This is a genomic window from Streptomyces sp. AM6-12, assembly GCF_044327085.1.
Taxonomy (GTDB): Bacteria; Actinomycetota; Actinomycetes; order Streptomycetales; family Streptomycetaceae; genus Streptomyces.
On sequence record NZ_JBIQWN010000001.1, the window covers coordinates 5,705,001 to 5,762,671 of the forward strand.

The 57,671-nt window shown below is 71.7% G+C and carries 46 protein-coding genes, 2 rRNA genes and 1 pseudogene (2 of these 49 cut by a window edge); 35 read left to right on the plus strand and 14 right to left on the minus strand.

Annotated features, from left to right (window positions below; translation table 11 throughout):
* The 3 genes from ACE4Q9_RS25980 to ACE4Q9_RS25990 form a co-directional block, all read left to right on the plus strand.
* A 23S ribosomal RNA gene (locus ACE4Q9_RS25980) occupies positions 1-3,089 on the plus strand; it begins 30 nt to the left of the window's first position.
* A 104-nt stretch (positions 3,090-3,193) separates the two neighbouring features.
* Positions 3,194-3,310: ribosomal RNA gene (gene rrf, locus ACE4Q9_RS25985) — 5S ribosomal RNA — on the plus strand.
* A gap of 1,349 nt (positions 3,311-4,659) precedes the next feature.
* Entirely contained in the window at positions 4,660-5,460 is an 801-nt protein-coding gene (locus ACE4Q9_RS25990) for a hypothetical protein (protein ID WP_397987330.1), read from the plus strand.
* 76 nt (positions 5,461-5,536) lie between these two features.
* On the opposite strand, the gene ACE4Q9_RS25995 is transcribed toward ACE4Q9_RS25990, so the two are convergent.
* Positions 5,537-6,820, minus strand: a complete 1,284-nt coding sequence (locus tag ACE4Q9_RS25995; protein ID WP_397986647.1) for a DUF1015 domain-containing protein — start codon at positions 6,818-6,820, stop codon at positions 5,537-5,539.
* A 68-nt stretch (positions 6,821-6,888) separates the two neighbouring features.
* Between ACE4Q9_RS25995 and ACE4Q9_RS26000 the strand changes: the two genes are divergently transcribed.
* From ACE4Q9_RS26000 to ACE4Q9_RS26015, 4 genes are all read left to right on the plus strand, one after another.
* The gene (locus ACE4Q9_RS26000) at positions 6,889-7,917 is read left to right on the plus strand and encodes an HAD-IIA family hydrolase (protein ID WP_397986648.1); all 1,029 of its coding nucleotides are present in this window, start codon (positions 6,889-6,891) and stop codon (positions 7,915-7,917) included.
* A gap of 665 nt (positions 7,918-8,582) precedes the next feature.
* The gene (locus tag ACE4Q9_RS26005; protein WP_397986649.1) at positions 8,583-9,626 is read left to right on the plus strand and encodes a FecCD family ABC transporter permease; all 1,044 of its coding nucleotides are present in this window, start codon (positions 8,583-8,585) and stop codon (positions 9,624-9,626) included.
* Positions 9,623-10,669, plus strand: a complete 1,047-nt coding sequence (locus ACE4Q9_RS26010) for a FecCD family ABC transporter permease (protein ID WP_397986650.1) — start codon at positions 9,623-9,625, stop codon at positions 10,667-10,669. Before ACE4Q9_RS26005 ends, ACE4Q9_RS26010 begins: the two co-directional genes overlap by 4 nt.
* Positions 10,666-11,532, plus strand: a complete 867-nt coding sequence (locus ACE4Q9_RS26015; RefSeq protein WP_397986651.1) for an ABC transporter ATP-binding protein — start codon at positions 10,666-10,668, stop codon at positions 11,530-11,532. Before ACE4Q9_RS26010 ends, ACE4Q9_RS26015 begins: the two co-directional genes overlap by 4 nt.
* On the opposite strand, the gene ACE4Q9_RS26020 is transcribed toward ACE4Q9_RS26015, so the two are convergent.
* Positions 11,516-11,863, minus strand: a complete 348-nt coding sequence (locus tag ACE4Q9_RS26020; protein WP_397986652.1) for a sterol-binding protein — start codon at positions 11,861-11,863, stop codon at positions 11,516-11,518. The two genes, ACE4Q9_RS26015 and ACE4Q9_RS26020, sit on opposite strands and share 17 nt — an antisense overlap.
* A 42-nt stretch (positions 11,864-11,905) precedes the next feature.
* On the opposite strand from ACE4Q9_RS26020, the gene ACE4Q9_RS26025 reads away from it, so the two are divergent.
* The 6 genes from ACE4Q9_RS26025 (at position 11,906) to ACE4Q9_RS26050 (ending at position 17,938) form a co-directional block, all read left to right on the plus strand.
* Positions 11,906-12,229 (plus strand): hypothetical protein, encoded by a 324-nt coding sequence (locus tag ACE4Q9_RS26025; RefSeq protein ID WP_397986653.1) that lies wholly within the window; start codon positions 11,906-11,908, stop codon positions 12,227-12,229.
* A gap of 7 nt (positions 12,230-12,236) precedes the next feature.
* On the plus strand, positions 12,237-13,052 hold the full coding sequence (locus ACE4Q9_RS26030; RefSeq protein ID WP_397986654.1) for a TlyA family RNA methyltransferase: 816 nt from the start codon (positions 12,237-12,239) through the stop codon (positions 13,050-13,052).
* The gene (locus tag ACE4Q9_RS26035) at positions 13,049-13,951 is read left to right on the plus strand and encodes an NAD kinase (RefSeq protein ID WP_397986655.1); all 903 of its coding nucleotides are present in this window, start codon (positions 13,049-13,051) and stop codon (positions 13,949-13,951) included. Before ACE4Q9_RS26030 ends, ACE4Q9_RS26035 begins: the two co-directional genes overlap by 4 nt.
* Positions 13,952-13,997: 46 nt before the next feature.
* Entirely contained in the window at positions 13,998-15,740 is a 1,743-nt protein-coding gene (gene recN, locus ACE4Q9_RS26040; protein WP_397986656.1) for a DNA repair protein RecN, read from the plus strand.
* Positions 15,741-15,779: 39 nt separating this feature from the next.
* Positions 15,780-16,529, plus strand: a complete 750-nt coding sequence (locus ACE4Q9_RS26045) for a hypothetical protein (RefSeq protein ID WP_397986657.1) — start codon at positions 15,780-15,782, stop codon at positions 16,527-16,529.
* Between the two features lie 272 nt (positions 16,530-16,801).
* Positions 16,802-17,938, plus strand: coding sequence for a glycosyltransferase family 4 protein (locus tag ACE4Q9_RS26050; RefSeq protein WP_397986658.1), 1,137 nt, complete (start codon positions 16,802-16,804; stop codon positions 17,936-17,938).
* Positions 17,939-18,014: 76 nt separating this feature from the next.
* Here the strand turns inward: ACE4Q9_RS26050 and ACE4Q9_RS26055 are convergent, their stop codons facing one another.
* The 3 genes and pseudogenes from ACE4Q9_RS26055 to ACE4Q9_RS26065 all read right to left on the minus strand — a co-directional run bounded on the left by ACE4Q9_RS26055 (position 18,015) and on the right by ACE4Q9_RS26065 (position 22,955).
* Positions 18,015-19,661, minus strand: a complete 1,647-nt coding sequence (locus tag ACE4Q9_RS26055; protein WP_397986659.1) for a PucR family transcriptional regulator — start codon at positions 19,659-19,661, stop codon at positions 18,015-18,017.
* Between the two features lie 56 nt (positions 19,662-19,717).
* Positions 19,718-21,101, minus strand: a pseudogene (locus ACE4Q9_RS26060) (FAD-binding oxidoreductase).
* A 51-nt stretch (positions 21,102-21,152) separates the two neighbouring features.
* Positions 21,153-22,955 carry a glycoside hydrolase family 15 protein gene (locus tag ACE4Q9_RS26065; RefSeq protein ID WP_397987331.1) on the minus strand — a complete coding sequence of 601 codons (1,803 nt, stop codon included), beginning with the start codon at positions 22,953-22,955 and terminating at the stop codon, positions 21,153-21,155.
* A gap of 612 nt (positions 22,956-23,567) precedes the next feature.
* Between ACE4Q9_RS26065 and ACE4Q9_RS26070 the strand changes: the two genes are divergently transcribed.
* The 10 genes from ACE4Q9_RS26070 (at position 23,568) to ACE4Q9_RS26115 (ending at position 35,368) form a co-directional block, all read left to right on the plus strand.
* A complete protein-coding gene (locus ACE4Q9_RS26070; RefSeq protein ID WP_397986660.1) occupies positions 23,568-25,217 on the plus strand; it encodes a CTP synthase in 1,650 nt (549 codons plus the stop codon).
* A gap of 83 nt (positions 25,218-25,300) precedes the next feature.
* The gene (locus tag ACE4Q9_RS26075; RefSeq protein ID WP_397986661.1) at positions 25,301-25,930 is read left to right on the plus strand and encodes an NUDIX domain-containing protein; all 630 of its coding nucleotides are present in this window, start codon (positions 25,301-25,303) and stop codon (positions 25,928-25,930) included.
* A gap of 211 nt (positions 25,931-26,141) precedes the next feature.
* A complete protein-coding gene (locus tag ACE4Q9_RS26080) occupies positions 26,142-28,229 on the plus strand; it encodes a tetratricopeptide repeat protein (RefSeq protein ID WP_397986662.1) in 2,088 nt (695 codons plus the stop codon).
* A gap of 136 nt (positions 28,230-28,365) precedes the next feature.
* A complete protein-coding gene (gene ald / locus ACE4Q9_RS26085; RefSeq protein ID WP_397986663.1) occupies positions 28,366-29,490 on the plus strand; it encodes an alanine dehydrogenase in 1,125 nt (374 codons plus the stop codon).
* A 414-nt stretch (positions 29,491-29,904) separates the two neighbouring features.
* Positions 29,905-31,038: a ParA family protein gene (locus tag ACE4Q9_RS26090; protein WP_397986664.1), complete on the plus strand. Its 1,134-nt coding sequence runs from the start codon at positions 29,905-29,907 to the stop codon at positions 31,036-31,038.
* Complete coding sequence (locus tag ACE4Q9_RS26095; protein ID WP_397986665.1) at positions 31,023-31,562, plus strand: hypothetical protein; 540 nt, start codon at positions 31,023-31,025, stop codon at positions 31,560-31,562. Before ACE4Q9_RS26090 ends, ACE4Q9_RS26095 begins: the two co-directional genes overlap by 16 nt.
* 17 nt (positions 31,563-31,579) lie before the next feature.
* Entirely contained in the window at positions 31,580-32,554 is a 975-nt protein-coding gene (locus ACE4Q9_RS26100) for a segregation and condensation protein A (RefSeq protein WP_397986666.1), read from the plus strand.
* A complete protein-coding gene (gene scpB, locus ACE4Q9_RS26105) occupies positions 32,551-33,198 on the plus strand; it encodes an SMC-Scp complex subunit ScpB (RefSeq protein ID WP_397986667.1) in 648 nt (215 codons plus the stop codon). Before ACE4Q9_RS26100 ends, scpB begins: the two co-directional genes overlap by 4 nt.
* A gap of 12 nt (positions 33,199-33,210) precedes the next feature.
* A complete protein-coding gene (locus ACE4Q9_RS26110) occupies positions 33,211-34,272 on the plus strand; it encodes a pseudouridine synthase (RefSeq protein WP_397986668.1) in 1,062 nt (353 codons plus the stop codon).
* A gap of 88 nt (positions 34,273-34,360) precedes the next feature.
* Positions 34,361-35,368 carry an ADP-ribosylglycohydrolase family protein gene (locus ACE4Q9_RS26115; protein ID WP_397986669.1) on the plus strand — a complete coding sequence of 336 codons (1,008 nt, stop codon included), beginning with the start codon at positions 34,361-34,363 and terminating at the stop codon, positions 35,366-35,368.
* 57 nt (positions 35,369-35,425) lie between these two features.
* Here ACE4Q9_RS26115 and ACE4Q9_RS26120 read toward each other — a convergent pair whose 3' ends face one another.
* Together ACE4Q9_RS26120 and ACE4Q9_RS26125 are read right to left on the minus strand one after the other, a co-directional pair.
* On the minus strand, positions 35,426-36,124 hold the full coding sequence (locus ACE4Q9_RS26120) for a DNA polymerase beta superfamily protein (protein ID WP_397986670.1): 699 nt from the start codon (positions 36,122-36,124) through the stop codon (positions 35,426-35,428).
* 21 nt (positions 36,125-36,145) lie between these two features.
* Positions 36,146-36,625 (minus strand): Rieske 2Fe-2S domain-containing protein, encoded by a 480-nt coding sequence (locus ACE4Q9_RS26125; protein WP_397986671.1) that lies wholly within the window; start codon positions 36,623-36,625, stop codon positions 36,146-36,148.
* A gap of 195 nt (positions 36,626-36,820) precedes the next feature.
* Here ACE4Q9_RS26125 and aroH point away from each other — a divergent pair, with 195 nt between their 5' ends.
* From aroH to der, 5 genes are all read left to right on the plus strand, one after another.
* Positions 36,821-37,183: a chorismate mutase gene (gene aroH / locus ACE4Q9_RS26130; protein WP_397986672.1), complete on the plus strand. Its 363-nt coding sequence runs from the start codon at positions 36,821-36,823 to the stop codon at positions 37,181-37,183.
* On the plus strand, positions 37,180-38,265 hold the full coding sequence (locus tag ACE4Q9_RS26135) for a prephenate dehydrogenase (RefSeq protein ID WP_397986673.1): 1,086 nt from the start codon (positions 37,180-37,182) through the stop codon (positions 38,263-38,265). Before aroH ends, ACE4Q9_RS26135 begins: the two co-directional genes overlap by 4 nt.
* 130 nt (positions 38,266-38,395) lie before the next feature.
* Positions 38,396-39,091, plus strand: a complete 696-nt coding sequence (gene cmk / locus ACE4Q9_RS26140; RefSeq protein WP_397986674.1) for a (d)CMP kinase — start codon at positions 38,396-38,398, stop codon at positions 39,089-39,091.
* Positions 39,092-39,171: 80 nt separating this feature from the next.
* Positions 39,172-39,804, plus strand: a complete 633-nt coding sequence (locus ACE4Q9_RS26145; protein WP_397987332.1) for a lysophospholipid acyltransferase family protein — start codon at positions 39,172-39,174, stop codon at positions 39,802-39,804.
* Positions 39,805-39,897: 93 nt separating this feature from the next.
* Positions 39,898-41,379, plus strand: coding sequence for a ribosome biogenesis GTPase Der (der, locus tag ACE4Q9_RS26150; RefSeq protein WP_397986675.1), 1,482 nt, complete (start codon positions 39,898-39,900; stop codon positions 41,377-41,379).
* A gap of 84 nt (positions 41,380-41,463) precedes the next feature.
* Here the strand turns inward: der and ACE4Q9_RS26155 are convergent, their stop codons facing one another.
* Together ACE4Q9_RS26155 and ACE4Q9_RS26160 are read right to left on the minus strand one after the other, a co-directional pair.
* Complete coding sequence (locus ACE4Q9_RS26155; protein ID WP_397986676.1) at positions 41,464-41,862, minus strand: hypothetical protein; 399 nt, start codon at positions 41,860-41,862, stop codon at positions 41,464-41,466.
* A 78-nt stretch (positions 41,863-41,940) separates the two neighbouring features.
* Positions 41,941-42,723, minus strand: a complete 783-nt coding sequence (locus tag ACE4Q9_RS26160) for a hypothetical protein (protein WP_397986677.1) — start codon at positions 42,721-42,723, stop codon at positions 41,941-41,943.
* A 538-nt stretch (positions 42,724-43,261) separates the two neighbouring features.
* On the opposite strand from ACE4Q9_RS26160, the gene ACE4Q9_RS26165 reads away from it, so the two are divergent.
* Positions 43,262-43,945 carry a transglycosylase family protein gene (locus ACE4Q9_RS26165; RefSeq protein ID WP_397986678.1) on the plus strand — a complete coding sequence of 228 codons (684 nt, stop codon included), beginning with the start codon at positions 43,262-43,264 and terminating at the stop codon, positions 43,943-43,945.
* 7 nt (positions 43,946-43,952) lie between these two features.
* Here the strand turns inward: ACE4Q9_RS26165 and ctaD are convergent, their stop codons facing one another.
* The gene (gene ctaD, locus ACE4Q9_RS26170) at positions 43,953-45,638 is read right to left on the minus strand and encodes a cytochrome c oxidase subunit I (RefSeq protein ID WP_397986679.1); all 1,686 of its coding nucleotides are present in this window, start codon (positions 45,636-45,638) and stop codon (positions 43,953-43,955) included.
* Positions 45,639-46,022: 384 nt separating this feature from the next.
* Between ctaD and ACE4Q9_RS26175 the strand changes: the two genes are divergently transcribed.
* Positions 46,023-46,238: an I78 family peptidase inhibitor gene (locus ACE4Q9_RS26175; RefSeq protein ID WP_397986680.1), complete on the plus strand. Its 216-nt coding sequence runs from the start codon at positions 46,023-46,025 to the stop codon at positions 46,236-46,238.
* A 95-nt stretch (positions 46,239-46,333) separates the two neighbouring features.
* Here ACE4Q9_RS26175 and ACE4Q9_RS26180 read toward each other — a convergent pair whose 3' ends face one another.
* On the minus strand, positions 46,334-47,359 hold the full coding sequence (locus tag ACE4Q9_RS26180) for a phosphatase PAP2 family protein (protein ID WP_397986681.1): 1,026 nt from the start codon (positions 47,357-47,359) through the stop codon (positions 46,334-46,336).
* A gap of 238 nt (positions 47,360-47,597) precedes the next feature.
* Complete coding sequence (locus ACE4Q9_RS26185; protein ID WP_397986682.1) at positions 47,598-48,893, minus strand: mannosyltransferase family protein; 1,296 nt, start codon at positions 48,891-48,893, stop codon at positions 47,598-47,600.
* Positions 48,894-49,149: 256 nt separating this feature from the next.
* Here ACE4Q9_RS26185 and ACE4Q9_RS26190 point away from each other — a divergent pair, with 256 nt between their 5' ends.
* Both ACE4Q9_RS26190 and ACE4Q9_RS26195 read left to right on the plus strand, forming a co-directional pair.
* On the plus strand, positions 49,150-50,781 hold the full coding sequence (locus ACE4Q9_RS26190) for an MFS transporter (protein ID WP_397986683.1): 1,632 nt from the start codon (positions 49,150-49,152) through the stop codon (positions 50,779-50,781).
* Positions 50,782-50,870: 89 nt separating this feature from the next.
* Positions 50,871-52,091 carry an acyl-CoA dehydrogenase family protein gene (locus ACE4Q9_RS26195; RefSeq protein WP_397986684.1) on the plus strand — a complete coding sequence of 407 codons (1,221 nt, stop codon included), beginning with the start codon at positions 50,871-50,873 and terminating at the stop codon, positions 52,089-52,091.
* Between the two features lie 37 nt (positions 52,092-52,128).
* Here the strand turns inward: ACE4Q9_RS26195 and ACE4Q9_RS26200 are convergent, their stop codons facing one another.
* A complete protein-coding gene (locus ACE4Q9_RS26200; RefSeq protein WP_361681394.1) occupies positions 52,129-52,566 on the minus strand; it encodes a cell division protein SepF in 438 nt (145 codons plus the stop codon).
* 270 nt (positions 52,567-52,836) lie between these two features.
* Between ACE4Q9_RS26200 and ACE4Q9_RS26205 the strand changes: the two genes are divergently transcribed.
* The gene (locus ACE4Q9_RS26205) at positions 52,837-54,102 is read left to right on the plus strand and encodes a DUF5685 family protein (protein ID WP_397986685.1); all 1,266 of its coding nucleotides are present in this window, start codon (positions 52,837-52,839) and stop codon (positions 54,100-54,102) included.
* Positions 54,103-54,108: 6 nt separating this feature from the next.
* Here the strand turns inward: ACE4Q9_RS26205 and ACE4Q9_RS26210 are convergent, their stop codons facing one another.
* Positions 54,109-55,026 (minus strand): ABC transporter substrate-binding protein, encoded by a 918-nt coding sequence (locus ACE4Q9_RS26210; protein WP_397986686.1) that lies wholly within the window; start codon positions 55,024-55,026, stop codon positions 54,109-54,111.
* 543 nt (positions 55,027-55,569) lie between these two features.
* On the opposite strand from ACE4Q9_RS26210, the gene ACE4Q9_RS26215 reads away from it, so the two are divergent.
* Both ACE4Q9_RS26215 and ACE4Q9_RS26220 read left to right on the plus strand, forming a co-directional pair.
* Positions 55,570-56,427: an amino acid ABC transporter permease gene (locus ACE4Q9_RS26215; protein ID WP_397986687.1), complete on the plus strand. Its 858-nt coding sequence runs from the start codon at positions 55,570-55,572 to the stop codon at positions 56,425-56,427.
* A protein-coding gene (locus ACE4Q9_RS26220; RefSeq protein WP_397986688.1) for an FAD/NAD(P)-binding protein crosses the window boundary here: on the plus strand, positions 56,424-57,671 show its 5' portion. 510 nt of this gene lie beyond the right edge of the window; 1,248 of the gene's 1,758 nt are visible here — the first part of the coding sequence; the start codon lies at positions 56,424-56,426; the stop codon falls past the right edge of the window. The genes ACE4Q9_RS26215 and ACE4Q9_RS26220 overlap by 4 nt, the downstream gene beginning before the upstream one ends.

Below are 57,671 nucleotides of genomic sequence, written 5' to 3' on the forward strand. Positions count from 1 at the left end.
CCTTGGCACCAGGAACCGATGAAGGACGTGGGAGGCCGCGATAGTCCCCGGGGAGTCGTCAACCAGGCTTTGATCCGGGGGTTTCCGAATGGGGAAACCCGGCAGTCGTCATGGGCTGTCACCCTTGCCTGAACACATAGGGCAAGTGGAGGGAACGAGGGGAAGTGAAACATCTCAGTACCCTCAGGAAGAGAAAACAACCGTGATTCCGGGAGTAGTGGCGAGCGAAACCGGATGAGGCCAAACCGTATGCGTGTGAGACCCGGCAGGGGTTGCGTGTGCGGGGTTGTGGGATCTCTCTTCTACGGTCTGCCGGCCGTGGGGCGAGTTATAAACCGTTGATGTAGACGAAGGACATGCGAAAGGTCCGGCGTAGAGGGTAAGACCCCCGTAGTTGAAATGTCAGCGGCTTGCTTGAGAGACACCCAAGTAGCACGGGGCCCGAGAAATCCCGTGTGAATCTGGCGGGACCACCCGCTAAGCCTAAATATTCCCTGGTGACCGATAGCGGATAGTACCGTGAGGGAATGGTGAAAAGTACCCCGGGAGGGGAGTGAAATAGTACCTGAAACCGTGTGCCTACAAGCCGTGGGAGCGTCGGAAGCACTTCGGTGCTTCTCGTGACTGCGTGCCTTTTGAAGAATGAGCCTGCGAGTTTGCGGTGTGTTGCGAGGTTAACCCGTGTGGGGAAGCCGTAGCGAAAGCGAGTCCGAATAGGGCGGTTGAGTAGCACGCTCAAGACCCGAAGCGGAGTGATCTAGCCATGGGCAGGTTGAAGCGGAGGTAAGACTTCGTGGAGGACCGAACCCACCAGGGTTGAAAACCTGGGGGATGACCTGTGGTTAGGGGTGAAAGGCCAATCAAACTCCGTGATAGCTGGTTCTCCCCGAAATGCATTTAGGTGCAGCGTCGTGTGTTTCTTGCCGGAGGTAGAGCACTGGATAGGCGATGGGCCCTACCGGGTTACTGACCTTAGCCAAACTCCGAATGCCGGTAAGTGAGAGCGCGGCAGTGAGACTGTGGGGGATAAGCTCCATGGTCGAGAGGGAAACAGCCCAGAGCATCGACTAAGGCCCCTAAGCGTACGCTAAGTGGGAAAGGATGTGGAGTCGCACAGACAACCAGGAGGTTGGCTTAGAAGCAGCCACCCTTGAAAGAGTGCGTAATAGCTCACTGGTCTAGTGATTCCGCGCCGACAATGTAGCGGGGCTCAAGCGTACCGCCGAAGTCGTGTCATTCACACAATAGCCCCAACGGGTGTGTGGATGGGTAGGGGAGCGTCGTCTGCCGGGTGAAGCAGCACCGGAAGGTAGTTGTGGACGGTTGACGAGTGAGAATGCAGGCATGAGTAGCGATTCACACGTGAGAAACGTGTGCGCCGATTGACTAAGGGTTCCTGGGTCAAGCTGATCTGCCCAGGGTAAGTCGGGACCTAAGGCGAGGCCGACAGGCGTAGTCGATGGATAACCGGTTGATATTCCGGTACCCGCTGTGAAGCGTCAAACATCGAGCATCGTGATGCTAAGGCCGTGAAGCCGCCCCGGAGCCTTCGGGCAAAGGGGAGTGGTGGAGCCGCCGGACCAAGCGGTTAGTAGGTGAGTGATGGGGTGACGCAGGAAGGTAGTCCATCCCGGGCGGTGGTTGTCCCGGGGTAAGGGTGTAGGCCGCAAGGTAGGTAAATCCGCCTTGCATAACGGCTGAGACCTGATGCCGAGCCGATTGTGGTGAAGTGGATGATCCTATGCTGTCGAGAAAAGCCTCTAGCGAGTTTCATGGCGGCCCGTACCCTAAACCGACTCAGGTGGTCAGGTAGAGAATACCGAGGCGTTCGGGTGAACTATGGTTAAGGAACTCGGCAAAATGCCCCCGTAACTTCGGGAGAAGGGGGGCCACACCTGGTGACGATCTTTACGGTCTGAGCTGGGGGTGGCCGCAGAGACCAGCGAGAAGCGACTGTTTACTAAAAACACAGGTCCGTGCGAAGCCGTAAGGCGATGTATACGGACTGACGCCTGCCCGGTGCTGGAACGTTAAGGGGACCGGTTAGCTTGGATTCGTCCAGGCGAAGCTGAGAACTTAAGCGCCAGTAAACGGCGGTGGTAACTATAACCATCCTAAGGTAGCGAAATTCCTTGTCGGGTAAGTTCCGACCTGCACGAATGGCGTAACGACTTCTCGACTGTCTCAACCATAGGCCCGGTGAAATTGCACTACGAGTAAAGATGCTCGTTTCGCGCAGCAGGACGGAAAGACCCCGGGACCTTTACTACAGTTTGATATTGGTGTTCGGTTCGGCTTGTGTAGGATAGCTGGGAGACTGTGAAGCTCATACGCCAGTGTGGGTGGAGTCGTCGTTGAAATACCAGTCTGGTCGTGCTGGATGTCTAACCTGGGTCCGTGATCCGGATCAGGGACAGTGTCTGATGGGTAGTTTAACTGGGGCGGTTGCCTCCTAAAGGGTAACGGAGGCGCCCAAAGGTTCCCTCAGCCTGGTTGGTAATCAGGTGTTGAGTGTAAGTGCACAAGGGAGCTTGACTGTGAGACCGACGGGTCGAGCAGGGACGAAAGTCGGGACTAGTGATCCGGCGGTGGCTTGTGGAAGCGCCGTCGCTCAACGGATAAAAGGTACCCCGGGGATAACAGGCTGATCTTCCCCAAGAGTCCATATCGACGGGATGGTTTGGCACCTCGATGTCGGCTCGTCGCATCCTGGGGCTGGAGTCGGTCCCAAGGGTTGGGCTGTTCGCCCATTAAAGCGGTACGCGAGCTGGGTTTAGAACGTCGTGAGACAGTTCGGTCCCTATCCGCTGTGCGCGTAGGAGTCTTGAGAAGGGCTGTCCCTAGTACGAGAGGACCGGGACGGACGAACCTCTGGTGTGCCAGTTGTTCTGCCAAGGGCATGGCTGGTTGGCTACGTTCGGGAGGGATAACCGCTGAAAGCATCTAAGCGGGAAGCCTGCTTCGAGATGAGGACTCCCACCCACTTGATGGGGTAAGGCTCCCAGTAGACGACTGGGTTGATAGGCCGGATCTGGAAGCCAGGTGACTGGTGGAGGTGACCGGTACTAATAGGCCGAGGGCTTGTCCTCAGTTGCTCGCGTCCACTGTGTTAGTTCTGAGGCAACGAACAGTTGCCGGTAAGAGCTGAACGCATAACTACAAAGTGTGCTTGTTCGCTCGAAACCATTAGGGTTTCGGTGGTCATAGCGTAGGGGAAACGCCCGGTTACATATCGAACCCGGAAGCTAAGCCTTACAGCGCCGATGGTACTGCAGGGGGGACCCTGTGGGAGAGTAGGACGCCGCCGAACAATCTTTGGAGGACCCTTGGTCCCAGCGTTCAGCTGGGACCAAGGGTCCTTTTGTTTTTACAATGTTTGCGGTACCGAAGACAGGAGTCACCATGTCCACCAACTCTCCCGACGACCGACCGGAGCGCGACCAGCGGCGACGGGACAGTGGGGACCGGGGCGACCGCGGCGGCTACCGCGGCGGTTTCCGCCGCGATGACCGCCGTGACGACCGCCCCTCGTACGGGCGTCGTGACGACAACCGTGGCGACCGAGGTGGGTTCCGTCGTGACGACCGTCGCGATGACAACCGTGGCGGTGACAACCGCGGTGGCGGCTACGGCCGCCGTGACGACCGTCCCTCGTACGGGCGTTGTGACGACGAGCGGTCCTCGCGGCCGGGTTTCCAGCGTGACGACCGTGACCGTGGTCCCCGTCGTGACGACCGTGGTGGGCGTCCGGGTGGCTTCCGTCGTGACGACCGCCGCGATGAGCGTCCCTCGTTCCGTCGCGACGACGACCGTCCGTCCTACCGTCGCGATGACGACCGGGGCGGCGACCGCGGCGGTTTCCGCCGCGATGACCGTCCCTCGTACGACCGCCGTGACGACCGCCGTGACGACAACCGTGGTGGCGGCTACGGCCGGCGTGACGACCGCCCCTCGTACGGGCGTCGTGACGACAACCGTGGCGACCGAGGTGGGTTCCGTCGTGACGACCGTCGCGATGACAACCGTGGCGGTGACAACCGCGGTGGCGGCTACGGCCGCCGTGACGACCGTCCCTCGTACGGGCGTCGTGACGACGAGCGGTCCTCGCGGCCGGGTTTCCAGCGTGACGACCGTGACCGTGGTCCCCGTCGTGACGACCGTGGTGGGCGTCCGGGTGGCTTCCGTCGTGACGACCGCCGTGATGAGCGTCCCTCGTTCCGTCGCGACGACGACCGTCCGTCCTACCGTCGCGATGACGACCGGGGCGGCGACCGCGGCGGTTTCCGCCGCGATGACCGTCCCTCGTACGACCGCCGTGACGACCGCCGTGACGACAACCGTGGTGGCGGCTACGGCCGGCGTGATGACCGCCCCTCGTACGGCCGCCGTGACGACAACCGTGGCGGTGGCTACGGCCGGCGTGACGACCGCCGTGACGACCGCCGCGAGGGCGACCGTTCCTCGCGGCCGGGTTTCCAGCGCGACGACCGCGACCGTGGTCCCCGTCGTGACGACCGTGGTGGGCGTCCCGGTGGCTTCCGTGGGCGGGACGGCCGGGGCGACGACCGCCGGAGCGACGACCGCCGTGGCGGTGGCCGCTTCCGTGACGAGCGGGACCGCGACCGGGACCGTCACCACGACCGGGAGCCGATCAAGCGGCTGCCGATCCCGGAGGACGTCACCGGCGACGAGATCGACAAGGACGTCCGGCAGGAGCTCCAGAGCCTGCCCAAGACGCTCGCGGAGGATGTCGCCCGCAACCTGGTGATGGTCGCGCGGCTCATCGACGAGGACCCCGAGGGTGCCTACGGCTACTCCAAGGTGGCCCTGCGCCTGGCGTCGCGCGTGGCCGCCGTACGCGAGGCCGCCGGTTTCGCGGCGTACGCGAACCAGAAGTACAGCGAGGCCCTCGCCGAGTTCCGCGCCGCCCGCCGGATGACCGGCAGTGTGGAGCTGTGGCCGGTGATGGCCGACTGCGAGCGTGGGCTCGGGCGGCCGGAGAAGGCGCTGGACATGGCCGGCGCCCCCGAGGTGCACAAGCTCGACAAGGCCGGTCAGGTCGAGATGCGGCTCGTCGCGGCCGGTGCCCGGCGTGACATGGACCAGCTGGACGCGGCCATCGTGACCCTCCAGAGCTCCGAGCTGGCCTCCAACTCCATCCAGCCGTGGACCGCGCGTCTGCGCTACGCCTACGCCGACGCACTGCTCGCGGCCGGCCGCGAGGGCGAGGCGCGGGAGTGGTTCGCGAAGGCCGTCGAGGCTGACCGGGACGGCAGCACCGACGCCTCCGACCGGCTCGCCGAGATGGACGGCGTGGAGTTCGTGGACGCTCTGGACGAGAACGAGGACGACGCCGTCGAGGCAGAAGCCGAGACCGAGGCCGTCGAGACCGCCGACGCCAAGGCGGACAGCGACAGCGACCGCGACGACGACCGCGACGACGAGAGCGACAAGGACTGACGCCCGTCAGTGCTGGAGAAGGGGGCAGGTTCCCGGCGGAACCTGCCCCCTTTCGCATGCTTGGAGCCGCGCCGGATCAGATCTCCAGCGCCCGCAGCACCAGCCCCGACGCCGGCTTGGGCCCGAACGACGTCGACTTGCGCGGCATGGTCACGCCCTGCCGGGCCAGATCGCGCACGACCTCCTCGCGCACCGGGTGCATCAGCACGGCCGTACCGCCGTCGTGTTCGGCCTTCGCCACGGTCGCGGCCGTGTCGTGGATGTAGGCGATGTGCGCCGGGGAGTCCTCGGGGATGCGCCAGACGTGTTCCAGCAAGGTGGCGTGCAGGACCGTGGCGTCCAGGGAGCGCCAGGCGGCCGGGCGCTCCGCCGGGATGGTGCGGGCCAGCAAGGCAGGGTCCGGGCGGTCGAGTAGGTGGAACGCGCCGTCACCGGCCAGCAGGAAGGCGTTGCCCGCGCAGGACGCGTCCGCCAGCGCCGCCTGCGCCTCGGCCAGCGGGACACCGAGGCGCCGTACCCGGAACAGGCCGTCCACGGCGGCGAGCGCGTCCGCGACCGGCAGGCCGTGTAGCAGCCGGTGGATGGCGCGCACGCGCAACGGGTAGCGGGCCGTGTCGACCAGCAGGACCAGGCCGTAGTCCCAGGGGCCGGGGGCCGGCTGCTCGTCGCGCAGCCGCAGATAGGTGGCCCAGCGGTGGTGGCCGTCGGCGATCAGCGCCTGCTGGTGGGACAGGTCGGACTGGATGCGCTGGACGTCGGTGGCGTCCGTGATCGCCCACAGGCGGTGCCGGAAGCCGTCCTCGGTGGTCGTGGTCAGCAGCGGCGGTTTCTCCGCGGTGCGCTCCACGACCTCCGCGGCCGTGCCGTCGCCGCGGTAGGTCAGCAGCAGCGGTTCCAGGTTGGCGCGGGTGGCGCGCATCAGGGCGGCGCGTTCGGCGACCACCGGCGGCATGACGCCCTCGTGCGGCAGCACCACGCCCTCGGCCGGCTCGGAGACCCGCAGCGTCCCGATGACGCCGCGCTGGAGCATGCCGTCGCCGTCGCTCTGCTCGTACACGTACAGGGCGGGTTCTGGGTCCGCGGTGAGAATGCCTTCGGCCAGCCAGCGGCGCAGGGTGTCGGCGGCCTGCCCGGTGCGTTCGCTGGGCGTGTGGGCCTCGGGGAGGATCAGCCGGACGATGTTGTGGGGGTCCGCCGACTGGAGATGGTGCACCCCGTCGGGCCGTACCACGACGTCGTACGGCGGCGAGGTGACGGAGGCGAGGCTGCCGACCCGGTCGGGGTCGTATCGAAGGCCGCGGAACGGGGTGAGTTCCAGGCCCCGGCGCGCCATTGCTTCCGAGTGACCTGCATTGTCCATCCCGGCATCGTATGTCAGTGGCATGCGGGATGATCGGGGTAAGCGAGCGAACGAGGAGCGATGCGGATATGAGCGACGGTGTCAGGACCGTGCCCGACGGCAGTGAGCGGCCCCTGAGCGAGGCGTACGACACGGCGCTGCTCGACCTCGACGGGGTGGTGTACGCGGGCGGACACGCGATCGCGCACGCCGTCGACTCGCTGGAGCGGGCCAGGGCGGGCGGGATGCACCTGGCGTATGTCACGAACAACGCGCTGCGCACGCCGGAAGCGGTCGCCGAGCACCTGACCGAGCTGGGGATACCGGCGGCGGCCGGGGACGTCGTCACTTCGGCGCAGGCGGTGGCGCGGCTGATCGCGGAGCAGGTGCCCGCCGGGGCGCGGGTGCTGGTGATCGGCGGGGAGGGACTGCGGGCGGCGCTGCGCGAGCGGGGCCTGGTGCCGGTGGAGTCGGCGGACGACGATCCGGCGGCGGTCGTGCAGGGGTACGGCGGGCCCGAGCTGACCTGGGGCCGGTTCGCGGAGGCGTCGTACGCGGTGGCGCGCGGGGTGCCGTGGTTCGCGTCGAACACCGATCTGACGATTCCGAGCGGGCGCGGGATCGCGCCGGGCAACGGGGCGGCGGTGGAGGTCGTCCGGATCGCGACGGGCAAGGAGCCGCAGGTGGCGGGCAAGCCGCTGCCGCCCATGCACCGGGAGACGATCATCCGGACCGGCGCGGAGCGGCCACTGGTGGTGGGGGACCGGCTGGACACCGACATCGAGGGCGCGTTCAACGGCGGGGTGGACTCGCTGCTGGTGCTGACCGGCGTCACCGACGGGGCCCAGCTGCTGGCGGCGACGCCTCGGCACCGGCCGACGTATGTGGACGCGGATCTGCGCGGACTGCTCACCGGGCAGCCGGAAATCACCCGAGAGGGTGAGGGGTTCCGGTGCGGCGGGTGGACGGCGACGGCCGGGTCCGACCGGCTGGAGCTGAGCGGCGACGGCGAGGCCCTGGACGGCCTGCGGGCGCTGTGCGCGGCGGCGTGGACGACGGCCGGAGAGGACTCTTGCGAACTGGACGGGGGGAAAGCCCTGGCACGCCTCGGCCTGTGACCGGCCTTCATATCGACGGCGGGCCGGGAAGCGCCGGCGGCGGAATCGGCAACACGGGGGCGGCGCCCTTCGCGCCGCCGGCGGCGGCCCTCGCCGCCTCGGCGGCCGTCACGTTGGCGTCGGCTTTCGCGTCGGCGGCAGTCGGCGGTGGCTGTCGCGGCACCGGCGGTCACCGTCGCCCTCGGCGGCTTTCAGGTCGGCGTCGGCTTTCGCGTCGGCGGCAGTCGATGGTGGCTGTCGTGGCACCGGCGGTCGCCGTCTCCCTCGGCGGTTGTCACGTCGGCGGCAGCCTTCGCAGCCTCGGCGGCTGTCACCTCGGCGTCGGCTCTCGCCTCAACGGCAGTCGACGGTGGTCGTCGCAACGCCCCGGCCGTCCTCGCCTCGGCGGCGGTCTTCGCGACACCAGCGCGCCCACCCAGCCGCCGCCCTCCCAGCCACCGCCCTCACATCGGCGCGGGCGCGGCTCTCCGCGATGCCGGGTCGGCGGCGGGCGGGTCCTCGCGGTATCGCGTGCCCTCTGGGACATCGAACGGGGCACCGTACGCCACTCGATGCCCACGCAGCATCGAATCGATGCCCAGGGGAACGCGATTCGGTACCCGAGTGAACTCGACTCAGCGCCCAGGGGAGCTCGACCCGATGGGAGGATAGGCTAACCTAACCTCGTGTTGGTCGACAGTCCTCCGGAACCCCGCGCGGCGACCGCCCCCGCGCCCCCAACTCGCCGGGCGATACGGCCCCTTGGGCTGCTGCTCTCGGTCGTGCTCCTGTTGCTGGTCGCCGTGGCGAGCCTCGCGATCGGGGCGAAGGGGCTCTCCCTGGCGCAGGTCTGGCACGGCCTGTTCCACGACTCGGGGACGTACGGCGACGTCGTCGTGGACGAGCGGCTCGCGCGCACCGTGCTCGGGCTGCTGGCCGGCGCCGCGCTCGGCCTGTCCGGCGCGGTGCTCCAGGCGCTCACCCGCAATCCGCTGGCCGACCCCGGACTGCTCGGCATCAACGCCGGCGCCTCGGCGGCCGTGGTCACCGCCATCTCCTTCCTCGGCGTCACCAGCCTGACCGGCTATGTGTGGTTCGCCTTCCTCGGCGCCGCCGCGGTGGGCGCACTGGTCTGGTTCCTCGGCGGCAGCAGAGGCGCCACCCCGGTCCGCCTCGCCCTCGCCGGAACGGCGATCAGCGCCGCCCTGTACGGCTATCTCCAGGCCGTGATGATCATGGACGACGCGGCGCTCGGCCGGATGCGGTTCTGGACCGTGGGCTCGCTGGCCTCGGCGAGCGAGTCGACCATCGTGCAGGTGCTGCCTTTCCTGGCGGCGGGCAGCCTGCTCGCGCTCGCGCTGGCCCGGCCGCTGAACGCCGTGACGATGGGCGACGACACCGCCCGCGCCCTCGGCGCCCACCTCAACCGCACCCGCGCCCTGGCCATGCTCGCCGCCACCGTGCTGTGCGGTGCCGCGACCGCCGCCTGCGGGCCCATCGTCTTCGTCGGTCTGATGGTCCCGCACGCGGTGCGCTCCTTCACCGGCCCCGACCTGCGCTGGATCCTGCCGTACGCCGCCGTCCTGTCGCCCGTGCTGCTGCTGGGCGCCGACGTGATCGGCCGTGTCGTGGCCCGTCCCGCGGAGCTCCAGGTCGGCATCGTCACCGCGGTCATCGGCGGCCCGGTGTTCATCTTTCTGGTACGACGACGGAGGACGGCCCAGCTGTGAGGACACACCCCAGGAGCCGTGCCGTACGCGTTCCCGGCGGGCTGTCGGTGCGCCTGGACCCGCGGGCGCTGATCGTCGTCGTCCTGCTGCTCCTCGCCGCGCTGGCCGCCGGTGTCGCGCTGATCGGCACCGGCGACGCGAAGATCCCCGCCGCCGACGTGCTCAGGACGCTCGCCGGGAACGGCAACGCCTACCAGGACTTCATCGTCCGCGAACTGCGCCTGCCCCGCGTCCTCGTCGGGCTGCTGGTCGGCGCCTCGCTCGGGCTCGGCGGCGCGCTGTTCCAGTCCGTCTCCCGCAACCCGCTGGGCAGCCCGGACGTGCTGGGACTGTCCCAGGGGGCGACGGCGGGCGCACTGGTGGTGATCGTGCTGTTGTCCGGCAGCGCCGCCGAGGTCACCCTCGGCGCGCTGATCGGCGGACTGGTGACCGGGCTCGCCATCTATCTGCTCGCCTGGAAGCAGGGGGTGCACGGGTACCGGCTCGTCCTGGTCGGCATCGGCGTCAGCGCCGTCGTCACCGCCGTCAACGGCTATCTGCTCACCAAGGCCGATCTGGTGGACGCGGCCCGCGCGGTCGTATGGATGACCGGCTCGCTCGACGGCCGCGACTGGGACCAGGTCTGGCCGCTGCTCGGGCTGTGCGCCGTCCTGCTGCCGCTGGTCCTCGCCCATGGCCGGGGCCTGCGGATGCTGGAGATGGGCGACGACACCGCGGGCGCCCTCGGCGTGCCGGTGCAGCGGGTGCGGCTGGTGCTGATGGTCAGCGCCGTGCTGCTCACCGCGGCCGCCACCGCCGCCGCCGGCCCGGTCAGCTTCGTCGCCCTCACCGCCCCCCAGCTCGCCCGCCGGCTCACCCGCTCGCCGGGCCCCAACCTGGTGGCCTCCCTGTGCATGGGCGCCGCCCTCCTCGTCACCGCCGACTGGGCCTCGCAGCGTCTCTTCGGCGCGGGGCGGCTGCCGGTCGGCGTGGTCACCGGCGTCCTCGGCGGCGGCTATCTGCTGTGGCTGCTGGTCACCGAGCGCCGGGCGGGCCGGATATGAGCGCCGGACCGAAGACGAGCGCCGCCGGCACCAACCTTCCAAGGAGCACTGTGAACCGCCTGTCCGCCGAGCACGTCACCCTCGCCTACGACCAGCGGGTCATCGCCGAGCAGCTGTCGGTGGAGATCCCCGACCAGTCCTTCACGGTGATCGTCGGGCCGAACGCGTGCGGCAAGTCGACGCTGCTGCGGGCGCTGTCCCGGATGCTGAAGCCCAGCCAGGGCAAGGTCCTCCTGGACGGGCAGGCCATCCAGTCGCTGCCCGCCAAGCAGGTCGCCCGCACCCTCGGCCTGCTCCCGCAGTCGGCCGTCGCGCCGGACGGCATCACCGTCGCCGACCTGGTCGGCCGGGGCCGCTATCCGCACCAGGGCCTGCTGCGCCAGTGGTCCGCCGAGGACGAGCGGGTCGTCCAGGAGTCGATGCGGCAGACCGGGGTGCACGGGCTGGCCGAGCGGTACGTGGACGAGCTCTCCGGCGGGCAGCGGCAGCGGGTGTGGATCGCCATGGCGCTCGCCCAGCAGACCCCGCTGCTGCTCCTGGACGAGCCCACCACCTACCTCGACATCCAGCACCAGATCGACGTCCTCGACCTGTGCGCCGAACTGCACGAGACCCAGGGCCGGACCCTGGTCGCCGTCCTGCACGACCTCAACCACGCGGCCCGCTACGCCACCCACCTGATCGCCCTGCGCGGCGGCGAGGTGATCGCCGAGGGCGCGCCGAACGACATCGTCACGGCCGACCTGGTGGAGCGGGTGTTCGGGCTGAAGTGCCAGGTCATCGAGGACCCGGAGACGGGGACCCCGCTGGTGGTGCCCGCCGCCCGCAAGGCCCGCGCTCAGCGGGTCACAGCAGCTTCCTGAGCCGGAACAGATCCAGCAGGCTCGCCTCCAGCCGCACCCGGCCCTTGCCCCAGGCGGTCGCGAAGTGCAGCCCGCCGTCCACCAGGGCCAGCAGGTCGTCACCGGCCATCGCCAGCCGGATCTGCGCCCGCTCGCGCGGGGGTCCGGGCAGGGTCTCGTCCACCTCCAGGCGGCCCCCGGTCATCCGGCCGGCGAAGGTGACGTCCAGGTCGGTGATGTGGCAACTCACCGTGCGTTCGAGCGCGGCGGCATCCCGGGCGTCGCCCTCGGCGCCCCTCATGTTGTCCGAAAGCTTGCGCAGTGCGGTGCGGCACTCGTCGATCGTGGCCATCGCCACCGACGGTACCCCAGCGGTTCGATGTAGCGTCTGGGCATGAGCGAGTCCGTGTCCGAGGCCGAGATCGCGGGAATCCCCGGTACCGCCGAGCGGCCCGAGCCCCCGGCCGAGTCCCACGCGGCACCCGAACCGGCGGACGCCCCCGCGGCCCCCGCCCCCCTGGACCTCCCGCGCACCCCCACCGGCGACGCCGCGGTGGACGCCCGGCTGGAGCGGCTGGCCGATGCCGACCACCTCGCCACCGACGGTCATGTCGAGGTGTACGAGGATGTACACCGGGGGCTGCGCGAGGCGCTGACCGCGCTCGACGCCCGTCCGGGACCTCCGGCGCCCCCGAGGCCGTACGAAAGCAGGAGCTGAACCGAACGTGGCAGGAGTCGCACGCCGTCGTCTGGACGCGGAGCTGGTCCGCCGGAAGCTCGCGCGCTCGCGTGAGCACGCCAGCCAGCTGATCGCCGCCGGGCGGGTCACCGTCGGCAAGACCGTGGCGACCAAGCCGGCCACCCAGGTGGAGACCGCCGCCGCGATCGTGGTGCAGGCCGACGACAGCGACCCCGAGTACGTCTCCCGCGGCGGTCACAAGCTCGCCGGCGCGCTCGCGGCCTTCGTGCCGCGGGGGCTGGTGGTCGAGGGCCGGCGCGCGCTGGACGCCGGCGCCTCCACCGGCGGCTTCACCGATGTCCTGCTGCGCGCGGGCGCCGCCCATGTCGTCGCCGTGGACGTCGGCTACGGGCAGCTCGCGTGGTCGTTGCAGAGCGATGCGCGGGTCACCGTCAAGGACCGGACGAACGTACGGGAGTTGACGCTCGACGCGATCGACGGGGAACCTGTGGATCTCGTCGTCGGCGATCTGTCCTTCATCCCGCTCGGGCTGGTGCTGCCCGCCCTGAAGCGGTGCGTGAAGGAGGACGCCGACCTCGTGATGATGGTCAAACCGCAGTTCGAGGTCGGCAAGGAACGACTCGGCAGCGGGGGTGTCGTACGGAGTCCGCAGCTGCGGGCGGAGGCCGTGCGCGGGGTGGCCGAGAAGGCCTGGGAGCTGGGGCTCGGGGTGCGGGGCGTCACCGCGAGTCCGCTGCCGGGACCCTCGGGCAATGTCGAGTACTTCCTGTGGCTGCGGTCCGGCGCCCCCCGCCTGGACCCGGCCGATGTCGAGCGTGCAGTGGCGGAGGGGCCGCGTTGACACAGAACCTGGCGCGTACTGTTTTCCTGCTGGCCCACACCGGGCGGCCGGCGGCGATCCGCAGCGCGGAACTCGTCGTCAAGGGCCTGCTCAGGCATGGCATCGGTGTGCGGGTGCTGGAGGAGGAGGCGCGTGATCTGCCGCTCCCGGACGAGGTGGAGCTGGAGCGGGAGGCGACCCCGGCATGCCTCGACGGCTGCGAGCTGCTGATCGTGCTCGGCGGCGACGGGACGCTGCTGCGGGGCGCGGAGTTCGCCCGCGCGTCCGGGGTGCCGATGCTCGGCGTCAACCTGGGGCGCGTGGGATTCCTCGCGGAGGCGGAACGCGATGACCTCGATCGGGTGGTCGACCGGGTGGTGGAGCGGTCGTACGAGGTCGAGGAGCGGATGACCGTCGATGTGGTGGTGCACCGCAACGGGGACATCGTGCACACCGACTGGGCGCTGAACGAGGCGGCCGTGCAGAAGGCCGGCGCGGAGAAGCTGCTGGAGGTCGTGCTGGAGATCGACGGCCGGCCGGTGACGGGGTTCGGCTGCGACGGGGTGGTGCTGTCCACGCCGACCGGCTCCACGGCGTACGCGTTCTCCGCCGGGGGACCGGTGGTGTGGCCCGAGGTGGAGGCGCTGCTGATGGTGCCGATCAGCGCGCACGCCCTGTTCGCGAAGCCGCTGGTCACATCGCCCAACTCGGTGCTCGCGGTGGAGGTGCTGCCGCATGTCCCGCCGGGGGTGCTGTGGTGCGACGGGCGGCGCACGATCGAGTTGCCGCCGGGGGCGCGGGTGGAGGTGCGGCGGGGGGCGGTGCCGGTGCGGCTGGCCCGGCTGCATCATTCCTCGTTCACCGACAGGCTGGTCGCGAAGTTCGCCCTGCCGACGACGGGGTGGCGGGGCGCGCACTAGCGAGTGACATGGGTGGGGCATGTGCGCGCGCCGCCCCGGACCTCGTATGGTCTGTTCCGTGTTGGAGGAGATGCGGATACGGTCGCTCGGGGTCATCGACGATGCCGTCGTCGAGCTGTCGCCGGGGTTCACCGCGGTCACCGGTGAGACGGGTGCGGGCAAGACCATGGTGGTCACCAGCCTGGGGCTGCTGCTCGGTGGGCGGGCCGACCCGGCGCTCGTGCGGATAGGGGCGGGCAAGGCGGTCGTGGAGGGGCGGATCTCCGTGCCCGCGGACGCCGCCGCCGTCGTACGCGCCGAGGAGGCCGGGGCCGAGCTGGACGACGGTGCCCTGCTGATCAGCCGTACCGTCTCCGCCGAGGGCCGCTCGCGGGCCCACCTGGGCGGGCGCAGCGTGCCCGTCGGGCTGCTCGCCGAGCTGGCCGACGACCTGGTGGCCGTGCACGGGCAGACCGACCAGCAGGGGCTGCTGAAGCTGTCCCGGCAGCGCGCCGCCCTCGACCGGTACGCGGGCGACGCGGTCGCCGTGCCGCTCGCCAAATACGGCGCGGCCTACCGGCGGCTGCGGGCCGTCGCCGGCGAACTGGACGAGATCACCACGCGGGCACGGGAGCGGGCGCAGGAGGCCGACATGCTCCGCTACGGCCTCGACGAGATCGCCGCCGTGGAGCCGCAGCCCGGCGAGGACGCGGAGCTGGCCGGGGAGGCCGAGCGGCTCGGGCACGCGGAGGCGCTGTCGTCCGCCGCGACGGCCGCGCACGCCGCGCTCGCGGGCAACCCCGAGGACCCCGAGTCCATCGACGCCCAGGCCCTCGTCGCGGGGGCCCACCGGGCCCTGGAGGCCGTGCGCGCCCACGACCCGGCGCTGGCCGCGCTCGCCGAGCGGATCGGCGAGATCGGGATCCTGCTCGGCGATGTGGCCGGCGAGCTGGCCGGATACGCCGACGACCTGGACGCCGACCCGCTGCGCCTCGCCGCGGTCGAGGAACGCCGGGCCGCCCTCAACGCCCTGACCCGCAAGTACGGCGACGACGTGAACGCCGTGCTCGCGTGGGCCGAGCAGAGCGCCGCGCGGCTGACCGAGCTGGACGGCGACGACGAGCGGATCGCGGAGCTGACCGCCGAGCGGGACGCGCTCAGCGCCGAACTGGGCGGGCTCGCGCAGGCGTTGACCGACGCCCGCACCGAGGCCGCCGAGCGGTTCGCCGCCGCGGTGACCGCCGAGCTGGCCTCGCTGGCCATGCCGCACGCGCGCGTCTCCTTTGACATCCGCCAGACCGAGGACCCCGACGGCGTCGAGGTCGGCGGACGGAGGGTCGCCTACGGCCCCTCGGGCGTGGACGAGGTCGAGCTGCTGCTCGCCCCGCATCCGGGCGCCCCGCCGCGGCCCATCGCCAAGGGCGCCTCCGGCGGTGAGCTGTCGCGGGTGATGCTCGCGGTGGAGGTCGTCTTCGCGGGCACCGACCCGGTGCCGACGTACCTGTTCGACGAGGTCGACGCGGGCGTCGGCGGCAAGGCCGCGGTCGAGATCGGCCGCCGCCTCGCCAAGCTCGCCAGGAACGCCCAGGTCGTCGTCGTCACCCACCTGCCCCAGGTCGCCGCCTTCGCGGACCGGCAGCTGCTGGTGGAGAAGACCGACGACGGCTCCGTGACCCGCTCCGGCGTGAAGGTCCTGGAGGGCGAGGACCGCATCCGTGAACTCTCCCGCATGCTCGCGGGGCAGGAGGACTCGGAGACCGCCCGCGCCCACGCGGAGGAACTGCTGGCGACGGCACGGGCGGACCAGTAGCGGAACTCGCGGGCCGGGAGCGGGACTTAGGGTGTCGGGATGACCAACGGCACCCGGAAGTCCCGCTCTTTCCTGCTGTCCGCCGCGCTCACCCGGACCGGCTACGCCCTGCTGCGCGCAAACCGGGCGGGCGCTCCCGCCCGTTGGGAGCGGACCAACTACGCGGGCCGTACCGTCGAGCTGTACGCCGGGCCCGCGACCGCGATCGGTACGGCGCTCGCGGCCGCGCGGGTGCACCCCGGAGCCGGGCTCGCCGTGCTGGCGGCCGGGGCCTGCGGGGCCTACGACGACGTGGCGGGCGACCACCGCCGAGGCTTCCGGGCCCACCTCGGCGCCCTGCGCGACGGCGAGGTCACCAGCGGCGCGGTCAAGTTGCTCGGCATATCCGCGGCCGCCCTCGCCGCGGGCGCGCTGCTGCGGGAACGGCCGCTGGACCGGCTCCTCGCCGGAGTCGTCATCGCGGGCGCCGCGCACTGCGTGAACCTGGTCGACGTACGACCGGGACGCGCGCTCGGCGCGGTGCTCGCGCTCGGTGCACCGGCGCTGCTGCGCCAGGGACCGGGCGGGGAACTGGCCGCCGTCGCGATGGGCGGCGCGGCGGTGGTGCTGCGCGAGGACGCCGGTGAGCGGACGATGCTGGGGGACACGGGGGCGCACGCGCTCGGCGCCGCGCTGGGGGCGGCCGTGGTGGCGGGCAGCGGGCGCGCGGGACTGCTCGCGGGCGCCGTCGCCGTCGTGGCGGCCACCGTCCGCGGGGACCGCGTCACCGGGTGGGCGCGGTCGCTGTGACGGTCTGACCTCGGGGGACACCGGAAGGCTCCTGTCACCTCAGGACGGGCACCCTTCACCCGTGTGAGTGATGTGCTCCGGCGCATTGCCCCCGGCCCGCCGCCCCGTGCGCCCGCCCGGTATTGCCCCGACGGCCCTGCCTGCTGGCATGCTGGACGGGGACGCCGACCGCGCGGGAGGCGCGCGGGGCACATCCCGCCGCCCCCGTGCGCCCGCTACTTTCTGTACGTTGCCTCGTGACCCGCCCCACGCCGAACCAGGAGCCCGGCCTCGTGAGCCCGCTGAGCAGCAACGCACCGCACGGCCGGCCGCCGCTGCGCACCGTGCAGGTGCTGGGCGGGGGCGATGCCGACGGGAGCGCGCATGTGCGCTCCCTGACCGCCGGGCTGGTCGCCCGCGGCGTGCGGGTCACGGTGTGCGCCCCCGTCGAGGCCGACCGCGCCTACGACTTCGCCGGGACCGGCGCCGGCCACATCCATGTGCCGCGCAGCAGCGACCCCGCCGCGGTGGCCGCGCTCCGGGCGGCCTGCACCGACGCGGACGTGGTGCACGCGCACGGACTGCACGCCTCCTTCCGGACCGTCCTCGCGCTCGGCGGGCGCACCACCCCGCTGGTCGTCACCTGGCACAACCGGGCGTACGCCGAGGGCGCGCGGGCCCATCTGCTGCGCCTGCTGGAACGGCGCGTGGCCCGCTCCGCGACCGTGGTCCTCGGCACCAGCCCGGACCTGGTGGACCGCGCCCGCGGCACCGGCGCGCGGGACGCCCGGCTCGCCGCCGTGACCCTGCCCCGCCGCCCCCGCCCCGCGGCCGGTTCCGACGACCCCGACCGGCGGCGGCCCAAGGCCCGCGCCGAACTCGGCGCCATCGGCCGCCCGTTGCTCCTCGCCGCCGGCCCCCTCGAACGGCACCGCGGCCACGAGACCCTGCTGGACGCGGCCCGCGCCTGGCGGGACCTGGACCCGGCGCCGCTGGTCGTCGTCGCGGGGGAGGGCCCGCTGCGGCCGCTGCTCCAGCGGCGCATCGAGGCCGAGCGGCTTCCGGTACGGCTCCTCGGCGACCGCGAGGACCTGCCCGAACTGCTCGGCGCCGCCGATCTGGCACTGCTGACCAGCCGCCGGGAGTCCCGCCCCGCCTTCGCCCAGGAGGCGCTGTACGCGGGCGTCCCCCTGGTCGCCACCCGCGTCGGCGGCATCCCCGACCTGGTGGGCGACGCCGCCGAACTCGTGCCGTACGGCGACCCGTCGGCCCTCGCGGACACCGTCGGACGGCTGCTCGCCGACCCGGCACGGCGCGAGCTGCTGCGCGAGAAGGGCGTACGGCAGGCGGCCGGCTGGCCGAGCGAGGACGAGACGGTCGCCCAAGTGCTCAGCGTCTACGACGAGTTGACACGGCCACTCATTCTCTGAGGGCACCGGTCTGCTACGGAAGTCCCTCTCCGACCGCGGCAGGATCCGCCTCCGCGTCGAGGTCGTGCCCACCGTCCTAAGGCGCGTGGCGGCGGGCCCGCAGGGCGAGGCTCAGTGCCAGGACGGTCTGCGGGTCGTCGAGGTCGGTGCCCAGCAACTCGCCGATGCGGGCGAGGCGGTTGTACAGCGTCTGCCGGTTCAGATGGAGTTCGCGGGCGGTCTCCGCCTTGCGGCCCGCGTGCGCGAGGTACGTCTCCAGGGTGGGCAGCAGGGGCGGCTTGGAGCGCCGGTCGTGGTCGCGCAGCGGGCCGATCGCCCGGTCCACGAAGGCCGCGAGGTCCGGATGGTCGCGCAGCCGCCACAGCAGCAGGTCGATGTCCAGGCGCCGGGCGTCGTACCACGGACGGTCGGTCAGCCCCTGCGCGGCCGTCGCCGTCTCCGCCGCGTGCCGCAGCCCCGCCGAGACCGCCGCCCAGCCGCCCGCCATGCCCACGACCACCACCGGCGGGGGAGTGCCCGTCCGCCGCATCCCGGCACGCTCGACCCCCGCCCGCAGCGCCGCCGCCACCCGGTCCGCGACCGCCGTGCGCTCCGACTCCGCGCGCAGCCCGAGCAGCACCAGCACCCGGCCCTCCACGGGTCGCACGCCCAGCAGCACCGGCACGCCCACCGCGGCCAGCTCCTCGGAGACCGCGCGGGCGAGCACCGCCCAGCCCCCGCCGGGGGAGAGGGGGTCGCCGACCCGCATCACGACCGGCAGCAGCGGGCCGGCGCCGGGCTTGAAGCCGAGCACCCGGGCCTGGGCGGGCGCGTCCTGGGCGGAGACACGGCCCTCGGCGAGATCGGTGAGGAAGTCGCCGCGCCCCCGCGCCGCCAGCTCCTCCTCCTGCCGGGCCTGCATCAGCACCACGGCCAGGATGCCCGCGGCCCGCTCCGCGGCGATCCGGTGCACCGGCGACAGCGGCGAGCGCACCGGCAGCAGCACCAGGCGGGCGCGCACCGAACCCGCCGTACCGGGGCCGCCGCCCGGCACGTCCACCAGGACCGAACCGGCGGGCGGCGGCGCGTTCTTGTGCGGGCCGCGCAGCCCCTCCCACACCTGGAGCGGGTCCGCGCCCTCGGGCCCCTCGCCGGCCGCGTACAGCAGCCGGCCGTCGGCGGTCTCCAGGAACACCGGATTGCCGCTGAACCCGGCGAGGATGCCCAGCACCTGCGGCACCCCGCCGCCGCCCAGCAGCGCCTCGGTACAGCGCCGGTGCACCTCCTCGGCGCGCTGGAGCAGCGCGTAGTGCCCGTTGACGATCTCGGTGTGGATCTCCTCGGTGACCGCCACGAACGGCACCTCGCGGTGCAGCTGCACCAGCGGCAGATCGGCCGCGCGCGCGGTGTCCACCAGCGCGGCCGGCAGCCGGCTGAAGCGCGGGCCCAGCTCCACCACCAGCGCGGCGATCCCGCGCTCGGCCAGCGTGCGCACGAACGCCCGCTGCTCGGCCGGCCGGGTGCCCAGGCCGTAGCCGGTGGTGAGCAGCAGCTCGCCGCCCTTGAGCAGCGAGGCGATGTTCGGCACCTCGCCCGCGTGCACCCAGCGCACGGTACGGCCGAGCCGGTCCGCGCCCGCGACGATCTCCGGCAGCCCGCTGCGCAGTCCCGGCAGCTCCAGTGCCCGCTGAACGGTGATGCCCGCGCCGTGGGTGTCGGCCCTGCTGTCCGTACCGCTGTCCATGCAGCGGACGCTACCTGCGAAAACGCCTCACGAACATCTCCGCGTGCGGCCGAGTGCTACACCGGCCTGATGTTGTGGTTGAACCGGAAGACGTTGTCGGGATCCCAGCGCCGCTTCACCTTCTCCAGGCGCAGTGTGTTCCCCGCGCCCAGGCCCGCCCGGACCCGCTCGGGGCCCTCGTCACCGATGAAGTTCAGATACACGTCCCCCGTGCTCCAGGGCCGCACGGCCGCGCACACCTCGCGCACCCAGCCGGCGCACCGGTCGTCGTCGGCCGGGTCCCTCCAGAGGGCGAACGGGTGCACGGCCCAGGGCGCGTTCCGGTAGGACACCGGGTAGGCGCCCGGACGGGCCGCGACCGCCCGGCCCTGCGGGAGCAGTGCGAGCTGGGCGCGGGTCGGGGCGGGCATGGCCTCGCCGAGGGCGCAGTAGACGTCCACCGCGTCGTCCGGCAGCGCGCCGAGGTACTCCGCGGACCCGTGGCCGCGCAGCCCGGCCGGGGCGTCGAGCAGGCACTGCGCCTCGGCGTACGGCAGCGCGGCCACGACCCCCCCGCTCGTGCGGCAGCGCCGCCAGCGGTCCGGCGAGCCTGCGCAGTTCCTCCTCGGCGCCCGCGTGGGTCAGCAGCGCCAGGCACAGCCGCCGGCCCACCAGCTCGGGCGGTACGAAGTCCGCGGGCGGGCCGGTCAGATAGAGCACCGCGCCGCCGAGCGCGCCGGGCCCGGTGTCCAGGATCTCCCGGAAGGCGCGCACCGCCGGCGGCCCGTACCCCGGCAGGAACAGCAGCAACGCCACGCAGAACAGCGGGAGTTCATGCAGTTCCAGGGTGAACGCGGTGGCGACGCCGAAGTTGCCGCCGCCGCCGTGCAGCGCCCAGAACAGCTCCGGGTCGTCGTCGGCGCTCGCGTGCACCCGCTCGGCGTCCGCCGACACCAGCTCCACCCCGATCAGGTTGTCCACGGCCGGCCCGAACGCGCGCTCCAGCCAGCCGGAGCCGCCGCCGAGGACGAACCCGCCGATCCCCGTGGTGGAGGCCCGGCCCCCGGTCGTCGCCAGCGCGTACGGCTGTGTCGCTCGGTCCAGCTCGCTCATCGTGGCCCCGCCCTCGATCCGCACCGCCCGCGCGGCCGGGTCGACGGTGACCGCGCGCATCCGGCGCAGGTCCACCACGAGCGCGCCGTCCCCGAGCGCGGCGCCCGCCACGCTGTGCCCGCCGCCGCGCACCGCGACGGGCAGATCCAGCTCCCGCGCGAAGCGCACCGCGCGGACGACGTCGGCCGTGTGCGCGCACTGCGCGATCACGGCCGGGCGCCGGTCCACCATCGCGTTGAACACGGCACGGGCGGCGTCGTAACCGGGGTCCTCCGGGGCGAGGACATCGCCGGCCAGGTCCTCGCGGAGGGCGTCGAGGGCGGCACGGGCCCTGGAGCGGGACACCATGGCAGCCCCCTTCCGGAAAGGGGGGATTCGTCCGCTTTCAGCCTAGGGTGTCTAGCCCCCGTACGCCCCCGACGCCGTCAGTCGCAGGGCCGTGTCGATCAGCGGCACATGGCTGAACGCCTGCGGGAAGTTGCCCACCTGGCGCTTGAGGCGGGGGTCCCATTCCTCGGCGAGCAGTCCGAGGTCGTTGCGCAGCGCGAGCAGCTTCTCGAACAGCTTGCGGGCCTCGTCGACGCGGCCGATCATCGCGAGGTCGTCGGCCATCCAGAACGAGCAGGCGAGGAACGCGCCCTCGTCGCCGGGCAGGCCGTCGACGCCCTCGGACTGGCCCTCGGTGGGGTAGCGCAGGATGAAGCCGTCGGAGGTGGACAGCTCCCGCTGGATCGCCTCGATGGTGCCGATCACCCGCTTGTCGTCCGGCGGCAGGAAGCCCATCTGCGGGATGAGCAGCAGGGAGGCGTCCAGCTCCTGGGAGCCGTAGGACTGGGTGAAGGTGTTGCGCTCCTTGTCGTAGCCCTTCTCGCACACGTCCCGGTGGATGTCGTCGCGCAGCTCGCGCCAGCGCTCCAGCGGGCCGTCCGCGTCCCCGGACTCGATCAGCTTGATGGTGCGGTCCACCGCGACCCAGGCCATCACCTTGGAGTGCACGAAGTGCCGGCGCGGGCCGCGCACCTCCCAGATGCCCTCGTCCGGCTCCTGCCAGTGGTCCTCCAGGTAGCGGATCAGTTTCAGCTGGAGCAGCGACGCGTAGTCGTTGCGGGCGAGACCGGTCATGTGGGCCAGGTGCAGGGCCTCGGTGACCTCGCCGTAGACATCGAGCTGGAGCTGGTGGGCGGCGCCGTTGCCGACCCGGACCGGGGCCGAGTGCTCGTAGCCCGGCAGCCAGTCCAGCTCGGCCTCGCCCAGCTCGCGCTCGCCCGCGATGCCGTACATGATCTGGAGGTTCTCCGGGTCGCCCGCGACCGCGCGCAGCAGCCACTCGCGCCAGGCGCGGGCCTCCTCGCGGTAGCCGGTGCGCAGCAGCGAGGACAGGGTGATCGCGGCGTCACGCAGCCAGGTGTAGCGGTAGTCCCAGTTGCGCACGCCCCCGATGTCCTCGGGCAGGGAGGTGGTGGGGGCCGCGACGATGCCGCCGGTGGGGGCGTACGTCAGCGCCTTGAGGGTGATCAGCGAGCGGATCACGGCCTCCCGGTACGGCCCGTGGTACGTGCACTGCTCGACCCAGTCGCGCCAGAAGCTCTCCGTCGCCTCCAGCGACTGCTCCGGCTCCGGCAGGGCGGGCGGCACCTTGTGCGAGGGCTCCCAGGAGATCGTGAACGCGATCCGGTCACCCGGCGCGACCGTGAAGTCCGCGTAGGTCGTCAGGGACTTCCCGTAGGTCTCGACCTCCGTGTCGAACCACACCGAGTCGGGCCCGGCGACGGCGACCGTGCGGCCCTCGTGCTTGTGCACCCAGGGCACGACCCGGCCGTAGGAGAACCGCATCCGCAGCGCCGAGCGCATCGGCACCCGGCCGGTGACGCCCTCCACGATCCGGATCAGCTGGGGCGCGCCGTCACGCGGGGGCATGAAATCGGTCACGCGGACCGTGCCGCGCGGGGTGTCCCACTCCGATTCCAGGATCAGCGAGTCGCCCCGGTAGCCCCGGCGGGCCGCCGTGGGCGGCTGGGTGTCGGCCGCGTGCGCCGGGCCGAGCCGCCAGAAGCCGTGCTCCTCGGTGCCCAGCAGGCCGGCGAAGATGGCATGCGAGTCGAAGCGGGGCAGGCACAGCCAGTCCACCGTGCCGTCCCGGCAGACCAGTGCGGCGGTCTGCATGTCTCCGATGAGTGCGTAGTCTTCGATGCGCCCGGCCACGTGCAACTCCAGTCGAACGGCCACGTCACCCCCGCGCGAGGGGGCTGTCGCTAGTGCGGTCAAGGGGTCGTTTTTGTGCGTCGTTGAGCGATGAAGCAAAGCAGTCCGCCGAGCCCTGAGGCAAAACGACAGTCTTTGCTCAACGAACTGCCGCGCTCTCGTTGTTCCGGGTGATCCAGGCGGGGGTGTGCCGTCGTCCGGCCGGGCCCGGCAGTGAATGTCCGAGCAGGATACGACGCACCCACATGATCCGCGTGCCGCTCCGGGCAACCCGTGTGAGCCGAACGGGTGACCCCCCGGTGATGATCGTGTGTGCCCCGCGGGTCTGTGCTGATGCCTGAGGCGCCTGGGGGAGCCGTGGCGCCGTACCTCTGTGGTGCGGGCCGGTGCGAACGGCGCCGCCCGCGACCCCGTGCCGAAGGTGGCCGAAAGTCGACGCATCCGTGTACGGAGCGTGGCCGGAAGCCATCCCCTCCGGGCGCTGATACCCTGGTAGCCCGTGGACCGGTGGGCCCGAAACCCCCGAACCGCAGCGACGGCACCCTCGGAGTGATCCGGGACGTACAGCCGCACCGCACGACAGCCAGCGACCACGGGAGCCCCCTCTTGGCCATGCCGCCCAAATCCACGACGACCAAGCACATCTTCGTCACCGGGGGCGTCGCCTCCTCGCTCGGCAAGGGCCTCACCGCCTCCAGCCTGGGCATGCTGCTCAAGGCCCGCGGACTGCGCGTCGTGATGCAGAAGCTCGACCCGTACCTGAACGTCGATCCGGGCACGATGAACCCCTTCCAGCACGGTGAGGTGTTCGTCACCAACGACGGCGCCGAGACCGACCTGGACATCGGCCACTACGAGCGCTTCCTCGACCGCGACCTCGACGGCTCGGCCAACGTCACCACCGGCCAGGTCTACTCGACGGTGATCGCCAAGGAGCGCCGCGGCGAGTACCTGGGCGACACCGTGCAGGTCATCCCGCACATCACCAACGAGATCAAGCACCGCATCCGGCGCATGGCCACCGACGCGGTGGACGTCGTCATCACCGAGGTCGGCGGCACCGTCGGCGACATCGAGTCGCTGCCCTTCCTGGAGACCGTCCGCCAGGTCCGCCACGAGGTGGGCCGGGACAACGTCTTCGTGGTGCACATCTCCCTGCTGCCCTACATCGGCCCCTCCGGCGAGCTGAAGACCAAGCCGACCCAGCACTCGGTGGCCGCGCTGCGCAACATCGGTATCCAGCCGGACGCCATCGTGCTGCGCTGTGACCGCGAGGTCCCCACCGCCATCAAGCGCAAGATCTCGCTGATGTGCGACGTGGACGAGGCCGCGGTCGTCGCCTGCCCGGACGCCCGTTCGATCTACGACATCCCGAAGGTCGTGCACGCCGAGGGCCTGGACGCCTACGTCGTGCGCAAGCTGGACCTGCCCTTCCGGGACGTGGACTGGACGACCTGGGACGACCTGCTGGACCGCGTCCACAACCCCGACCACGAGGTCACCCTCGCCCTGGTCGGCAAGTACATCGACCTGCCCGACGCCTATCTGTCGGTGACCGAGGCGCTGCGCGCCGGCGGCTTCGCCAACCGCGCCCGCGTCAAGATCAAGTGGGTCACCTCGGACGACTGCAAGACCCCGGCCGGCGCCAAGGCGCAGCTCGCCGGCGTCGACGGCATCTGCATTCCGGGCGGCTTCGGCGACCGCGGCGTGCTCGGCAAGGTCGGCGCCATCCGCTACGCCCGCGAGAACAAGGTCCCGCTGCTCGGCCTCTGCCTGGGCCTTCAGTGCATCGTGATCGAGGCCGCGCGCAACCTCGCCGAGATCGCCGACGCCAACTCCACCGAGTTCGACCCGGCCACCGCCCACCCGGTCATCTCCACCATGGCCGAGCAGCTGGACATCGTGGCCGGCGAGGGCGACATGGGCGGCACCATGCGCCTGGGCATGTACCCGGCCAAGCTGGCCGAGGGCTCCATCGTGCGCGAGGTGTACGACGGCAAGGAGTACGTCGAGGAGCGCCACCGCCACCGCTACGAGGTGAACAACGCCTACCGCGCGGAGCTGGAGAAGAAGGCCGGCATCCAGTTCTCCGGCACCTCCCCGGACGGCAAGCTCGTGGAGTACGTCGAGTACCCGCGCGATGTGCACCCCTACCTGGTCGCCACCCAGGCGCACCCGGAGCTGCGCTCGCGTCCGACCCGCCCGCACCCCCTCTTCGCCGGTCTGGTGAAGGCGGCCGTCGAGCGGAAGATCGGCAAGTAGCCCAGCGGTTGTACGGTGGCCGGGGCGCGCGCATCCGAACGGAGCGTGCCCCGGCCATCCGCGCACTTTGGGAAGGACAGGGCATGACGACGATCAAGGACACCCCCGAGGAGTGGGAGATCCGGGCGACGGACACCCCCTTCACCGGCAACAAGACCTCGGTGCGCACCGACGACGTGGTCATGCCCGACGGCTCGGTGGTCCGCCGCGACTACCAGGTCCACCCCGGCTCGGTCGCCGTCCTCGCGCTGGACGAGGAGGACCGGGTGCTGCTGATCAACCAGTACCGCCACCCGGTGCGGCACAAGCTGTGGGAGATCCCGGCCGGACTGCTCGACGTGCCCGGCGAGAACCCGCTGCACGCCGCCCAGCGCGAGCTGTACGAGGAGGCGCACGTCAAGGCCGAGGACTGGCGGGTGCTGACCGACGTGTACACCACCCCCGGCGGCTGTGACGAGGCCGTACGGATCTTCCTCGCCCGCGGGGTCTCCGAGGCCGAGGGGGAGCGGTTCGCGGTGGAGCACGAGGAGACCGACATGGAGCACGCGCGGGTGCCGGTCGACGAGCTGGTGCGCCGCATCCTCGCCGGTGACGTGCACAACAACTGCCTGGTCGTCGGGGTCCTCTCCCTGGTGGCGGCGCGCGGCGGGGACGGCCTGGACGCGCTGCGCCCGGCGGACGCCGAGTGGCCGGCCCGTCCGTTCGCGTCCTGACCCCGCCCATCCGCACCCGCCGGGCGGCGGCGGTACCGCGGGGCTACCCGCCCGCAATGGTGTGACCATCGCCTGATCCGATCGGGCGATGTCCCCGCCGCCCCCGTCGTGCTCCGCATGGAACGTCGCAGAGAGTGAACTAGGCTCTGGAACGCCCGTACCGGAAGATCCGGCGGGCTTGCGCGTGCGGTGTGGGACGGGAGTGTGGCCCGTGACGGATCAGGCGGTGGACACAGGCGGTGCGCGGCTGTCCGCGCCCTCGGCCGACGCGGACCGATTCCTGGGCCGCGCAAGGGAGTTGAAGGAACTGCGCGCCGACATCGAGCGCGCGGGCCTGGACACCCTGGCCGGCCGCAAACCCCCGCGCGCGCGAGTGCTGCTGATCGCGGGCCGCCCCGGCTCCGGCCGTACCGCCCTCGCCGGGGAACTCGTCCGGCAGGTCGCCCACCGTTACCCCGACGGGGTGCTGCGCGCCCGGCTCGCCGAGCCCGACGGCACCCCCGTACCGGTCGAGCGGGCCGCCCGCGAACTGCTCGCCGCGCTGCGCGTGCCCGCCCCGGCCGGCGCCGCCGAGGAACAGCTCTCCGAGGCCCTGCGCACCGCCCTCGCCGGCCGCCGAAAGCTCCTGCTCCTGGACGACGCGGCCGGCGCCGAACAGGTCGACGCCCTGCTCCCGGACGCCCCCGAGTGCCTGGTGGTGGCCGTCTCCAAGGGTCCGCTCACCGGCATCTCGGACGTCCGCCCCTGCACCCTGGGCGGCCTGGACACCAAGTCCGCCCTCGAACTGCTCACCCGCTCCATCGGCTCGGTCCGCATCACCGTGGACCCGCGCTCCGCCGAGTCCCTGGTGGAGGCGTGCCAGGGCCACCCGGCCACGCTGGTGCTGGCCGGCGGTTGGCTCGCCGCCCGCCCCCAGGCGTCCGTCGCCGATCTCGCCAAGCGGATGCACACCCCCGCGCGGGACGGCGCCGAGGAGCCGGACGCCACCCCGCTGGCCCGGATCTTCCGGCTGGTCCACGAAGACCTGCCCGGCCCCGCCGCCCGGATACTGCGCCTGCTGTGCCTCGCCCCGGCCGGACCGGTCGACGACCACACCGCCTCCGCACTGGCCGGCTGCTCCGTCGAAGCCGCCCGCGCCACCCTGGACGACTTCGTCGCCCTCGGCCTGCTGCGCCCGGTCGACTCGCCGCTCGCCGAGTACGACATCCCCGGCTGGCTGCACCCGCTGCTGCGCTCCCTCGCCGAGGCGCGCGAGCGGCCGGGAGAGCTCCAGGTGGCCCGTGCCCGGATGCTGGAGCGGACCGTACGGCTGCTGCACTCCTGCCGGGCCATCACCGAGACGGACAGCGACCGCTCCCGCGAGAAGATCCAGGGCCTGCCCCGGCCGCTGCGCTTCGCCGACCCCCGCGCGGCCGCCGACTGGCTGCGCGTGCGCAAGCCCGCGCTGCTGGCCTCCGCCCGGCTCGCGGTGGCCGACGGCGAGCTGGACACCCTGGCCAGGCGGCTGCTGTCGCAGCTGGTCAGGGCGCTGGCCGCGCATGTCGGCACCCAGGCGGCCGCCGCCGATCTGTACGGCGTGCACGGGCTTGTGCTCGATGTCGCCGAGCGGCGCGGACTGCCCCGCGAGCGGGCGGCGGCCCTGCTGAACCTGGGCGACCTGGACGCCCAGACCGGCCGCACCCGCGGCGCGCTGGCCCGCTACCGGGCCGCGCTGGACGCCGGCCGCGAGGCGAACGACCCGTACGCGACCGGCCGCGCGATGGAATCCGTAGGCGGCGCCCACCTGGAACTGGGGGACTACGACCGGGCCGCCGACTGGTTCGGGCGGGCGCTGGCCGATCGGCTGGCCCACGGCGAGCGCCCGGAGGCCGCGCGGCTCTACGGCCGGATCGCCACCGCCCACACCTACGCGGGCCGCTACGGCGAGGCGCTGCGCAACTGGCGGGCGGCCTGCGCTGCCTACCGCAAGGGCGGCGATGTGGCCGCCTACGCACGGGCGTTGAGCGAGACGGCTCGGGTGCAGGAGTACGCGGGCCGCCCCCAGGAATCGCTGCGCACCTGCCAGGAGGCGGTGGAGTGGGCGCGGCGCGCGGACGACGGCCGGCTCCAGGCCGCGTTGCAGCTGCGGCTCGCGGACACCCTGGAGCGCCTCGGCGACCCGACGGCTGCCCGGTTGCACCGCGCCACCGCCGGGCGTCTCCTGGGCGAGGAGGCCCCGCAGCAGCCGTCCCACCAGGCCACAGACCCGAAACAGGACGCGAACGCCTGCGAAATCCGTAGTGCATCCAAAGAAGATTGATGCAATGAAAGGCTAGACAGGCGGAACACCTTCATTAAACTGGCTCTGCCGCATGTTCCTGCGGTGTCTCCCGGTATGCCCAGGCATGTCTGGGTACATCCGTAATGCACCCCCCAAACCCTCTGAGCCAAGGACCGTGATCGACGTGAAGGTCGGCATCCCCCGCGAGGTCAAGAACAACGAGTTCCGGGTGGCCATCACCCCCGCCGGCGTGCACGAGCTGGTGCGCAACGGCCACCAGGTCGTCATCGAGCGGGGCGCCGGCCTCGGCTCCTCGATCACGGACGCCGAGTACGTGGCCGCCGGTGGCCAGATCCTGGACACCGCCGACGAGGTGTGGGCCGCCGCCGACCTGCTGCTCAAGGTCAAGGAGCCGATCGCGGAGGAGTACCACCGCCTCCGCAAGGACCAGATCCTCTTCACGTACCTGCACCTGGCCGCCTCCAAGGAGTGCACGGACGCCCTGATCGAGTCCGGCACCACCGCGATCGCCTACGAGACGGTCGAGCTGCCGAACCGCGCGCTCCCGCTGCTCGCCCCGATGTCCGAGGTCGCGGGCCGCCTCGCCCCGCAGGTCGGCGCCTACCACCTGATGCGCGCCCACGGCGGCCGCGGCGTGCTGCCCGGCGGCGTGCCGGGCGTGACCCCGGCCAAGGCCGTGGTCATCGGCGGCGGCGTCTCCGGCTGGAACGCGACCCAGGTCGCCGTCGGCATGGGCTTCGACGTGACCCTGCTGGACCGCGACATCAACAAGCTGCGCGAGGCCGACAAGATCTTCGGTACGAAGGTCAAGGCCATCATGTCCAACGCCTTCGAGCTGGAGAAGGCCGTTCTGGACGCCGACCTGGTCATCGGCGCGGTGCTGATTCCCGGCGCCAAGGCCCCGAAGCTCGTCACCAACGAGCTGGTCGCCCGCATGAAGCCCGGAAGTGTCCTTGTCGACATCGCGATCGACCAGGGCGGCTGCTTCGAGGACTCCCGTCCCACCACGCACGCCGAGCCGACCTTCGAGGTCCACAACTCGGTCTTCTACTGCGTCGCCAACATGCCGGGCGGCGTGCCGAACACCTCCACCAACGCGCTCACCAACGCGACGCTGCCGTACATCGTCTCCCTCGCCAACAACGGCTGGGTCGAGGCGCTGCGCCGCGACGCCGCGCTCGCCAAGGGTCTCAACACCCATGACGGCAAGGTTGTTTACAAGGAGGTCGCCGAGGCCCACGGCCTGGAGCACGTCGAGCTGGCCTCGCTGCTCGGCTGACCTTCCTGACCAGGTGAGCCACCGAGTCGCCCAGCGGTAAAAGGCGATTCGTCAACACGTCTCGTCAACCGCCCACGCCCGGCCGGACCTTGCCCGACAAGGTCCGGCCGGATGTGTGTATGGTCACTTTGCGACGCTCGGTCAACTCGCCTCGAACGTAACCGTTCAACCGATTCGCACCCCGGTGAAACCTGCTGTGCGACGGCCGTACGCCCTTGACAGCGACATGTTTCATTGCCGACACATCCTGCCGGGTCCGGCGGATTGTGTTGCTGCGGACCGCCGACACGCCATAGAGTCGCCAACCGTCGGCATGGTGCCACGCTGACCTTGTCTAGAAGTTTCCTGGTCACCAAGGAGGTAAGACGACTTGTGAATGAGTCGACATTTTCTCCCGGGGGTGGTCAACCAGGAATGCCCGCAGGGGGCCAGGGGCCCGCGGGATTCGAGGCTGTCGGCTCCGTAGCTGTGCGCACCTTCGCAGCCCACCAGAGTCCGGGAACCCAGATGCCCCGGACAGCACACCAGAGCATGGATGGCCATCACGTGAACGCCATGGCCGGCGACGGAAGTGGCGCGCCCCACAACCAACTCGCCGACTACGACGAACTGCCCGAGGGGCACTTCTACGACCCCGACGCCGAGTACGAGCCCGATCCCGAGTACGCGGCCACGCTCGCGCCCGACGCGGCCCGCCAGCGCCGCGAGCGCATCGGTCCCACCGGTCGCCCGCTGCCGTACTTCCCGATTCCGGGCCCGCTGACCGACCACGGCCCCGCGAAGATCATCGCGATGTGCAACCAGAAGGGCGGCGTCGGCAAGACCACGTCGACCATCAACCTGGGTGCCGCGCTCGCGGAGTACGGCCGGCGCGTGCTGCTCGTGGACTTCGACCCGCAGGGCGCGCTGTCGGTGGGTCTGGGCGTCAACCCCATGGAACTCGACCTCACGGTCTACAACCTGCTCATGGAGCGGGGCATGTCCGCGGACGAGGTCCTGCTGAAGACCGCGGTCCCCAACATGGACCTGCTGCCCTCCAACATCGACCTGTCGGCCGCCGAGGTCCAGCTGGTCTCCGAGGTCGCGCGCGAGTCCACGCTCCAGCGGGCGCTCAAGCCGCTGCTGCCCGACTACGACTACATCGTGATCGACTGCCAGCCCTCGCTGGGCCTGCTCACGGTGAACGCGCTGACCGCCGCGCACAAGGTGATCGTCCCGCTGGAGTGCGAGTTCTTCGCGCTGCGCGGTGTCGCCCTGCTGACCGAGACCATCGAGAAGGTCCAGGAACGGCTCAACCCCGACCTGGAGCTGGACGGCATCCTCGCCACCATGTACGACTCGCGCACGGTGCACAGCCGCGAGGTGCTGGCCCGCGTGGTCGAGGCATTCGACGATCACGTGTACCACACGGTCATCGGGCGCACGGTCCGCTTCCCGGAGACCACGGTCGCCGGCGAGCCGATCACCACGTACGCCTCCAACTCCGTCGGTGCCGCCGCCTACCGCCAGCTCGCCAGGGAGGTGCTCGCCCGGTGTCACGCCGAGTGAGTCTGCCGGGGGCCGACGAACTCTTCCGTACGACAGGGGGGACGGCGCTCCAGCCGTCGAGCCCCCGGCGCGCCGCGGGCGCCGAGGCGCGGGTGCCGGCACCCGCGCAGGACAGCGACGACGTGGCCGCCGCCGAGGACGCGCCGCAGGCCGTGCCCGTGCAGAGCGGGGACGGCGAGGGCGCGGAGCACGTGGCGGCGGAGGCGGAACCGGCCGACGCCGAGTCCCGCACCCGGCGCCGGGGGCCCGCGCCGGACGAGTCCGCCGCCGCCCAGCCGCGCAAGCGGGGCCGGGCGGCGAACCGGCGGCCCAGCGGGCGCGAGCGGCACGACGAGAAGATCACGGTGTACGTCTCCGCCGAGGAGCTGATGGACCTGGAACACGCGCGCCTGGTGCTCCGCGGCGAGCACGGGCTCGCGGTGGACCGCGGGCGGATCGTGCGGGAGGCGGTGGCCGTGGTGCTGGCGGACCTGGAGTCCCGCGGGGACGCGAGCATCCTCGTACGCCGGCTGCGGGGGCGTTAGGGGTAGCCTGCGGGGCGATGACCTCGAACGACGCCCTCCGTCCCGGCACTGGTGCCGGCCGTCGGCGTGCGCTGGGCCGTGGGCCGGGGGCACTGGTCCTCGAAGCGGCGCCCGAGGCCGCCGTACCGGAGGAACCGCCCGTACCCGCGGCCGGGGAGCCCGCCCCCGGACCCGACGAGACCCCCGACGGCGTCTTCAAGGTCCGGCTCGCCAACTTCGAGGGGCCCTTCGATCTGCTGCTCCAGCTGATCTCCAAGCACAAGCTGGACGTGACCGAGGTCGCGCTCTCCAAGGTCACCGACGAGTTCATGGCGCACATCCGCGCGATGGGACCGGACTGGGACCTGGACCAGACGACCGAGTTCCTCGTCGTGGCCGCCACCCTGCTCGATCTGAAGGCGGCCCGGCTGCTGCCCGCCGCCGAGGTGGAGGACGAGGGCGACCTGGCGCTCCTTGAGGCGCGGGACCTGCTGTTCGCACGGCTGCTCCAGTACCGGGCGTACAAGCAGATCGCCGACATCTTCAACGCCCGCGTCGACGAGGAGGCCCGCCGCTACCCCCGTACCGTCGGCCTCGAACCCGAGCACGCCGAGCTGCTGCCCGAGGTCGTGATCAGCATCGGGCCCGAGGGCTTCGCGAAGCTCGCCGTCAAGGCCATGCAGCCCAAACCCAAGCCGCAGGTGTACGTCGACCACATCCACGCCCCGCTGGTCAGCGTGCAGGAGCAGGCGGGCATCGTCATCACACGGCTGCGGGAGCTGGGCGAGGCCAGCTTCCGGGCGCTCGTGGCGGACACCGACGACACGCTCACCGTCGTGGCCCGCTTCCTGGCCCTCCTGGAGCTGTACCGGGAGAAGGCCGTCGTCCTGGAGCAGGAGGCCGCCCTCGGGGAGCTGCTGGTGCGCTGGACCGGCGGGGACGGGCCGGCGGCCCCGCTGGTCACCGACGAGTTCGACCGGCCGCCCGCGCCCGAGGAGGAGAGGAAGCCGTGAGCGAGACCACCGAGGCCCCGGCGGAACCGGGCGACGTCGCCGAGCTGGAGCTGCTGCCCGCCCTGGAGGCCGTCCTCATGGTCGTGGACGAGCCCGCGACCGAGGAGCACCTCGCCAGGATCCTGGAGCGGCCCCGGCGGCAGATCGCGGACGCACTGCGCGCGCTGGCCGACGAGTACACCGTGCAGGGTCGCGGCTTCGAGCTGCGCTATGTCGCGGGCGGCTGGCGCTTCTACACCCGCGCCGCCTACGCGCCCGCCGTGGAGCGGCTCGTCCTGGACGGCCAGACCGCCCGGCTCACCCAGGCCGCACTGGAGACGCTCGCGGTGGTCGCCTACCGCCAGCCGGTCAGCCGCAGCCGGGTCTCCGCCGTACGCGGAGTGAACTGCGACGGTGTGATGCGCACCCTGCTCCAGCGCGGTCTGGTCGAGGAGGCGGGCGCGGAACCCGAAACAGGTGCGATCCTGTACAGGACGACGAACTACTTCCTGGAGCGGATGGGCCTGCGCGGCCTGGACGAACTTCCGGAACTCGCGCCCTTCCTCCCGGAGGCGGAGGCGATCGAGGCCGAGACCCAGGAGGGAGTCCCGTCGTTCGACCCGGACGCGCCCGACGCGCCGGGTGCAGAGGACGCAGACGACTAAGACGGAACTTTGATGCGAAGCAGCGGCAGCGGCAAGAGTGGCGGGCGCGGTAACTACCGCGGCGCCGGCAACAACCGGGACGAGCGGCAGGGGCAGGGGCGTCCCAGCAAGCCCCGCCCCGAGGAGCGCCGCTACGACGTGGGCCCCGGCGCGACCCAGGACGGCCCCAAGTCCGGGCGCGGCGGCGCGGCGCGCGGCGGCGCCAAGGGCAGCCCGCGGCGGCCCCAGCAGGGTGGCCGTACGCAGCCCGCGCGCTCGCGTGAGTACGAGACGCGGGTCGAGGAGCGCAACCGGGACCGGTACGCGGGCAAGAAGGACATCAAGCTGCCCAAGACCTTCCCGGGCGCCGAGCAGGAGGGCGAGCGCCTCCAGAAGGTGCTCGCGCGCGCGGGCTACGGGTCCCGGCGCGCCTGCGAGGAGCTGATCGAGCAGTGCCGTGTCGAGGTCAACGGCGAGATCGTCACCGAGCAGGGCAAGCGGGTCGACCCGGAGAAGGACGAGGTCAAGGTCGACGGCCTGACCGTGGCGACCCAGTCGTACCAGTTCTTCTCGCTGAACAAGCCCGCCGGTGTGGTCTCCACCATGGAGGACCCGGAGGGGCGCCAGTGCCTCGGCGACTACGTCACCAACCGGGAGACGCGGCTGTTCCACGTCGGCCGGCTGGACACCGAGACCGAGGGCGTCATCCTGCTCACCAACCACGGTGAGCTGGCGCACCGCCTCACCCACCCCAAGTACGGCGTGCAGAAGACGTACCTCGCGCACATCGTCGGTCCGATCCCGCGCGACCTCGGCAAGCGCCTGAAGGACGGCATCCAGCTGGAGGACGGGTACGCGCGCGCGGACCACTTCCGGGTGGTGGAGCAGACCGGCAAGAACTACCTGGTCGAGGTGACCCTGCACGAGGGCCGCAAGCACATCGTGCGGCGCATGCTCGCCGAGGCCGGGTTCCCGGTCGACAAGCTGGTGCGCACCGCGTTCGGCCCGATCACCCTCGGCGACCAGAAGTCCGGCTGGCTGCGCCGGCTGTCGAACACCGAGGTCGGCATGCTGATGAAGGAAGTCGACCTCTAGGCCGGGCCCCGGCGGTCGCCGGAAGCGTCTTGCGTTGATCACCATCCCCCTTTATTGTCATTGTGACGATAAAGGGGGATGATCTTCTATGCCCAAGCGGCCCGCCACCGGCTCGCTCCTCGGCCTCGCCCTGGGGGACGCGCTCGGTTACCCGACCGAGTTCAAGACCGTCGAGCTGATCGAGTCGATGTCCGGACCCTGGCAAAAGATGCCGCTGCCGCGGCGCGCCCGCGTCTCCGACGACACCCAGATGACGCTCGCCCTCGGAAGGGGTCTGCGCACCGCCATGGAGCGCGGTCCCCTCATGCCCGAGCGGCTGGAGCGGCCAGTGCGCGAGGAGTTCGTGGAGTGGTACCGCTCGCCGGAGAACAACCGGGCGCCCGGCAACACCTGCCTGGCCGCCTGCGGCCTGCTGGCGGCCGGGGACCGGGCCTGGCAGGCGGCCGGCCAGATCGGCTCCAAGGGCTGCGGGGCCAACATGCGCGTCGCGCCGATCGGGCTCGCGCCCGGCCTGAGCGACGAACAGCGCGCCGGTGCGGCCCAGTTGCAGTCCGGGCTCACCCACGGCCACCCCACCGCGCTGGCCGCCTCCGATCTCACCGTACGGGCGGTCCACTTGCTCGCGCGGGACACCGAACCGGGCGCGCTCCTCGGCGAGTTGCGCGACTACGCCCTCGCGAACCGCACCCGGTACGACGAGACGTGGCTCGGCGACCTGTGGACCCGTGCCCAGGACCCCACGCCCGAGCACTTCGCCGCGCGCGGCTGGGACGAGTGCCTGGCGATCCTGGACCGGCTCCAGGAGGCCGTCCGCACCCACTCCCCGCAGGACGATCCGTGCCTGGCCACCGGCGAGGGCTGGATCGCCGAAGAGGCGTTGGCCACCGGGCTGCTGTGCTTCCTGCTCTTTCCCAGCGAGCCGCTGACCGCCCTGCGCCGGGCCGCCTGCACCGCCGGGGACTCCGACTCCATCGCCTGCCTCACCGGTGCCTTCGCGGGCGCGTGGCTGGGCGCGGACGCCTGGCCCGCGGACTGGGCGGAGCGGATCGAGTACCGGGAGGATCTGCTGGCGCTCGGCACGCTCTGGGACGCGTAAGCCCATCTGTACGGCTTCCCTCGGGGGACTCGGACGGGGGGCCCGGAAGCCGGGGCCTCAGTTTGGCCGTACCGGCCCCAGAGCCGAATCCCGGCGCGTACGGAACAGGAAGTCGGCCACGCGGGCGTGATCCGGTTCCGGGGGCAAGGGGGTGTGCCGCAGGGCGGCTTCCGCTTCCGTGGCCAGGCGGGTCATCCGGGATTCGATGTCCGGCCAGGGCACCTCGCCCCGCTTCACCGCCAGCAGCGGCTCACGCTGGTCGCCCACGCCGAGGTGGAGCTCGCCGGTGCGCAGCAGGTCGCGGCAGCTCATCAGCAGCCGCAGCAGGTGCATGGCGTGCTTCCAGCGCGGGGCGCCCGTCGTGCGCACGTCGGCGTCCAGCTTCCTGCGCTGGCCGAGGGCGTAGCGGGTGAAGGTGTCGTACGCCCGCACGGAGAGGAACGCCCCGCGCAGGGACAGCAGTTCGCGGCCGGTGTCGTCCAACCGCTCGACCAGCGGGGAGTGCAGGCACTCCAGGATGTTCGGGTTGCCGCGCAGCGCCAGCTCGCAGAACCGCTCCAGCTCCCAGGAGAACCGCTCCTCGCCCGGCCCCTCCACATGCGTCGGCGGCTTCTCGAACCGCCAGAACAGCGCGGTGGGCGCGAGGTACACGCCCCGCCGGTCGGTGTCGCTCGCGTCCGTGGCCAGGCCGAAGGCCCGTGACCCCATGACACAGGCGTAGATCGTGTGGTCGCGTACCAGGTCCTCGGGCTGCATGCCCGGAGCCTACGCGGCCCCTCAGCCCAGCTGGATCGAGTCTCCGGCGACCTTGATCGACCGCTCCGCCAGCGGCTTGGTCGCGGGGCCGTCCGCCACCGAACCGTCCTCGATCTTGAACCGGCTGCCGTGGCACGGGCAGTCGATGGTGCCGTCCTGCACCCGGCTCACCGTGCAGCCCATGTGCGTGCAGACCGCCGAGAAGGCCTTGAACTGCCCCTTCGCCGGCTGCGTGACCACGATCTTCTGCGCGTCGAAGACCTTGCCCCCGCCCTCGGGGATCTCGCTCGTGATCGCCAGTTTCTTCCCGCCGGCCGCCGGGGAGGTGCCCGCGCCGGTCGGGGACGCCGTGGCCGCGGGACTCGTCGGGCCCGTCGCCGAGGGGCTGTCCGTGCTGTCGGCCGCGGCACTCGTGTCGCCGCCGCTGTTGCCGCCGCAGCCGGTTGCGAGCGCCGCCGCGCCCGTCGCGATCACCATGCGCCGCGTCGCGCCCTGGGTCATGTCACCACTCCGTACACATGTCGCCTGATTGCCGATGACTGGAAGAAAGGTGGACATCCGGGAGGAACCGGACCGCTCGTATCGTCTCAGTGATCGGGCGCGCGCGCCGTGCCCACGCGGGCTGACTACGCTGGACGGGCGAGCACGACAACACCTGTCGGCAACTGTCAGCACCTGTCAGCGAGGAGCAGCGCCGTGGCGGTACGAGCGGTCCGGGGGGCCGTCCAACTGGAGCGGGACGAGGCCGGACACATGGACGAGCAGGTCGGGGCCCTGCTCACCGCCGTCCTGGAGCGGAACGGACTGACCGCGGACGACCTGATCAGCATCTGGTTCACCGCCACCCCCGATCTGCACAGCGACTTCCCGGCGGCCGCCGCCCGCAAGCTCGGCATCGTGGACGTGCCCCTGATCTGTGCCCAGGAACTGGACATCGCCGGCGCCATGCCCCGTGTCGTCCGGATCCTCGCCCACGTCGAGTCGGACCGCCCGCGCGCCGACATCGCCCACGTCTACCTCGGCGCCGCGGCCGCCCTGCGCAAGGACATCGCCCAGTGAGGACCGCACTCGTCATCGGCACCGGCCTGATCGGCACCTCCGCCGCCCTGGCCCTGACCCAGCGCGGCGTCACCGTGCACCTCGCCGACCACGACCCGGAGCAGGCCCGTACCGCCGCCGCGCTCGGCGCCGGCACCGACGCGGCCCCCGAGGGCCCGGTGGACGTGGCGATCGTCGCCGCCCCGCCCGCCCATGTGGCCCCTGTCCTCGCCGACGCCATGCGCCGGAACCTGGCCCGCGGCTACCTGGACGTGGCCAGCGTCAAGGGCGGCCCGCGCCGGGAGCTGGAGGCGCTCGGCCTGGACCTCGCCGCCTACCTCGGCACCCATCCGATGTCCGGCCGGGAGAAGTCGGGCCCGCTGGCCGCCACCGGCGACCTCTTCGAGGGCCGGCCCTGGGTGCTCACCCCCACCCGCGACACCGACACCGAGGTGCTCAACCTCGCCCTGGAACTGGTCTCACACTGCCGTGCCGTGCCCGTCGTGATGGACGCCGACGCCCACGACCGCGCCGTCGCCCTCGTCTCCCACATGCCCCACCTGGTCTCCAGCATGGTCGCCGCCCGCCTGGAACACGCCGACGAGGCCGCCGTACGACTGTGCGGACAGGGCATCCGGGACGTGACCCGGATCGCCGCCTCCGATCCGCGCATGTGGATCGACATCCTCTCCGCCAATCCGGGCCCGGTCGCCGACCTGCTCGCCGACGTCGCCGCCGACCTGGACGAGACCGTGGGCGCCCTGCGCGCCCTCCAGTCCTCCGACGAGGACAAGCGCCGTACCGGCAGCACCGGCATCGAGGCCATGCTGCGCCGCGGCAACGCGGGCCAGGTGCGGGTGCCCGGCAAGCACGGCAGCGCGCCGCGGGCCTACGAGACCGTCGTGGTGCTCATCGACGACCAGCCCGGTCAGCTGGCGCGCATCTTCGCCGACGCGGGCCGCGCCGGGGTCAACATCGAGGACGTGCGGATCGAGCACGCCACCGGACAGCAGGCCGGCCTGGTGCAGCTCATGGTCGAACCGGGGGCCGTGCCGGCGCTCACCAGCGCGCTGCGCGAGCGGGGCTGGGCGCTGCGGCAGTAGCCCGGCGCGGGCGGGGCGGGGGCCGGGCGGCGATATGCGTCCGGACGAGTGACCCACACCCAGTAACCTTGTGCGGGGCGCTCTCGCTCCCCGCCCCCGCCCGCACACCGCACCAGGAAGGTGTCCCCCCGTGGAAAACGGCGCCGCCCCGACCGCCAAGCCCGTGATCGTCGCGATCGACGGTCCCTCCGGCACGGGCAAGTCGAGCACGTCGAAGGCCGTGGCCGCGCAGCTCGGTCTGAGCTACCTGGACACCGGCGCCCAGTACCGGGCGATCACCTGGTGGATGGTGCACCACGGCATCGACCTGACGGACCCGACCGCCATCGCCGCCGTCGCGGGCAAGCCCGAGATCGTCTCCGGCACCGACCCGGCGGCCCCCACCATCACGGTCGACGGCGTGGACGTGTCCGCCCCGATCCGCACCCAGGAGGTCACCTCCAAGGTCAGCGCGGTCAGCGCGGTGCCCGAGGTGCGCATCCGGATCACCGAACTCCAGCGCTCGCTGGCCGCCGGCGCCGAGCGGGGCATCGTGGTCGAGGGCCGGGACATCGGTACGACGGTGCTGCCGGACGCCGATCTCAAGGTCTTCCTCACCGCCTCCCCGGAGGCTCGCGCCGCCCGCCGCAGCGGTGAGCTGAAGGGCGCCGACCTGCATGCCACCCGCGAGGCGCTGATCAAGCGCGACGCCGCCGACTCCAGCCGCAAGACCTCCCCGCTCGCCAAGGCCGGCGACGCGGTCGAGGTGGACACCACCGAGCTCACCCTCGCCCAGGTCATCGAGTGCGTCGTCACCCTGGTCGAGGAGAAGCGGGCGGCCAAGTGAGCCTGCCCTCCGCGAGACGGGACGCGGGTCCGCCCTCCGAGCGGGGCGCCGAGGTCGGCCGGCGCATCGGCGTCGGCCTGATGTACGGGCTGTGGAAGCCGCGCGTGCTCGGCGCCTGGAAGGTGCCCGCGAGCGGCCCGGTGATCCTCGCCGTCAACCACTCCCACAACATCGACGGCCCCATGGTCATGGGCGTGGCGCCCCGCCCGGCGCACTTCCTGATCAAGAAGGAGGCGTTCATCGGCCCGCTGGGCGCCTTCCTGACCGGCATCGGCCAGCTGCCGGTGGACCGCACCGCCGCCGACCGCGCCGCCATCACCCGCGCCCTCGACCTCCTGGCGGCCGGGGGAGTGCTCGGCATCTTCCCGGAGGGCACCCGCGGCGACGGCGACTTCGCCTCGCTGCGCGCGGGCCTCGCCTACTTCGCGGTCCGCAGCGGGGCGCCGATCGTGCCGGTCGCCGTCATGGGAAGCTCGGACCGGCCGGGACGGTTGATAAAGGCGCTGCCCCCGGTGCGCTCGCGCGTGGACGTCGTCTTCGGCGACCCGTTCGACGCCTTCGAAGGAGTGCGAAGCTCCGATGAGGGTGGCGGCGGGCGACGGGCGGGCGGGAGCGGGCGGCGTACGCGCAGAGCGCTGGACGAGGCGACCGAGCGCATCCAGAAGCAGCTCACCGCCCACCTGGAAAACGCCAGGCGCCTGACCGGGCGCTAGGCGACACTTGAGTAGTGGATCAGCCCACCGAGGGATGAGCCCGCCAGGGCCTGTTCCACCGATCACCACGATGAACAACGAGGTACGGACTTCATGAACGACGACATCCAGCCCGACGGCTCGGCCGAGCACGAGTACGAGCACGGGGCACTCGGCGACGCCGAGTACGCGCAGTTCATGGAGCTCGCCGCGGAAGAGGGCTTCGACGTCGAGGACGTCGAGGGCGCCATCGAGGCGGCGGGTCACGGTCCGCTGCCCGTGCTCGCCGTCGTCGGTCGCCCCAATGTCGGCAAGTCGACCCTGGTCAACCGGATCATCGGCCGCCGCGAGGCGGTCGTCGAGGACAAGCCCGGCGTCACCCGCGACCGCGTCACCTACGAGGCCGAGTGGGCGGGCCGCCGCTTCAAGGTGGTCGACACCGGCGGCTGGGAGCAGGACGTCCTCGGCATCGACGCCTCGGTGGCCGCCCAGGCCGAGTACGCGATCGAGGCCGCCGACGCGGTGGTCTTCGTGGTCGACGCCAAGGTCGGCGCCACCGACACCGACGAGGCGGTCGTACGACTGCTGCGCAAGGCCGGCAAGCCGGTGGTGCTGTGCGCCAACAAGGTCGACGGCCCGAGCGGCGAGGCCGACGCCTCGTACCTGTGGAGCCTGGGCCTCGGCGAGCCGCACCCCGTCTCCGCGCTGCACGGCCGCGGCACCGGCGACATGCTGGACGCCGTCCTGGAGGCGCTGCCCGAGGCGCCCGCGCAGTCCTTCGGCACCGCCATCGGCGGCCCCCGCCGCATCGCCCTCATCGGCCGCCCGAACGTCGGCAAGTCCTCCCTGCTGAACAAGGTCGCCGGCGAGGAGCGCGTCGTCGTCAACGAGATGGCGGGCACCACCCGCGACCCGGTCGACGAGCTGATCGAACTCGGCGGCGTCACCTGGAAGTTCGTGGACACCGCGGGCATCCGCAAGCGCGTCCACCTCCAGCAGGGCGCCGACTACTACGCCTCGCTGCGCACCGCCGCCGCGGTGGAGAAGGCCGAGGTCGCGGTCGTCCTGATCGACGCCTCGGAGAACATCTCCGTGCAGGACCAGCGGATCGTCACCATGGCCGTGGAGGCCGGCCGGGCGCTGGTCATCGCCTACAACAAGTGGGACACGCTGGACGAGGAGCGCCGCTACTACCTGGAGCGGGAGATCGAGACCGAGCTGGCCCAGGTCGCCTGGGCGCCGCGGGTGAACGTGTCGGCGCGCACCGGCCGCCACATGGAGAAGCTGGTCCCGGCCATCGAGACCGCCCTCGCCGGCTGGGAGACCCGTGTCCCCACCGGCCGGCTCAACGCGTTCCTCGGCGAGCTGGTCGCGGCCCACCCGCACCCGGTCCGGGGCGGCAAGCAGCCGCGCATCCTCTTCGGCACCCAGGCCGGCACCAAGCCGCCGCGCTTCGTCCTCTTCGCCTCCGGCTTCATCGAGGCGGGCTACCGGCGCTTCATCGAGCGCCGGCTGCGCGAGGAGTTCGGCTTCGAGGGCACCCCGATCCACATCTCGGTGCGGGTGCGCGAGAAGCGCGGCACGAAGAAGAAGTAACCGCACCGCGCCGCGCATCGGCGTCGGTACGACGCGAAGGGCGGCCCCTGTCCGGCAGGGGCCGCCCTTTCGTGTGCGGGGGTGTCACGCCCCGCGGCGCGGTCCGGGGGGCAGCGCGGCGGGCACATGGTGCATCCCGGTGTCCTGCTGCGGCCGCCCGAGGGTGCCGACGCGCTGCCACTGCGACTGCTGGCGGGCGCTGTAGGCCCCCGCGCTGTAGGCGCTGTACGAGCTGCTGAACGAGCCCGCCCGATGGCCGCCGTACGACCACCCGGTGCGGTCCGGCAGGCCGAAGGGGACGAACCTCATCCCCTCCTCGCCGCTGCGGTCGCCCGGCAGGGTGCGAAAGGCCTTGACCCACTCCGCGGCGAGCATGTCGAAGATCGGCGTGGCCGAGGCACCACCCGCCCCTTCGTGCCCCGTCCGGGCGGACGGAACGGAGGAGAACGAGGACCGTCGGGGCGAAGTGTCGTATGCGTGCACGTATGTCCAAACGACAGCGCGCGGGAAGAGATGCGGTTTCGCAACCTTCCTTTAGCCGCGGCCGCTTGGACACACGGCTCAGGTGCCGGCGAGGGGGAGCGCCGCCGCCACCAGTTTGCCGCCCGCTGCGGCCTTGTCGAGGGAGTCCCGCAGCAGGTCCTCGCGCGGCTGGCGGCCGATGGAGCCCACCGGTGCGGCGAACATCAGCACCTGCTGGTGCTTGTTGGCCGCGGCCCGCCAGCCGTCGGTGACCTGGAGCGGCTGGTGGGCCTGCCACCAGGCGACCGGGTGGCCGCCGGACGGGCCGGGCTGGAGGACGGCGTGCAGCTGGCCCACCGCCAGCAGCACCGACCAGCCGTGCAGCACCGGCGGGACCGCGGCCAGCTCGGTCACCGGCATGAAGCCCTGCTCGATGAGGAGCGGCAGGAAGTCGTCGCCGGGCCCGAGGGTGCCGGGGCGCACGATGGGCGAGGTGGGCTCTACCACCAGGGCGGGGTGCAACTCGCCCTCGATCAGGACGAGTCCGCTGGTCACGCCGAGCACCGCCTGCTCGGGCACGGGCCGCGGCGGCTCGCCGTCCTGGGCCTGCGCGCCGATGGAGCGGACGGCCCCCTGCAACTGCTCCTCGGTGACCTGGACGACCTGCGAGGGCAGGCAGCTCGCGTGGGCGAAGGCGAGGACCGCGGTCTCCTCGCCCACGAAGAGGACGGTGCTGGTGCGCTCCTGCTCGGAGTCGCCCGGTGTGCGGCAGGACGTGCAGTCGTAACTGCCCGGGGCGTTCTCTCCGGCGAGCAGCCGGTCGGCTTCTTCGTCGCCGATCTCGGCGCGTACGGCGTCGCTGACGTCGAGCATGCGCGGCACGGGTGGCTCCCTCGGGATGCGTGCTGGACCGGTCGGGTGGCTCCCGGCCGATGAGCCCCAGGGTTCCGGGCTCATGAAGAAGACAACGGGCGTCCTGTGGTGGGAGTCACGCATGGCGGAGCACCGGTTCGAATCAACCGCCGCGAGTGATCACCGTAGGTATTGAACCGGATGCGTAGCGTCAAATCCGTGCGGTACCAAGCTACTTGAACGAGTGAAGTGGGTCACAGCATACCGCCCGGCATGGTCGAAAAATCAGTAAATCAACGCATGTAGTGGGTGGCTGGAAATCGCCGATACCGGCGGTAACTACCAACTGGCCTGGCATGACATCCGGTTGGTTGATGTCCGGCACACACGTTCCCTACATTCCTCCGCCGTGTGCAACGAGCACCGCTCGGGTTCGTCCGTCACCCGGCACCGGCAGGCGTCATCGCCGGCACCGGGGGCACGGACGGGGCGGGCGCGAGGAACCGCGGTCGTGCGCGGCGAGGCGCGCTTCGCCTGGGGGAATCCGGGTTGTTGGAGAGGGAGTTACATGTCCGAGTGTGCCGATACCAGCCGTACCACCACCCGTGACGACAGCGCGCGCAGGGGACGCCCGACGGCCCTGCTCGCCGGCGCCGCGCTGCTGGCCCCGCTGGGGTTGCTGGCCGCGACCGGCAACGCCGCCGCCGCGGACAACGGGGTGTGGGACCGCATCGCCCAGTGCGAGAGCGGCGGCAACTGGCACATCAACACCGGCAACGGCTACTACGGAGGACTCCAGTTCTCCGCCCACACCTGGCGCGCGTACGGCGGCGGAGCCTACGCCTCGACGGCCGACCGGGCTTCCAGGGGCGCGCAGATCGCCGTCGCGACGCGGGTCCAGCAGGCCCAGGGCTGGGGCGCCTGGCCGGTCTGCTCCGGCCGCGCGGGCGCGATGGGCTCCGCCCCCTCGCAGGTGAGCCTCGACAAGGGCAGCACCACGAAGAAGTCGGCCCCGACCAAGACCGCGAAGGCCCCGACCAGGGCCCGGCAGACCCCGCACACCCCGCAGACCGCCGAGGCACCGCGCCACCCCGCCCGGAACAGCGGCGGCTACACCGTCCGCGCGGGCGACACCCTGTCCGCGATCGCCACACGGCACGGCATCGGCTGGCACCACCTGTACGAGGCGAACAGGTCCGTCATCGGCGGCGACCCGGATCTCATCGTCCCCGGAACGCACCTGACCTTCTGAGCGGCGGTCAGTCCCGCGCCTGATGGCCCCTCGGCTCCGGCTGGGGGGCCTGTGCCGCGTACGAGGGGTGGTGCAGATCGAACGCCGGCGACTCCGAGCGGATCCTCGGCAGGGTCACGAAGTTGTGCCGCGGCGGGGGACAGGACGTCGCCCACTCCAGGGAGCGGCCGTAGCCCCAGGGGTCGTCCGTGTCGACCTTCTCGCCGTACCGGGCCGTCTTCCAGACGTTGTAGAGGAAGGGCAGCGTCGACAGGCCTAGGAGGAACGCGCCGATGGAGGACACGGTGTTGAGCGCCGTGAACCCGTCGGCCGCCAGGTAGTCGGCGTAGCGGCGCGGCATCCCCTCCGCGCCCAGCCAGTGCTGCACCAGGAACGTCGTGTGGAAGCCGGTGAACAGCGTCCAGAACTGGATCTTCCCCAGCCGTTCGTCCAGCATCTTCCCGGTGAACTTCGGCCACCAGAAGGCGAATCCGCCGAACACGGCGAAGACGACGGTGCCGAAGACGACGTAGTGGAAGTGCGCCACCACGAAGTACGAGTCCGTGACGTGGAAGTCCAGCGGCGGCGACGCGAGGATCACCCCGGTCAGCCCGCCGAACAGGAACGTCACGAGGAAGCCCAGCGCCCACAGCATCGGCGTCTCGAAGGACAGCGAGCCGTGGATCATCGTGCCGGTCCAGTTGAAGAACTTCACCCCGGTCGGCACCGCGATCAGGAACGACATGAAGGAGAAGAACGGCAGCAGCACCGCGCCCGTCGCGAACATGTGGTGCGCCCACACCACGATCGACAGTCCGGTGATCGCCATCGTCGCGCCGACCAGCGTCAGATACCCGAAGATCGGCTTGCGGCTGAAGACCGGGATGATCTCCGTGACGATCCCGAAGAACGGCAGCGCGATGATGTAGACCTCGGGATGCCCGAAGAACCAGAACAGGTGTTGCCACAGCAGCGCCCCGCCGCTCGCCGCCTCGAACACCTGCGCCCCGAACCGCCGGTCCGCCTCCAGCACCAGCAGCGCCGCCGCCAGCACCGGGAAGGCCAGCAGGATCAGGATCGAGGTGAACAGGGTGTTCCAGGTGAAGATCGGCATCCGGAACATCGTCATGCCCGGCGCCCGCATTCCGAGGATCGTGGTGATGAAGTTGACCGCGCCGAGGATCGTCCCGAACCCGGACAGCGCGAGCCCCATGATCCACAGGTCGGGGCCGACACCGGGGGAGTGCGTCGCGTCGTTGAGCGGCGCGTAGGCGAACCAGCCGTAGTCGGCGGCCCCGTCCGACGAGAGCAGGGACCCCAGCACGATCAGCCCGCCGAACAGGAAGAACCAGTACGACAGCATGTTCAGCCGGGGGAAGGCCACGTCCGGGGCGCCGATCTGGAGCGGCATCAGCTCATTGGCGAACCCGGCGAAGCTCGGCGTCGCGAACAGCAGCAGCATGATCGTGCCGTGCAGGGTGAACAGCTGGTTGTACGTCTCCTCGCTCATCAGCTGGAGCCCCGGCCGGGCGAGTTCGGCCCGCATCAGCAGCGCCATCGCCCCCGCGGCCAGGAAGAAGCCGAAGCCGGTGATCAGATACAGATGGCCGATCTTCTTGTGGTCCGTGGTCGTGAGCCAGTCCACCACCACCCGGCCCGCCCGCGGCCGGCCGCGCACCGGTCGCGTCGTCGCGCCCGCGGTCTCGGTCCCCATCGCTCGCCCCTTCGCGTCGTCCCGCCCCCAGGAGGCCCGCACCGGCGGACCGCGCACCGGCATGTGCGGAATCCGTGAAAATTTCCTATGCGGTGTCAGCTCCGGTGGCTTGGCGCCGGATTCCCTCGGGGAATCATGGTTCCGGGACCCGTCCCGATCCTCACCACGGCACTTTCCGCCCGGTAATTCGAGAGGGGGCCGTGACACGCGGGAATTCCGTTCGAATCCCCCGGTGGGCGGCACGGAAACCCCCGTTCGTGTGAGGAAGTTCGACCGAAACGAGACCCCCGGAAGCTGTGACAGAAGTGTGACGGGAGTCTGATCTTGCTCTTACCCTGCCGCGCCCGGCTTCCGTCACCGCGGGTGTCGCCCTAGCGTGGCCGCATGGCACCGATTCCCACTCCGCCAGCGGAGCCCCAGGACAACCCGGACGGGTACGTCGGCCTCGACGCCGAGGAAGCCGAGCGGCGCGCCCGTGAGCGTGGCTGGACGACCGTGCGCGCGCTGCCGCCGGGCGCGATCATCACCATGGAGTACCGGGCGGGGCGGCTCAACTTCGAGGTGCGCGACGGCCGGGTGGCCCGCGCCTGGAAGGGCTGACCGGGGGAAGTACGAAGGCCCCGCTCCCTCTGCGGGAGCGGGGCCTTCGGTGTGGCGCGGGCCGGTGGTGCGTACCGGGGCCCGGCGCCGGGGCCTCAGCCGCCCGTCAGGGGGCGGGCCGGGGTGGTGCCGCGCGGTGCCCGGTCGGCGCCGGGCGGGCGGCGGGGGCCCGCCGGGGTGACCGGGCTGCGTTCCGAACGGGCCGTGTGCGGTCCGGGCGCCAGGTGCACCAGGCCGCGGGAGGCGCGGGTCGAGGAGACCGGCTCGCGGGCCGGCGCGGACTGCTCGGCCGCGGCGCCGCGCGGCCGGGCGAGCACCACCGGGGCGACGGGCACGGCCGGTTCGGACGCGGGCCGGCTGCGCCGGGCGCGCCAGCGGTCGCGCAGGTCGAACAGCCACACCTCGGTCCGGGCGATCAGCGGTTCGAACCACGGCAGGGCGAGCAGGATCAGCAGGCCGGCGGCCCAGCCGAGGAGCACATCGCTGAGCCAGTGCGTACCGAGGTAGACGGTGGTGAGGCCGACGCCGAGCGAGGTGATCGCGGAGATCGCCGAGAGCCAGCGGCGCGCGCGCGGGGTGGAGGCCAGATAGGCCAGGATGCCCCAGGTGACCACCGCGTTGGCGGTGTGGCCGCTGGGAAATATATCGCCGCCCCTGACCATCTCGTTCGAGCCGATCACGGTCGCGTAGTGCGGACCGAGCCGCCCCATGCCGTACTTGGCGGCGCCGACCGTGACGTTCAGCAGCAGCAGCGAGGTGGCGAGCGTGAGCAGCGGGCGGAGGGTGTGCTGCCGCCAGGAGCGCCAGCCCAGCCAGGCCGCGACCATCACCGCGGTGGGGCCGCGCTGGCCGAGCACCACGTAGTAATCGAGGAAGGCGTGGATCTGCGGCCACTGCTGGTACGGCCGGAAGAACATGACCTGCCAGTCGAGCCGGACGAGCCAGGAGGTGGTCACCACGGCCCACACGATCGCCAGATAGAAGGCGAGGGTCGCGGAGAACAGCACGACCCGGTGCCGGCTCATCACCGGCACATCGATATGGGCCGGCCGTTCCGGCTCGCGGTCCAGCCTGGCGAACACCCGGTCCAGACGCCGGGTGAGGTTCCGTTCGGTACGCACCCAATCGACGTTACAGCGAGTGAGCTGTGGTCCCGGTCGAAACAGCGTCTTTGTGATGACGATGTGATGTGGGAAACCTCTCAAGGGCGGTTGAATTTCACAGGATTCCGCAATCCGGTGAGGCCGTCCTCTGTAATTCCTTTGATCATGCCGGGTGTTGTTTATATGGCACTTATAAATGCGTTAACCCGGTCCTGGGCCGCAATACTCCGGGGCGTCATCGGGCCGCCGGAGTTGATCATGGCGGCCCCGAGCCGTTCAGCCAGAACGCCCCGTAGGCCGCGGAGACGATCGCCAACCCCACCGTGACCAGGACGGATCGGGAGGTCCGCAGCCGGGCGAGCGCGGCGGCGAGCGGGAAGAGGACCGGGAAGGCGGGCAGCAGCAGCCGGGGCTTGGAACCGAAGTAGCTGGAGGCGCACAGGGCGAGCGCGAGCACCACGCCGGTGTAGACGAGCAGTTCGAGCGGCTGACCCCGGCGGACCCCGGCGACGTACAGCCAGAGCAGCAGCGCGACGCCCGCGATCAGGCCGGCGCCCGCGAGCGCGGCGGGGAACGAGGTGAACTTCTCGGCCACGAAGCGAGCGAAGGCGTACCCGCCGTCGAAGCCGTTGCGCCAGCCGGCCTGGACGTCCAGATAGCCGAGCGGGCCCTTGCCGGTGCGGTGGCCGACCCACAGGACGTAACCGGCCGCGCCGAGCGGGGCGAGGAGGACGCCGAGGAGACGACGCACGGCGGTGCCCGAGGCGGCGGTGCCCGAGGCGGCGGTGCCCGAGGCGGCGGTGCCCGAGGCGGCGGTGCCCGAGGGGACAGCGGTGTGCGCGGGGGCGTGGGCCGGGGGCCGTGCGCCGTCCAGGCGCGCCGCGCTTCGGTCCCGCACGAACGAGGCCGCGGCCGCGACCCACACCGCCGCCACCACCGCCCCGCCCACCGGCCGGGTCAGCCCCGCGAGCGCGGCGAGCAGCCCCGCACCCACCCACCGCCCGGTCAGCAGCGCGTACAGCGCCCAGGCCGCCAGCGCGGTGAACAGCGACTCGCTGTACGCCATCGACTGCACGGCCGCGACCGGCAGCACCGCCCACAGCAGTACGGCGCACAGTCCGACCCGTGGGCCGTGCACATGCTCGGCCACCGCGAAGATCCCCGCCGCCGCGGCCAGCGAGGCCACCAGGCTCACCACCAGGCCCGCCTGCCCGTACGGCAGCCCGGTGAGCGCGTGCAGCAGCCGCTCCAGCCAGGGCAGCAGCGGGAAGAACGCCAGGTTCGAGTGCACGTCGCCGTTCGGCAGCCGCACCTGGTAGCCGTAGCCCAGCTCGGCGACCCGCGTGTACCAGAGGGAGTCCCAGCGCGCGGTCAGCAGCGTCAGCGCGCTCGTGCCGCGCGCGGCGCTCCACACCGCCAGCACCACGAGGCCCAGGGCCCGGACCGCCGCGTACGCCAGCACGGCCGGGGCCGCCCGGCGCAGCAGCGGGGCGGGAGGTGGGCCATGGGGCGGGGCGTGGGGGGCGGCCACGCCGGTGCTGAGATCGGTCACGGGCTCGATTATCGACCGGACGGGGGAACCGGCCGCCCGCCGGGGCGCGGCCGGGCCGGAGCGACGTGGTGCACCCCACAGGGTTGCCGCCCCGCGGTGAGAGGTCCGCCACGCGGGCGCGCGGCGGACTCGCGTAGGCTGACGAGCCATTCCCGCGGGTTCAGCGGGGTCCGGGAACACCGCTCCTTCCCGGCCGTACGACAAAGGAGAGCCTGTCGCTCCGCACCGCACGAGGGAACATCTGGGAGGTACGTACATGTCCGGGACGACCACGGCCGCACCCCGGCCGCGCCACCGGACGGCCGGGCCCGATGCCAACCGCTGGGTCGTCCTCGTCGTCCTGTGCGCCAGCCTGCTGCTCGTCGCCCTCGACGCGACCGTGCTGCATGTGGCCGTCCCCGCGGTCAGCGAGGATCTGCGGCCCGGCGCCATCCAGCTGCTCTGGATCGTCGACGTCTACCCGCTGGTCTGCGCCTCGCTGCTGATCCTCTTCGGCACCCTCGGCGACCGTGTCGGACGCAGGCGCGTGCTCCTGTTCGGCTACGGCCTGTTCGGTGTGGCCTCCGCGGTGGCCGCCTGCGCGCACACCGCCGAGGTGCTGATCCTCGCCCGCGCCCTGCTCGGCGCCGGCGGTGCCATGATCATGCCCGCCACCCTGTCGATCCTGCGCCAGGTCTTCCCCGACCGGCGCGAGCGCGCCCTCGCCATCGGTGTGTGGAGCGCGGTCGCCGCGGTCGGCGCGGCGGTCGGGCCGCTGCTCGGCGGCCTCCTGCTGGAGCACTTCTGGTGGGGCTCGGTCTTCCTCGTCAACATCCCGCTGATGCTGATCAGCCTCCCGGTCGGCCGGCTCCTGCTGCCCGAGTCCCGCGGCGCGAGCGACGGACCCTGGGACGTGGCCGGCGCGCTGATGGCGGCCGCCGGTCTGTTCGGCCTCGTCCTCGGCGTGAAACGGCTCGGCGGCGACGAGGCCCCGGCGAGCCCGCTCACCCTGCTGCCGCTGCTGGCCGGCGCGGCCCTCCTGTTCCTGTTCGTACGACGCCAGCGGCGGCTGCCGCATCCGCTGGTGGACCTGCGCATGTTCCGCAGGCCCGCCTTCAGCACCTCGGTGGGCTGCATCGTGCTGGCCATGCTCGCGCTGGTCGGCCTGGAGCTGATCGCCGCGCAGTACCTGCAACTGGTGCTCGGCCTGTCGCCGCTCGCCACCGGACTGCGGCTGCTGCCGCTGACCGTGGCCGCGATGGCGGCCGGACTGCTGGGCGCGCGGGTGCTGCGCCGGTTCGGGCCGCGCCGGATGGTGTGCGCCGGCTTCTGCCTGACGGCCGTCGCGGTGCTGACCCTGACCGCGATGGGTGACAGCGACGACGCGCCGCTGCTGCTGTCCGGCTTCGTGCTGCTCGGCTTCGGCCTGGAGACCACGCTGTTCGGCGCCTACGAGTCGATGCTCAGCGAGGCACCGGCGGACCGGGCCGGCGGGGCGGCGGCGGTCGGCGAGACCTCGTACCAACTGGGCGCCGGCATCGGCATCGCGCTGCTCGGCAGTGTGATGAACGCCGCCTATACGCCCCGGCTGCGCACGGTCCCCGGCGTCTCCGCTCCGGACGCGACCGCCGCCGGGCACTCGCTCGGCGAGGCCTACGACGTCGCCGACCGGCTCGGCGGCCCCACCGGGGCGGTGCTGCGCCGGGTGGCGCGGGACTCCTTCGTGCACGGACTGCACCTGACCCTGCTGGTCAGCGCGGGCCTGTTGCTGCTGGGCGCGGTGCTGGCGCTGCGGCTGCCGCGGCTCATGCAGTGCGGCGCGGCGGCGGACGCGGCGCCGGCCGCCCCTGAGCCCGCCGCAGGGGTGCCCTCCCCGCGCGTCTCCGGCAAGCCGCGGGTCTCCGCCTGACCCCTCTGGACGTGCGGGACACTGCCCCGTAACGTCGGCCCCGAAGCCGTAACTAGCGCTGCTAGTTTTCAGTATCCGGAGGGTGTCCCATGTCCGCGAAGCTGCCCCCGTTCGACGCCGCCGACCCGCTCGGGATCGACGATCTGCTGGAGCCGGAGGACCTGGCGGTCCGGGACACCGTCCGCGGCTGGGCGGCCGATCGTGTGCTGCCGTACATCGCCGACTGGTACGAGAAGGGCGAGCTGCCCCGGATCCGTGAACTCGCGCGCGAGCTGGGCGGCATCGGCGCCCTCGGGATGTCCCTGACCGGGTACGGCTGCGCGGGCGCCTCGGCCGTGCAGTACGGGCTGGCCTGCCTGGAGCTGGAGGCGGCCGACTCCGGCATCCGCTCGCTGGTCTCCGTGCAGGGCTCCCTCGCCATGTACGCCATCCACCGCTTCGGCAGCGAGGAGCAGAAGCGGGAGTGGCTGCCGCGGATGGCCGCGGGCGAGGTGATCGGCTGCTTCGGCCTGACCGAGCCGGACCACGGCTCCGACCCGGCCTCCATGCGCACCCACGCCAGGAAGGACGGTGGGGGCACCTCCCGGTCGAGCGGAGCCGAGAGTGGGGGAGACTGGGTGCTCAACGGGCGCAAGATGTGGATCACCAACGGTTCGGTCGCCGGGGTCGCAGTCGTCTGGGCGCAGACCGAGGAGGGCGTCCGCGGCTTCGTCGTACCGACGGACACGCCCGGTTTCTCGGCGCCCGAGATCAAGCACAAGTGGTCCCTGCGCGCCTCCGTCACCAGTGAACTCGTTCTGGACGACGTGCGGTTGCCCGCGTCCGCCGTGCTGCCGCAGGTCGTCGGGCTGCGCGGCCCGCTCAGCTGTCTCTCGCACGCCCGCTACGGCATCGTGTGGGGCGCGATGGGCGCCGCGCGCAGCAGCTTCGAGTCGGCCGTTCAGTACGCGAAGACGCGCGAGCAGTTCGGGCGGCCCATCGGCGGCTTCCAGCTCACCCAGGCCAAGCTCGCCGACATGGCGGTCGAACTGCACAAGGGGATCCTGCTCGCCCACCATCTGGGGCGGCGGATGGATGCCGGGCGGCTGCGCCCGGAGCAGGTCAGCTTCGGCAAGCTGAACAACGTCCGCGAGGCCATCGAGATCTGCCGTACGGCGCGGACGATCCTCGGTGCGAACGGGATCTCGCTCGAATATCCCGTGATGCGGCACGCGACCAACCTCGAGTCGGTGCTCACCTACGAGGGCACCGTCGAGATGCACCAGCTCGTGCTGGGCAAGGCGCTCACCGGGCTCGACGCGTTCCGGTGAGCCACCGGATGGGGCGGGGCCGGTGAGCGGCCCCGCCTCAGCTCTGGTTGAAGAAGCCGTCCGTGCGGTGCGCGGACGCGTCACCGCTGATGATCTCCGTGTCGGCCGGGGTCAGCAGGAACACCCGCGTGGAGACCCGGTCGATGGAGCCGCGCAGACCGAAGATCAGCCCCGCCGCGAAGTCCACGACCCGCTTGGCGTCGCCGGGCTCCATGCCGGTGAGGTTCACGATGACCGGGACCCCGTCCCGGAACAGCTCGCCGATGGCACGGGCGTCCCGGAAGCTGTCCGGGGTGACCGTGGCGATCCGGCGGCTCTTCTCCTCGGCCTTGTCCGCGGCCACCTGCACCCGAGGGTCGGTCACCCAGGCGTCCCCGGACGTGGTGCCCTCGGAGTAGTCGTCGTCGTAGTAGCGCTCGTCATCGTTGTCGTCGACGAGGCCGAGCCACGCACTCGCCTTGCGTACCGATCCCATGGACGCCTCCTTCCTCAGCGGTCTCTCGTGCTTCCGCACCTTCCCCTATGGTCATCCATGATGCTGACAACGCGCCAAGTGGATAGTCGCCGCACGGGGGGTTTGTGACGGTACTGGTGCACAGCCGATCCGTCGAGACTCCTTGTCCCCCAAGGGTTGTGACACGTACGGCTGCTGACTGTGAGTGAAATATGATGGTCGGCGGCGGATGGGTGACGCCCGGTGCGTACGGGTGAAGCCGGCGTCAGCACAACACACGGGGGAAACGCGGTGTTCGGAATGGTCAGACCCTGCTCGCACCGGCTCGGTGAGCGCTTCAGGACCGAGTGGATGGCGCATCTGTGCGGGCTCTGCCTCGCGTTGCGCCGCGACCATGGCCAGCTGGCACGTGTCGTCACCAACTATGACGGTTTGCTGATCTCCGTGTTGACGGAGGCTCAGCTCGGCCGCGGCGAGGGCGGCCGGCGTACGGCGGGGCCGTGCGCGCTGCGCGGGATGCGGACGGCGTCCGTCGCACAGGGTGAGGGCGCGCGGCTCGCGGCGGCCGTCTCCCTGGTGCTCGCCGCGGCGAAGGTCCGCGACCATGTCGCCGACCGGGACGGGCTGCTGGCCCGCAGGCCGGTGGCCGCCGCCGCCCGCAAGGTCGCGGCGAGCTGGGGCCGGGCGGGGGAGGCCGGCGGGGCGGCGGTCGGGTTCGACATGGGGGTCCTGGTGGAAGCCGTCGACCGGCAGCTCGGCATCGAGACGCTGGCCGGGCCTGGCACCCCGATCCGCACGGTCACCGAGCCCACCGAGACGGCCACCGCCGCCGCGTTCGCGCACACGGCGCGGCTGGCCGGCCGGCCCGGCAACGTGGTGCCGCTCGCCGAGGCCGGGCGGCTGTTCGGGCGGCTCGCGCATCTGCTGGACGCGGTGGAGGACCAGGCGGCCGACGCGGCCTGCGGTGCCTGGAACCCGCTCACCGCGACCGGCACGTCCCGCACCGAGGCGCGCCGGATCGCCGACGACGCCGTGCACGGCATCCGACTCGCCCTGAAGGACGCGGAGTTCAGCGACGGCGCGCTGGTCCATCTGCTGCTCGTGCACGAGCTGCGGCGCTCGGTGGACCGGGCCTTCGGTACGACGGGCTGCGCACACACCGGCACGGACGCGGAGGGCGCGCGGGGCGCGTTCGGGCCGCCGACGGGACCGTACGTGCCGGGGAGCCCCGGTCCGCAGGGGCCGTACGCGCCGGGAGGGCCGTACGGCAGCCCGTACGGCAACCCCTACGGAGGTCCGCCGCAGGGTCCGGACAAGCAGGGCCCGGACAAGCGGGGTTTCTGGGCCGGCTGCGCCGCCGCGCTCGCCGTGTGCTGCACCTGCAAGGTGTGCTGCGAGTTCGAGGGGCCGTGGTCCCGGAAGAAGCGCGAGGGCTGCTGCACGAGCTGCGATTGCGGTGACACCAGTTGCAGTGACTGCGGTGACGCCTGCGAGTGCTGCGGCAGTTGCTGCAACTGCTGTAGCGACTGCGACTGCGACTGCGGCTGCGACTGCTGATTCCGCTCAGCCCTTGATCTCGGGCGGGGAGATCCGTGACGTGGTGATCGCCGAGCCCGTCGTGCCCCACTTCTTCAGGATCTTGCCGTAGGTGCCGTCGGCGATCAGCCGGTCCACCGCGGCCCGGAAGGCGGGCGCCAGCCTGGTGCCCTTCTTGAAGGCGAAGCCGACGTCGAGCCGGTGGAACTCGTTGAGGAACTTCAGGCCCGGCTGCCGCGCGACCGCGTAGCGCAGCCCGTTGATCGTGGACATCACGACATCGCTGCGGCCCTGCTGCACCGAGGACCAGATCGCGCTCGGCTCGGCGTACGTCTGCACCTGGTACGGCTTCTTGCCCGCGTCCGCGCACAGGTGCCTGCTCTCCTCCAGCGTGGCCTCGAAGGTGGTGCCGGCGCCGGTCGCCACGTTCAGTCCGCAGAGCTGCCTGAGGTCGGTGATCTTGCCGACCTTGCTGTCCTTGCGGGTGGCGAAGCCCTGGCCGTCGTTGATGTAGGTGACGAAGTCGATCGTCTTGCGCCGCTCGTCGGTGACCCCGAAGTTGCTCGCACCGACGTCGTACTTGCCGCTGTCCAGGGCGGGCAGGATCGCCTCGAAGCTCGCCTGGTCCACGGTCAGCCTGAGCCCCAGCACCTTGGCGACCGCCTTGGTGAAGTCGACGTCCTGCCCGGTCAGGGTCCTGCCGTCGGCGAGGTAGGTGGTGCCGGGCGGGGTACCGCCGACGCTGATCGCGACGGTCAGGTGTCTGGTGGCGGCGGGCAGCAGTTTCGCCGCCGCCGGGTCCGTCCTCTCGGCCGACACCACGTCCGTGGTCGGCACCGCATCGGACCTGGCCGCCACTCCGGAGGCGTCCGTCCCGCCCGCGCCCGTGCCGGAGCCGCAGGCGGTGAGGAGCAGGGCGGCCGAGGCCAAGGCGGTCAAGGGCATGACGAATCGATACAGCGGCGTACGCATCGGCGGCGTTCTCCTGAACGGGAAACCTGAGCGGGAAAGAGGGTGCGGAAGCGCGAGGGGAGGGGCGCGTGTGAAGGCGCGGTGGAGCGGTGGAGCGGTGGAAACACGCAAACGCGGAATCGCGGAATCGCGGAATCGCGGAATCGCGGAATCGCGGAAACGCGGAGATCAAAGACGCGGAGAGCGCGAAGCGGGCCCGCCGGAGGCAGGCGTGCGCAGGGGGTCAGCTCAACAGGAGGAGGACCACACGCGACCGAAGTCGATGTGGGAGCGGGTGACCAGCCACTGCTGTGGATGCATGGGGCAAGTGGAACAGGCATCCGGTTCCGCGTCAACCGACTTGAGACGTACCGCTCACACTATGGACACCCTTGACAATGCGGGCGACCGCTTGCGTACTCTCGGTGCACGGCCCTGCTGAGGGGCTCGGCCGTGACCGCGCCGCCCATGCGGCGCACCCCGTGTGAAGGCATCACCCGTTCCGACGTTCGACCGATCGCGTCACGGAGCCTTCGCATGTCATCCGACACCCTCGCCCAAGCATCCACCGCCCCGGAGATATCCGGGCCCGCGGCCGTCCCCCGGATCGTGCCCCAGCGCCGCTACGGACAGTGGACCGCCGCCGCCGTGGTCCTCGTGCTGCTCGGCCTCGCCCTCACCTCCGTCGTGCGCAACCAGGCGTTCCAGTGGGGCGTGGTCGCCGAGTACTTCACCACCGGCTCGGTGCTGCGCGGGCTGTGGCTCACGCTCTGGCTGACCGCCGTGGTGATGGTCCTCGGCTTCGCCCTCGGCACCCTGCTCGCCGCGTTCCGGCTCTCCGCCAACCCCGTGCTGCGGGCGGTCAGTTCGGGATACGTCTGGCTGTTCCGGTCCATCCCGATCCTGGTGCAGCTGTTGCTGTGGTTCAACATCGGGGCGCTGTACCCGACGGTGCTCGGGGTGAAGACGGTCGACCTGCTCGGCCCGGTCGCCGTCGCCATCGTCGGCCTCACCCTGCACGAGGCGGCCTACGCCGCCGAGGTCGTGCGCGGCGGCATCCTCTCCGTCGACCGCGGCCAGATCGAGGCCGCCCAGGCGCTGGGCCTGAGCCGGTGGCGCCGCTGGCGGCGGATCGTGCTGCCGCAGGCGATGCGCTCCATCGTGCCGCCCGCCGGCAACATGCTGATCGGCACCCTCAAGGGCACCTCCATCGTCAGCGTCATCGCCGTCAACGACCTGCTGTTCTCGGCCCAGTTGATCTACCACCGCACCTACCAGGTGATCCCGCTGCTGATGGTCGCCACCCTCTGGTACGCGGTCGTCACCAGCGTGCTCGGCATCGGCCAGCACTACGTGGAGAAGTACTACGCCCGCGGCACGGGTACCGCCCGATGAGGCCCCAGCTGGTGATCGTGGGCGCCGGTCCGCGGGGGACCGGCCTCCTCGAACGCGTCGCCGCCAACGCCCCTGAGCTGTACGCCGGTTCGGGCCTCGACATCCATCTGGTGGACCCGCATCCACCGGGCGGCGGACGCATCTGGCGCCAGGAGCAGTCGCCGCTGCTGTGGATGAACTCGCACGCCGAGGACGTCACCATGTTCACCGACGACACGGTGCGCATGGACGGGCCGGTGCGCGAGGGGCCCACGCTGCACGAGTGGGCCGCGCTGGACGGCCGTACCTTCGCCGACCGGCAGCTCCAGGGCGGATACCTGCGCTTCGTGTACGAGCGGGCGCTGGCCGAGCTGCCCCCGGAGATCACCGTGCACCACCACCCCACCCGCGCCCTGCGCGTCGGCGGCCCCCGCGAGGGGCGCCAGCAGGTGTGGCTGGAGGGCCGGGCGCGCCCCCTCCTCGCCGACCTGGTGATCCTCGCCCTCGGCCATCTGGACGCCGAACTCGACGCGGAACAGGCAGAGCTGGCCGCGTACGCCCGTAGGCACGGCCTGGTGCACCTGCCGCCCGACTTCACCGCCGACTCCGACCTGTCCGCGCTCAAGCCCGGCGAACCGGTGCTCGTGCGGGGCTTCGGGCTGGCCTTCGTCGACCTGATGGTGCTGCTCACCGAGGGCCGCGGCGGCCGGTACGACGGCGAGACCTACCTCCCCTCGGGCCAGGAGCCGGTGCTGTACGTCGGCTCGCGGCGCGGGGTGCCGTACCACTCGAAGATCGGCTACGACTGGACCGGGGACCGGCCGCCGCTGCCGCGCTTCCTCGGGCCCGCCGAGATCGAGGAACTGCGCTCCCGGCCGGACGGCTTCGACTTCCGGCGCGATGTCTGGCCGCTGGTGGAGAAGGAGCTGGGCTTCGCCCACTACCACCGGCTGTTCACCGCCCACCCGGAGCGCACCGCGAGCGCCTGGGCCGGCTTCGAGGAGAAGTACGCGGCCGCCGACGGCCCCGCCGAACGGGACGCGCTCGTCGCCGCCGCCGTACCGGACCCGGCCGACCGGCTCGACCTCGCCGCGCTCGACCATCCGCTGGCCGGGGTGCGCCACGCCTCGCACGAGGATCTCCAGGACGGGCTGCGTGCCTATATCGAGGCCGATCTGTCCCGCCGCCACGACCCCTCGCACAGCCCCGACCTGGGCGTCTTCCTCGGACTGCTCTCCGTCTACGGGCAGTTGGTGCGGCTCGGG

Coding starts and splice junctions, on each gene's coding strand:
- ACE4Q9_RS25995 (WP_397986647.1), bottom strand. CDS start 6,820: ATGGACAATGCAGGTCACTCGGAAGCAATGGCGCGCCGGGGCCTGGAA.
- ACE4Q9_RS26000 (WP_397986648.1), top strand. CDS start 6,889: ATGAGCGACGGTGTCAGGACCGTGCCCGACGGCAGTGAGCGGCCCCTG.
- ACE4Q9_RS26015 (WP_397986651.1), top strand. CDS start 10,666: ATGAGCGCCGGACCGAAGACGAGCGCCGCCGGCACCAACCTTCCAAGG.
- ACE4Q9_RS26020 (WP_397986652.1), bottom strand. CDS start 11,863: ATGGCCACGATCGACGAGTGCCGCACCGCACTGCGCAAGCTTTCGGAC.
- ACE4Q9_RS26025 (WP_397986653.1), top strand. CDS start 11,906: ATGAGCGAGTCCGTGTCCGAGGCCGAGATCGCGGGAATCCCCGGTACC.
- recN (WP_397986656.1), top strand. CDS start 13,998: ATGGTCTGTTCCGTGTTGGAGGAGATGCGGATACGGTCGCTCGGGGTC.
- ACE4Q9_RS26045 (WP_397986657.1), top strand. CDS start 15,780: ATGACCAACGGCACCCGGAAGTCCCGCTCTTTCCTGCTGTCCGCCGCG.
- ACE4Q9_RS26055 (WP_397986659.1), bottom strand. CDS start 19,661: ATGGACAGCGGTACGGACAGCAGGGCCGACACCCACGGCGCGGGCATC.
- ACE4Q9_RS26070 (WP_397986660.1), top strand. CDS start 23,568: ATGCCGCCCAAATCCACGACGACCAAGCACATCTTCGTCACCGGGGGC.
- ACE4Q9_RS26075 (WP_397986661.1), top strand. CDS start 25,301: ATGACGACGATCAAGGACACCCCCGAGGAGTGGGAGATCCGGGCGACG.
- ACE4Q9_RS26090 (WP_397986664.1), top strand. CDS start 29,905: ATGCCCGCAGGGGGCCAGGGGCCCGCGGGATTCGAGGCTGTCGGCTCC.
- ACE4Q9_RS26100 (WP_397986666.1), top strand. CDS start 31,580: ATGACCTCGAACGACGCCCTCCGTCCCGGCACTGGTGCCGGCCGTCGG.
- ACE4Q9_RS26110 (WP_397986668.1), top strand. CDS start 33,211: ATGCGAAGCAGCGGCAGCGGCAAGAGTGGCGGGCGCGGTAACTACCGC.
- ACE4Q9_RS26115 (WP_397986669.1), top strand. CDS start 34,361: ATGCCCAAGCGGCCCGCCACCGGCTCGCTCCTCGGCCTCGCCCTGGGG.
- ACE4Q9_RS26120 (WP_397986670.1), bottom strand. CDS start 36,124: ATGCAGCCCGAGGACCTGGTACGCGACCACACGATCTACGCCTGTGTC.
- ACE4Q9_RS26125 (WP_397986671.1), bottom strand. CDS start 36,625: ATGACCCAGGGCGCGACGCGGCGCATGGTGATCGCGACGGGCGCGGCG.
- ACE4Q9_RS26145 (WP_397987332.1), top strand. CDS start 39,172: ATGTACGGGCTGTGGAAGCCGCGCGTGCTCGGCGCCTGGAAGGTGCCC.
- der (WP_397986675.1), top strand. CDS start 39,898: ATGAACGACGACATCCAGCCCGACGGCTCGGCCGAGCACGAGTACGAG.
- ACE4Q9_RS26165 (WP_397986678.1), top strand. CDS start 43,262: ATGTCCGAGTGTGCCGATACCAGCCGTACCACCACCCGTGACGACAGC.
- ctaD (WP_397986679.1), bottom strand. CDS start 45,638: ATGGGGACCGAGACCGCGGGCGCGACGACGCGACCGGTGCGCGGCCGG.
- ACE4Q9_RS26175 (WP_397986680.1), top strand. CDS start 46,023: ATGGCACCGATTCCCACTCCGCCAGCGGAGCCCCAGGACAACCCGGAC.
- ACE4Q9_RS26190 (WP_397986683.1), top strand. CDS start 49,150: ATGTCCGGGACGACCACGGCCGCACCCCGGCCGCGCCACCGGACGGCC.
- ACE4Q9_RS26195 (WP_397986684.1), top strand. CDS start 50,871: ATGTCCGCGAAGCTGCCCCCGTTCGACGCCGCCGACCCGCTCGGGATC.
- ACE4Q9_RS26200 (WP_361681394.1), bottom strand. CDS start 52,566: ATGGGATCGGTACGCAAGGCGAGTGCGTGGCTCGGCCTCGTCGACGAC.
- ACE4Q9_RS26210 (WP_397986686.1), bottom strand. CDS start 55,026: ATGCCCTTGACCGCCTTGGCCTCGGCCGCCCTGCTCCTCACCGCCTGC.
- ACE4Q9_RS26215 (WP_397986687.1), top strand. CDS start 55,570: ATGTCATCCGACACCCTCGCCCAAGCATCCACCGCCCCGGAGATATCC.